This is a genomic window from Janthinobacterium saanense (assembly GCF_014200675.1).
In the GTDB taxonomy this organism is placed as follows: Bacteria; Pseudomonadota; Gammaproteobacteria; order Burkholderiales; family Burkholderiaceae_D; genus Janthinobacterium.
Genome location: NZ_JACHCI010000011.1, coordinates 112565 through 169457, shown reverse-complemented (window position 1 = coordinate 169457; position 56893 = coordinate 112565). Strand labels below are relative to the sequence as shown.

The 56893-nt window shown below is 60.6% G+C and carries 49 protein-coding genes, 2 tRNA genes and 1 pseudogene (2 of these 52 cut by a window edge); 17 read left to right on the top strand and 35 right to left on the bottom strand.

What is annotated here, in order from left to right; translation table 11 throughout:
- The 3 genes from HDE72_RS16325 to HDE72_RS16315 form a co-directional block, all read right to left on the bottom strand.
- Positions 1 to 2037: the 5' portion of a TonB-dependent receptor plug domain-containing protein gene (locus HDE72_RS16325; RefSeq protein ID WP_183742789.1), read on the bottom strand. It extends 369 nt beyond the left edge of the window; the window shows 2037 of its 2406 coding nt (coding positions 1-2037); it begins with the start codon at positions 2035 to 2037; its stop codon lies off the left edge, out of view.
- Positions 2038 to 2342: 305 nt separating this feature from the next.
- Positions 2343 to 3389, bottom strand: coding sequence for an aldo/keto reductase (locus HDE72_RS16320; protein ID WP_183742787.1), 1047 nt, complete (start codon positions 3387 to 3389; stop codon positions 2343 to 2345).
- A gap of 9 nt (positions 3390 to 3398) precedes the next feature.
- Positions 3399 to 4448 carry a quinone-dependent dihydroorotate dehydrogenase gene (locus HDE72_RS16315; RefSeq protein WP_183742785.1) on the bottom strand — a complete coding sequence of 350 codons (1050 nt, stop codon included), beginning with the start codon at positions 4446 to 4448 and terminating at the stop codon, positions 3399 to 3401.
- Between the two features lie 183 nt (positions 4449 to 4631).
- On the opposite strand from HDE72_RS16315, the gene HDE72_RS16310 reads away from it, so the two are divergent.
- Complete coding sequence (locus tag HDE72_RS16310; RefSeq protein ID WP_183742783.1) at positions 4632 to 7955, top strand: S41 family peptidase; 3324 nt, start codon at positions 4632 to 4634, stop codon at positions 7953 to 7955.
- A gap of 34 nt (positions 7956 to 7989) precedes the next feature.
- Here the strand turns inward: HDE72_RS16310 and HDE72_RS16305 are convergent, their stop codons facing one another.
- From HDE72_RS16305 to HDE72_RS16295, 3 genes are read right to left on the bottom strand one after another with little or no spacing between them, the layout of a single operon-like run.
- Complete coding sequence (locus HDE72_RS16305) at positions 7990 to 8712, bottom strand: arginyltransferase (RefSeq protein ID WP_183742781.1); 723 nt, start codon at positions 8710 to 8712, stop codon at positions 7990 to 7992.
- Between the two features lie 46 nt (positions 8713 to 8758).
- The gene (aat, locus tag HDE72_RS16300; RefSeq protein ID WP_183742779.1) at positions 8759 to 9475 is read right to left on the bottom strand and encodes a leucyl/phenylalanyl-tRNA--protein transferase; all 717 of its coding nucleotides are present in this window, start codon (positions 9473 to 9475) and stop codon (positions 8759 to 8761) included.
- Between the two features lie 10 nt (positions 9476 to 9485).
- Positions 9486 to 10061, bottom strand: a complete 576-nt coding sequence (locus HDE72_RS16295) for an NUDIX hydrolase (protein WP_183742777.1) — start codon at positions 10059 to 10061, stop codon at positions 9486 to 9488.
- Positions 10062 to 10279: 218 nt separating this feature from the next.
- On the opposite strand from HDE72_RS16295, the gene HDE72_RS16290 reads away from it, so the two are divergent.
- Together HDE72_RS16290 and HDE72_RS16285 are read left to right on the top strand one after the other, a co-directional pair.
- Positions 10280 to 10356 (top strand) — tRNA-Met (locus HDE72_RS16290).
- A 160-nt stretch (positions 10357 to 10516) separates the two neighbouring features.
- Positions 10517 to 10593 (top strand) — tRNA-Met (locus HDE72_RS16285).
- Between the two features lie 56 nt (positions 10594 to 10649).
- Here HDE72_RS16285 and HDE72_RS16280 read toward each other — a convergent pair.
- Entirely contained in the window at positions 10650 to 11441 is a 792-nt protein-coding gene (locus HDE72_RS16280) for a helix-turn-helix transcriptional regulator (RefSeq protein WP_183742775.1), read from the bottom strand.
- A gap of 98 nt (positions 11442 to 11539) precedes the next feature.
- Here HDE72_RS16280 and HDE72_RS16275 point away from each other — a divergent pair, with 98 nt between their 5' ends.
- Positions 11540 to 12718: an MFS transporter gene (locus HDE72_RS16275; RefSeq protein ID WP_183742773.1), complete on the top strand. Its 1179-nt coding sequence runs from the start codon at positions 11540 to 11542 to the stop codon at positions 12716 to 12718.
- On the opposite strand, the gene HDE72_RS16270 is transcribed toward HDE72_RS16275, so the two are convergent.
- Complete coding sequence (locus tag HDE72_RS16270; protein ID WP_183742771.1) at positions 12715 to 13104, bottom strand: nucleotidyl transferase AbiEii/AbiGii toxin family protein; 390 nt, start codon at positions 13102 to 13104, stop codon at positions 12715 to 12717. The two genes, HDE72_RS16275 and HDE72_RS16270, sit on opposite strands and share 4 nt — an antisense overlap.
- 41 nt (positions 13105 to 13145) lie before the next feature.
- Positions 13146 to 13499: pseudogene (locus HDE72_RS28080) on the bottom strand (type IV toxin-antitoxin system AbiEi family antitoxin); the annotation flags it as partial.
- 231 nt (positions 13500 to 13730) lie between these two features.
- Between HDE72_RS28080 and mug the strand changes: the two are divergent.
- Positions 13731 to 14297: a G/U mismatch-specific DNA glycosylase gene (mug, locus tag HDE72_RS16265; RefSeq protein WP_260176740.1), complete on the top strand. Its 567-nt coding sequence runs from the start codon at positions 13731 to 13733 to the stop codon at positions 14295 to 14297.
- Here the strand turns inward: mug and HDE72_RS16260 are convergent.
- Positions 14267 to 15181, bottom strand: coding sequence for a LysR family transcriptional regulator (locus tag HDE72_RS16260; RefSeq protein ID WP_183742769.1), 915 nt, complete (start codon positions 15179 to 15181; stop codon positions 14267 to 14269). The genes mug and HDE72_RS16260 overlap by 31 nt on opposite strands.
- 138 nt (positions 15182 to 15319) lie before the next feature.
- Here HDE72_RS16260 and HDE72_RS16255 point away from each other — a divergent pair, with 138 nt between their 5' ends.
- Together HDE72_RS16255 and HDE72_RS16250 are read left to right on the top strand one after the other, a co-directional pair.
- On the top strand, positions 15320 to 16540 hold the full coding sequence (locus tag HDE72_RS16255) for an MFS transporter (RefSeq protein ID WP_183742767.1): 1221 nt from the start codon (positions 15320 to 15322) through the stop codon (positions 16538 to 16540).
- Positions 16537 to 16752, top strand: coding sequence for a DUF2783 domain-containing protein (locus HDE72_RS16250; RefSeq protein WP_183742765.1), 216 nt, complete (start codon positions 16537 to 16539; stop codon positions 16750 to 16752). The genes HDE72_RS16255 and HDE72_RS16250 overlap by 4 nt, the downstream gene beginning before the upstream one ends.
- Here the strand turns inward: HDE72_RS16250 and HDE72_RS16245 are convergent.
- Positions 16744 to 17637 (bottom strand): DNA-3-methyladenine glycosylase 2, encoded by an 894-nt coding sequence (locus HDE72_RS16245; protein ID WP_183742763.1) that lies wholly within the window; start codon positions 17635 to 17637, stop codon positions 16744 to 16746. The genes HDE72_RS16250 and HDE72_RS16245 overlap by 9 nt on opposite strands.
- A gap of 127 nt (positions 17638 to 17764) precedes the next feature.
- Here HDE72_RS16245 and HDE72_RS27785 point away from each other — a divergent pair, with 127 nt between their 5' ends.
- On the top strand, positions 17765 to 17899 hold the full coding sequence (locus HDE72_RS27785) for a hypothetical protein (RefSeq protein WP_260176739.1): 135 nt from the start codon (positions 17765 to 17767) through the stop codon (positions 17897 to 17899).
- Here the strand turns inward: HDE72_RS27785 and HDE72_RS16240 are convergent.
- The 14 genes from HDE72_RS16240 to HDE72_RS16175 form a co-directional block, all read right to left on the bottom strand.
- Positions 17896 to 18933 carry a M48 family metallopeptidase gene (locus HDE72_RS16240; RefSeq protein ID WP_260176738.1) on the bottom strand — a complete coding sequence of 346 codons (1038 nt, stop codon included), beginning with the start codon at positions 18931 to 18933 and terminating at the stop codon, positions 17896 to 17898. The genes HDE72_RS27785 and HDE72_RS16240 overlap by 4 nt on opposite strands.
- A 71-nt stretch (positions 18934 to 19004) precedes the next feature.
- A complete protein-coding gene (gene dut, locus HDE72_RS16235; RefSeq protein ID WP_183742758.1) occupies positions 19005 to 19454 on the bottom strand; it encodes a dUTP diphosphatase in 450 nt (149 codons plus the stop codon).
- A 20-nt stretch (positions 19455 to 19474) separates the two neighbouring features.
- Complete coding sequence (coaBC, locus tag HDE72_RS16230) at positions 19475 to 20695, bottom strand: bifunctional phosphopantothenoylcysteine decarboxylase/phosphopantothenate--cysteine ligase CoaBC (RefSeq protein WP_183742755.1); 1221 nt, start codon at positions 20693 to 20695, stop codon at positions 19475 to 19477.
- Between the two features lie 21 nt (positions 20696 to 20716).
- Positions 20717 to 21220, bottom strand: coding sequence for a signal peptidase II (gene lspA / locus HDE72_RS16225; protein WP_183742753.1), 504 nt, complete (start codon positions 21218 to 21220; stop codon positions 20717 to 20719).
- Positions 21221 to 21305: 85 nt separating this feature from the next.
- Positions 21306 to 24206 carry an isoleucine--tRNA ligase gene (ileS, locus tag HDE72_RS16220; RefSeq protein ID WP_183742751.1) on the bottom strand — a complete coding sequence of 967 codons (2901 nt, stop codon included), beginning with the start codon at positions 24204 to 24206 and terminating at the stop codon, positions 21306 to 21308.
- A gap of 72 nt (positions 24207 to 24278) precedes the next feature.
- On the bottom strand, positions 24279 to 25250 hold the full coding sequence (locus tag HDE72_RS16215) for a bifunctional riboflavin kinase/FAD synthetase (protein WP_183742749.1): 972 nt from the start codon (positions 25248 to 25250) through the stop codon (positions 24279 to 24281).
- Between the two features lie 174 nt (positions 25251 to 25424).
- Positions 25425 to 26636 carry a tetratricopeptide repeat protein gene (locus HDE72_RS16210; protein ID WP_183742747.1) on the bottom strand — a complete coding sequence of 404 codons (1212 nt, stop codon included), beginning with the start codon at positions 26634 to 26636 and terminating at the stop codon, positions 25425 to 25427.
- A gap of 78 nt (positions 26637 to 26714) precedes the next feature.
- Positions 26715 to 27146 (bottom strand): ExbD/TolR family protein, encoded by a 432-nt coding sequence (locus tag HDE72_RS16205; RefSeq protein WP_183675622.1) that lies wholly within the window; start codon positions 27144 to 27146, stop codon positions 26715 to 26717.
- 105 nt (positions 27147 to 27251) lie between these two features.
- Positions 27252 to 27677 carry an ExbD/TolR family protein gene (locus tag HDE72_RS16200; RefSeq protein WP_183675623.1) on the bottom strand — a complete coding sequence of 142 codons (426 nt, stop codon included), beginning with the start codon at positions 27675 to 27677 and terminating at the stop codon, positions 27252 to 27254.
- A 5-nt stretch (positions 27678 to 27682) separates the two neighbouring features.
- Complete coding sequence (locus HDE72_RS16195; protein WP_183742745.1) at positions 27683 to 28597, bottom strand: MotA/TolQ/ExbB proton channel family protein; 915 nt, start codon at positions 28595 to 28597, stop codon at positions 27683 to 27685.
- 86 nt (positions 28598 to 28683) lie between these two features.
- The gene (locus HDE72_RS16190) at positions 28684 to 29340 is read right to left on the bottom strand and encodes an energy transducer TonB (protein ID WP_183742743.1); all 657 of its coding nucleotides are present in this window, start codon (positions 29338 to 29340) and stop codon (positions 28684 to 28686) included.
- Between the two features lie 536 nt (positions 29341 to 29876).
- On the bottom strand, positions 29877 to 31481 hold the full coding sequence (locus tag HDE72_RS16185; RefSeq protein WP_260176736.1) for a SpoVR family protein: 1605 nt from the start codon (positions 31479 to 31481) through the stop codon (positions 29877 to 29879).
- Positions 31478 to 32746: a YeaH/YhbH family protein gene (locus HDE72_RS16180; RefSeq protein ID WP_183742742.1), complete on the bottom strand. Its 1269-nt coding sequence runs from the start codon at positions 32744 to 32746 to the stop codon at positions 31478 to 31480. Before HDE72_RS16180 ends, HDE72_RS16185 begins: the two co-directional genes overlap by 4 nt.
- A gap of 60 nt (positions 32747 to 32806) precedes the next feature.
- The gene (locus tag HDE72_RS16175) at positions 32807 to 34729 is read right to left on the bottom strand and encodes a PrkA family serine protein kinase (protein ID WP_183742740.1); all 1923 of its coding nucleotides are present in this window, start codon (positions 34727 to 34729) and stop codon (positions 32807 to 32809) included.
- On the opposite strand from HDE72_RS16175, the gene HDE72_RS16170 reads away from it, so the two are divergent.
- From HDE72_RS16170 to HDE72_RS16160, 3 genes are all read left to right on the top strand, one after another.
- Positions 34728 to 35063 (top strand): hypothetical protein, encoded by a 336-nt coding sequence (locus HDE72_RS16170; protein ID WP_183742738.1) that lies wholly within the window; start codon positions 34728 to 34730, stop codon positions 35061 to 35063. The genes HDE72_RS16175 and HDE72_RS16170 overlap by 2 nt on opposite strands.
- A 172-nt stretch (positions 35064 to 35235) precedes the next feature.
- Complete coding sequence (locus tag HDE72_RS16165) at positions 35236 to 36267, top strand: adenosine deaminase (RefSeq protein ID WP_183742735.1); 1032 nt, start codon at positions 35236 to 35238, stop codon at positions 36265 to 36267.
- 15 nt (positions 36268 to 36282) lie between these two features.
- A complete protein-coding gene (locus HDE72_RS16160; protein WP_183742733.1) occupies positions 36283 to 38814 on the top strand; it encodes an ABC transporter permease in 2532 nt (843 codons plus the stop codon).
- Between the two features lies 1 nt (position 38815).
- On the opposite strand, the gene HDE72_RS16155 is transcribed toward HDE72_RS16160, so the two are convergent.
- On the bottom strand, positions 38816 to 39823 hold the full coding sequence (locus HDE72_RS16155) for a response regulator (RefSeq protein ID WP_183742731.1): 1008 nt from the start codon (positions 39821 to 39823) through the stop codon (positions 38816 to 38818).
- A 3-nt stretch (positions 39824 to 39826) separates the two neighbouring features.
- A complete protein-coding gene (locus HDE72_RS16150; RefSeq protein WP_183742728.1) occupies positions 39827 to 41125 on the bottom strand; it encodes a sensor histidine kinase in 1299 nt (432 codons plus the stop codon).
- 166 nt (positions 41126 to 41291) lie between these two features.
- Here HDE72_RS16150 and cqsA point away from each other — a divergent pair, with 166 nt between their 5' ends.
- Positions 41292 to 42530 (top strand): alpha-hydroxyketone-type quorum-sensing autoinducer synthase, encoded by a 1239-nt coding sequence (gene cqsA / locus HDE72_RS16145; protein ID WP_183742726.1) that lies wholly within the window; start codon positions 41292 to 41294, stop codon positions 42528 to 42530.
- A gap of 4 nt (positions 42531 to 42534) precedes the next feature.
- On the opposite strand, the gene HDE72_RS16140 is transcribed toward cqsA, so the two are convergent.
- Together HDE72_RS16140 and HDE72_RS16135 are read right to left on the bottom strand one after the other, a co-directional pair.
- Positions 42535 to 42987, bottom strand: a complete 453-nt coding sequence (locus HDE72_RS16140) for a MarR family winged helix-turn-helix transcriptional regulator (RefSeq protein WP_183742724.1) — start codon at positions 42985 to 42987, stop codon at positions 42535 to 42537.
- Between the two features lie 47 nt (positions 42988 to 43034).
- Positions 43035 to 43382 (bottom strand): GIY-YIG nuclease family protein, encoded by a 348-nt coding sequence (locus HDE72_RS16135; RefSeq protein WP_183742722.1) that lies wholly within the window; start codon positions 43380 to 43382, stop codon positions 43035 to 43037.
- A 238-nt stretch (positions 43383 to 43620) separates the two neighbouring features.
- Here HDE72_RS16135 and HDE72_RS16130 point away from each other — a divergent pair, with 238 nt between their 5' ends.
- Complete coding sequence (locus tag HDE72_RS16130) at positions 43621 to 44028, top strand: group II truncated hemoglobin (RefSeq protein WP_183742720.1); 408 nt, start codon at positions 43621 to 43623, stop codon at positions 44026 to 44028.
- 20 nt (positions 44029 to 44048) lie between these two features.
- Entirely contained in the window at positions 44049 to 45428 is a 1380-nt protein-coding gene (locus tag HDE72_RS16125; protein WP_183742718.1) for a DNA recombination protein RmuC, read from the top strand.
- Between the two features lie 8 nt (positions 45429 to 45436).
- Here HDE72_RS16125 and HDE72_RS16120 read toward each other — a convergent pair whose 3' ends face one another.
- Entirely contained in the window at positions 45437 to 46258 is an 822-nt protein-coding gene (locus HDE72_RS16120; RefSeq protein ID WP_221291295.1) for an MHFG family PEP-CTERM protein, read from the bottom strand.
- Positions 46259 to 46417: 159 nt separating this feature from the next.
- Here HDE72_RS16120 and HDE72_RS16115 point away from each other — a divergent pair, with 159 nt between their 5' ends.
- Positions 46418 to 46666, top strand: a complete 249-nt coding sequence (locus HDE72_RS16115) for a hypothetical protein (RefSeq protein WP_183742714.1) — start codon at positions 46418 to 46420, stop codon at positions 46664 to 46666.
- Here the strand turns inward: HDE72_RS16115 and HDE72_RS16110 are convergent.
- The 5 genes from HDE72_RS16110 to HDE72_RS16090 all read right to left on the bottom strand — a co-directional run bounded on the left by HDE72_RS16110 (position 46635) and on the right by HDE72_RS16090 (position 55036).
- The gene (locus HDE72_RS16110) at positions 46635 to 47429 is read right to left on the bottom strand and encodes a hypothetical protein (protein WP_183742712.1); all 795 of its coding nucleotides are present in this window, start codon (positions 47427 to 47429) and stop codon (positions 46635 to 46637) included. The genes HDE72_RS16115 and HDE72_RS16110 overlap by 32 nt on opposite strands.
- Complete coding sequence (gene moeA / locus HDE72_RS16105; RefSeq protein ID WP_183742710.1) at positions 47426 to 49273, bottom strand: molybdopterin molybdotransferase MoeA; 1848 nt, start codon at positions 49271 to 49273, stop codon at positions 47426 to 47428. Before moeA ends, HDE72_RS16110 begins: the two co-directional genes overlap by 4 nt.
- Positions 49274 to 49335: 62 nt before the next feature.
- The gene (moaA, locus tag HDE72_RS16100; RefSeq protein ID WP_183742709.1) at positions 49336 to 50457 is read right to left on the bottom strand and encodes a GTP 3',8-cyclase MoaA; all 1122 of its coding nucleotides are present in this window, start codon (positions 50455 to 50457) and stop codon (positions 49336 to 49338) included.
- Positions 50458 to 50487: 30 nt separating this feature from the next.
- A complete protein-coding gene (gene chrA / locus HDE72_RS16095; RefSeq protein ID WP_183742706.1) occupies positions 50488 to 51822 on the bottom strand; it encodes a chromate efflux transporter in 1335 nt (444 codons plus the stop codon).
- A gap of 88 nt (positions 51823 to 51910) precedes the next feature.
- Complete coding sequence (locus tag HDE72_RS16090; RefSeq protein WP_183742704.1) at positions 51911 to 55036, bottom strand: Rne/Rng family ribonuclease; 3126 nt, start codon at positions 55034 to 55036, stop codon at positions 51911 to 51913.
- A 697-nt stretch (positions 55037 to 55733) separates the two neighbouring features.
- Here HDE72_RS16090 and HDE72_RS16085 point away from each other — a divergent pair.
- Together HDE72_RS16085 and HDE72_RS16080 are read left to right on the top strand one after the other, a co-directional pair.
- Positions 55734 to 56729: an RluA family pseudouridine synthase gene (locus tag HDE72_RS16085; protein WP_183742702.1), complete on the top strand. Its 996-nt coding sequence runs from the start codon at positions 55734 to 55736 to the stop codon at positions 56727 to 56729.
- 93 nt (positions 56730 to 56822) lie between these two features.
- Positions 56823 to 56893, top strand: partial view of an HAD-IIIA family hydrolase gene (locus HDE72_RS16080; RefSeq protein WP_183742700.1) — the start only. Its footprint extends 589 nt past the window's final position; 71 of the gene's 660 nt are visible here — the first part of the coding sequence; the start codon lies at positions 56823 to 56825; its stop codon lies beyond the right edge, outside the window.

Here is a 56893-nt window from a genome sequence, read left to right as displayed (position 1 = left end):
ATCGATCAGCAGCAGGTTATTGGCCGTCAGGAGCGCTGGATTCGGGGCGATACCCTCCACCGTGCTCTTGTTGTGGTTATAGCCAAAGGTGAAATCCAGGCGGTCTTTATCTTGCAGGTCGATGCGGTAGGTGCTGACGATGTCGACGCCTTCCGTACGCGTGTTGGCCGCGTTGGTAAAGTAGCGCGCCGCACCCACCGGCGTGCCTTGCGCCGCCAGTTGCTGCTGCAGGGCGGCGTTGAGCGTCAGGTTGGCCGAGAACAGGATGCGGTTGTCGATGTCGATGCGGTAGGCGTCGACTGTCGTCGTGAAGTTGCGGTTAGGCTGGAACTGCGCACCCAGGCTGTAGTTGCGCGCTTTCTCCGGCTTCAGGTCTTGTGCGCCGAGAGCGCGCGCCTGCGGCGTGTTGACGGCAAAGGTACCCGTTTCAATCGGCGTGTTGACGCCGTTGACGACCTGGAAGTTGGTGGTGGTGATGGTGTAGTACTGCTGCGCCAGCGATGGTGCACGGAAGCCGCTCGATACCGTGCCGCGCAGCGAGAAGGCATCGGTAAAGGCATAGCGTGCCGAACCCTTGGCCGAGGTGGTGCTGCCGAAATCGCTGTATTTCTCATGGCGCAAGGCCACGCCGCCCGACAGTTTTTTCGTCACTTCCGCTTCCAGGTTCAGATACAGCGATTCGTTATGACGCGAATGGCTGCCTGCGTTGGCTGGACGGAAACCGGAGAAACCTTGTGAACCGCCATTCGTGTAGGAGTCGGGATCACCGGCGCCGATGCTGTATTTTTCATGGCGGGCTTCTGCACCGAGGGCCACCGTCAACGGACCGCTGAAGGCGGCGACAGGGAATTCGCGGGCGACATCGAGGTTGAATAGCGCCTGTTCATTTTTCAGCGAACCGACGTAGAAATGCGTAGGGCTGGCCGCACCCAGCGATTGGTTGACGGTGTTGTCCAGGTTCAGTTCGAATTTGTTGCTGCCGTAGTTCAAGCTGGCATCCCAGCGCCAACCAGCTGCCTCGCCGCGCAAGCCGGTGACGATGGACTGGTCGGTCAAGGTGCTGTTTTGCAGTGGCAAAAAGCCTTCCGGGAACAATGGCGTGCGTAGTGTGGTGCCGCTGGTGTAGGCCGTGCGCCAGGTGGCGGCGGCCGAGGTGTCGCGCTTGCCATAGTTACCGAAGGCGTACCAGTCGACGTTATCGTTGATATGGTATTCGCTGTTGAAGAAGACGGTGGCCGGTTTGCTCTCCGGGTCGCCATAGCGCTGGTTGACCTGGCCGTAGCGCGGCTCCAGCGGATTGCGCAAGTCCGGGCCGGCGCGGTTGGTCGGATCGCGGTCGGCTACTTCAGCCGAGATACGCAGCCAGCCGTCGTCGCCCAGCTTGAAGCCGGCCGAACCCTTGATGGATTTTTGCTGGCCGTCATGTTTTTGCGTCTCGCCATAGCCCACTTCCACGTCGCCGCCCGCTGCGCCTTTTTTCAGGATGATGTTGATCACGCCGGCGATCGCGTCGGAACCGTATTGGGCCGCAGCGCCATCGCGCAGCACTTCAATATGGTCAATCGCGGCCAGTGGAATGGCGTTCAGGTCGACCGGCGCCGAGCCGCGGCCTAGCGAACCGTTGACGTTGACGACGGCCGAGGTATAGCGGCGCTTGCCGTTGACCAGCACCAGGGTCTGGTCGGGTGACAGGCCGCGCAACTGGGCCGGACGCACGGCGTCGCTGGCGTCGGCGCCGGTGGCGCGGGCAAAGTTCAGCGATGGCAGCAAACGTGCCAGCACGGTGGCCAGTTCACCCGAACCCGTGCTTTGCAGGTCGCGCGAGGTCAGGATGTCGATCGGCGATTCCGAATCGATGGTGCGGCGGTTTTTCGCGAAGGTACCAGTGACAACCACGGACTGCAGTTCGCCTTCGGCCGGCACTTCCTGCTGCGCGTGCGCAGGCAGGGCGAAGCAGGCGATCAGGCTGGCGGCGATAACGGTTTTGACGGGAGTGCGATTGACGGTAGGGCGGGTGCTGGCAGGACGTGGACTCATCGACTGTATCTCTTCGGTTAGTGAATCAAGTTACGCGAACCATGGCGGTCCGTTGATGACATTAGGTTATCAGTTGGGGGTGTCTCATACTTACGAATGGTTCCACCTATCGTTATGCGATAAACGGATAATGCGTGGGCGAAGTGCGCGTGTACCGCATATGGCCTTGCTTCAAGCATACGACTGCGCATGGCAAAGCTGCAATGCTGCGATGCAGTAAATTGCTTGCTGTTGTATAAATACGACTGTGCTGGTGAGACTTGGTAGTCCGGCGGCGAGCGCCGCCAGACTTGATTGAGGCTTTCCTATTGGCCCGGATTGCTGATGTTGGCGTGGATAGCATCGACAGCCGCCACCAGTTCCGGCGACAGGCGGATAGCGTAGGCGTCGATATTGTGCTGCAGCTGCTCCAGGCTGGTGGCGCCGATGATGGTCGATGCGACGAACCAGCGCGAGTAGCACCAGGCCAGCGCCAGTTGCGTGGGCGTCAAGCCGTGGGCGCGCGCCAGTACGGCGTAATGCCGCGCCGCTTCGATGGTTGCCGGGCGGATGTAGCGGGGGCTCCAGCCGGGCGGGAATATCGTCAGGCGGCCCCGCGCTTGCGGGTCGTCGATATATTTCGCCGTCAACTGGCCGAACGCCAGCGGGCTGTAGGCCAGCAAGCCCACGTTTTCGCGGTGGCAGGTTTCATCGAGCAAGCTGGTTTCAACATGGCGCGCCGTCAGGTTGTACAGGTTCTGGATCGAGGCGATGCGCGGCAAGCCTTGCATCTCGGCCTGCTTGATGTATTCCGAGACGCCCCACGACGACTCGTTCGACACGCCGATATGGCCGATCTTGCCTTCGTCGATCAGCTTGCCCAGCACTGCCAGCGTGTCTTCGATGGCGACGGCCTCGCGTTCCTGCTGCGGATCGTAGCGATTGTTGCCGAAGATGGGCAGGTTGCGGCTGGGCCAGTGCAACTGGTACAGGTCGATATGATCTGTTTGCAGACGGCGCAGGCTATCTTCGACGGCGCTGCGGATATTGAGCGCGTCGTGGTTGCTCTTGCCGTCGCGTATCCAGTGCATGCGCGAGTTCGGCCCGGCGATCTTGCTGGCCAAGACCACCTGATTGCGCTTGCCGCTTTGCTTGAGCCAGCTGCCGATATAGCGCTCGGTGCTGCCTTGCGTGGCCGAGCTGGCCATCACCGGATACATTTCCGCCGTATCGATGAAATTGATGCCGCGCTCCAGTGCGTAATCGAGCTGGCTATGCGCTTCGGCTTCGCTATTCTGTTCGCCAAAGGTCATCGTGCCCAGGCAAATTTTGCTCACTTCCAGCTTGCTGGAGCCAAGTTTGATTTTTTGCATATGCGTTCCTTATTTTGCCTGCTTGCCGCGCAGGGCACGGGCGCAATCGCCCACCAGCGCCGGGCCGGCGTAAATCAGGCCGCTGTACAACTGCACCAGTTGCGCGCCCGCCTCGAACTTGGCTGCCGCATCGCTACCCTGCATGATGCCGCCCACGCCGATGATCGGTAGCGCATTGCCCAGTTCCGCCTTCAGCAGGCGGATCACGGTATTCGACAATTCAAACACCGGCGCGCCTGACAGGCCACCCGCTTCCGCGCCATGCTGCAAACCTTCCACGGCGCTGCGCGACAAGGTGGTATTGGTGGCGATCACGCCATCGATGCCGTGGCGCGTGAGCGAGTCGGCGATGCTTTTTACCTGCTCGCCATCCATGTCCGGGGCGATTTTCAGGGCCAGCGGCACGTAGCGCTTGTGCTTGTCGGCCAGGCGCGCCTGCGCCTGTTTCAGTTGCGCGAGCAAGGCGTCGAGTTCGGACGCGCCCTGCAACTGGCGCAGGTTTTTCGTGTTCGGCGACGAGATATTCACCGTCACATAGCTGGCGTAAGGGTAGACTTTTTCCAGGCACAGCAGATAGTCGTCGGCGGCTTTTTCAATCGGCGTATCGGCGTTCTTGCCGATATTCAGACCCAGCACGCCGGCGCGGTTCTGGTAAAACTTCGAGGCCTGCACGTTGGCGACAAAGGCGTCCACGCCGCCATTGTTAAAACCCATGCGGTTGATGATGCCCTGCGCCTCAGGCAGGCGGAACATGCGCGGCTTCGGATTGCCCGCTTGTCCGCGCGGCGTGACGGTGCCCACTTCGATCGAGCCGAAACCCAGGTCGGCCAGCGCATCGATGTAAGCGCCATCCTTGTCCAGGCCCGCGGCCAGACCCACGGGATTCGGGAAGCTAATGCCCATCACCGTGCGCGGATCAAGCGCCGGCTTGCTGGCCAGTTTGGTCAGGCCCAGCGAAGCTGCACGTTTCAAAGCGGGCAGGGTGAAATGGTGGGCCGCTTCGGCATCCATGGAAAACAGCAGCGGGCGGGCGAGGGAATAGAGGAATTTTTCAGACATGGGGGCGCTTTTAGGTGGTGCGCAGGCCGCCTGGCAGAACTGGCGGCGCGCGGTGTAATTGCCGGTATTTTACCGTGTTAAACAGGCACTTCCCTGTATAGTTGTCGTTTCCTTCATGCAATTTGAGGGAAATACAGCGTTTGTCGTTTCCGTGGTTTCCCCAACTAGAAAGCGAGACATAGCTTGAAAAAGAAGCACATCCTGACCGCCATCGCCGCTGCCAGCACCTTGCTGCTCAGCCACCCGGCTTTGGCCTTGCCCCTGTCCTTACCTAATACCAGCGACACCCGCATGCTCAGCGAGCCGGCTGTTTCCAGCAGCCATATCGCCTTCATTTATGCGGGCGACCTGTGGCTGTCCAATCTCGATGGCGGTGGCGCGCAGCGCCTGACCTCGGACCTGGGCGAAAAATCGAATCCCGTGTTTTCGCCGGACGGCAGCCTGATCGCCTATAGCGCCAACATCGATGGCAATATTGATGTGTACGTGATTGCCGCCGCCGGTGGCGTGCCGCGCCGCCTCACTTATCACCCGGGCGCCGACGTGGTGCAGTCCTTCACGCCCGATGGCAAGTCGGTGATGTTTACCTCGCCCCGGGCCGCTTTCAATAACCGCTTCCAGAAGCTGTTCACGGTGCCCGTCACCGGCGGCGTGGAAACGCAGCTGGACATTCCCAACGCCTCGCGCGCCACCTATTCGCCCGATGGCAAACACATCGCCTACAACCCGCTGGCGCCCGCCTTCAAGCAGTGGAAGCGTTATCGCGGAGGCACCAATTCCTGGCTGTGGCTATTCTCGTCCGCCGACAAGTCGATCGAAAAAATCCCTCAGCCGGCCACGCGCTCGAATGATGTCGACCCGATGTGGCTGGGCGACACCGTGTACTTCCGTTCCGACCGCAATGGCGAATTCAATCTGTTTGCCTATGACGTGAAAAGCAAGGCTGTGCGCCAGTTGACCCAGCACGCGGATTTCCCTGTGCTGAACGCCTCGGCCGCTAACGGCAAGATCATCTACGAGCAGGCCGGTTATCTGCATTCCTTCGATATCGCCAGCGGCCAGACGCACAAGCTGACGATAGGCGTGGCCAGCGACCTGGGGCAAACGCGTCCGCGCTGGGTAAAGGGCGCCAAATATATCCGCGACGCGTCGATCTCGCCATCGGGCGCCAGGGTCGCATTTGAATTCCGCGGCGAGATCGTCACCATCCCTGCCGACAAGGGCGATGTGCGCAACCTGACGCAGACGGTGGCAGCAAACGAGCGCACGCCGATCTGGTCGCCCGATGGCCGTTCGGTGGCGTATTTCTCGGACGAGTCGGGCGAATACGAGCTGCATGTGCGAGCCCAGGATGGCAAGGGCGCCGTGCGCAAGTTCAAGCTCAATGGCAGCGGCTTCTATGACAACGCCGTCTGGTCGCCCGACAGTAAAAAGATCGCGTTTGCCGACAATGGCTGGAGCATGTATGTGATCGATATCGCTACGGCCAAGGTGCAGAAGATCGCCACGGAGCCGATGTATGGCATCGACAAGAGCATGCGCGCCTCGTGGGCGCCCGATTCGCGCTGGCTGGCCTACACGCTCAATTCGCCTACCTACACGCGCAGCGCCTACATCTATTCGGTCGAGCAGAATAAATCGATGCCGGTGACCGATGGCTTGTCCGATGTGGCTGAACCCGTGTTCGACAAGAGCGGCAAATACCTGTACTTTTTTGCCTCGACCAATGCAGGCCCCAGCAATAACTGGTTCTCGCTGCAAAACGCCGATAACCTCGTCACGCGCACGGTGTGGATGGCCGTGCTGCGGCGCGACTTGCCGTCGCCCTTGATCAAGGAAAGCGACGAAGAAAAAGCCGCCAGCGCCGAGACTAAGAAGGACGCGGCGAAAGCGGACACGGAAGCGAAGAACGAGCCGAAGATCGACCCCAAGACGGGCCGCGACGATCCGAAAGTCACGGTGGCCCCGGTAGCGGCTATCAGCATCGATTTCGACGGCATCGCCACGCGCATCGTCGACTTGCCGATGCCGGCCGCGCAGTTCTCCAGCCTGGAAGCAGGCGCCGCCGGGCAGATTTTCTTCATGCGCGAAAACGATGGCAAGAAGGCTGTCCAACGCTTCGACCTGAAGGAGCGCAAGGCGGAAACCGTGGTGGCCGAGGCGGACGACTTTGAAGTGTCGGCCGATGGCAAGAAGCTGCTGTACCGCCAGAAGGAAAACTGGGCCATGGGATCCGCCACCGGCAAGCTGCTGGCGCCAGGCGAAGGCAAGATCAAGGTCGACGCGATCGAAGTCAAGGTCGATCCGCGCGCCGAATGGACGCAGATTTTCAACGAGGTGTGGCGCATCAACCGCGATTATTTCTATGATCCGGGCATGCACGGCGTGGACTGGAAAGCCATGCGCGACAAGTACGCCGCCTTCTTGCCCGAGCTGTCCAGCCGGGCCGACCTGAACCGTTTGATACAGTGGATGTGCAGCGAACTGGCGGTCGGCCATCACCGTGGTGGTGGCGGCGACGATTTCATCGACAGCAAAAAAGTGCCGGGTGGCTTGCTGGGCGCCGACTATGAAGTGAGCGAAGGCCACTACCGCTTCAAGAAAGTGTATGGCGGCTTGAATTGGAATCCAAGCTTGCGCGCGCCGCTGACCGAGCCGGGCCTGAACGTCAAGGCCGGCGAATACCTGCTGGCCGTCGATAGCCGTCCCTTGACGCCGCCGACCAATCTGTACAGCGCCTTTGAAAACACGGCCGGCAAGGCGATCGATATTACTGTCGGCCCCAACGCCGACGGCAAGGGCGCGCGCACCATCACCGTGGTGCCCGTGCCGGCCGAGGATGCCTTGCGCAACCGCGACTGGATCGAGGGCAATATGCGCAAGGTCAATGCCGCCACTGGCGGCAAGGTGGCCTATGTGTATGTGCCCAATACGGCAGGCCTGGGCCACACCTACTTCAAGCGCTATTTCTTCCCGCAGGCCGACAAGCAGGCCATCATCATCGATGAGCGCTTCAATGGCGGCGGCAGCGTGGCCGATTACTATATCGAGATCCTGCAGAAGAAGGAAATCGCCTGGTGGGCCATGCGTTATGGCGCCGACATGAAGACGCCGTCGGCCTCGATCCAGGGCCCGCGCGCCATGCTGATCGACGAGACGGCTGGCTCGGGCGGCGATTTGCTGCCATGGATGTTCCGTCAAAATAAAATGGGTCCGCTGATCGGCAAGGCGACCTGGGGCGGCCTGGTTGGCATCCTGGGTTTCCCCGTGCTGATGGATGGCGGTTCGATCACCGCGCCCAACCTGGCCTTCTGGACCCGCGATGGCGGCTGGGGCGTGGAAAACGAAGGCGTGCCGCCCGATATCGAAGTCGAGCAAACGCCGGCCGACGTGATCGCCGGCCGCGATCCGCAGCTGGAAAAGGCGATTGAGGTGATACAGGCCGAACTGGCGAAAAATCCGCCGGTGAGGCCGGTGCGTCCGGTCTATCCGGACAAGAGCAAATAAAGGGGATAAGTAAAAAGGGGGTGCAAGCCCCTTTTTACAGCACCACCCACTCGCCCTTGATACGGGCTTCCAGCGGCTTGAAGTTGATTTTATAGGCCATCTTCGGGCTTTGCTCTATCCAGTAGCCCAGGTAGATGTAGGGCAGACCCAGTTCCTGCGCCTGGGCGATTTGCCACAGCACGTTGTAGGTGCCGTACGAGGCGCCGGCCACGTCCGGGTCGAAGAAGGTGTAGACGGACGACAGGCCATCGGCCAGCACGTCGATGATGCTGACCATGCGCAAGGTGCCGTCGGGTTCGCGAAACTCCACCAGGCGTGTATTGACCCGGCTTTGCAGCAGGAATTGCGCATACTGGTCGCGGCTGTCCTGGTCCATGCCGCCGCCCGCGTGGCGCGTGCTCTGGTAACGCAGATACAGTTCGTAGTGCTCGTCGAGGAAGGACAGCGTGGTCACGCCTGCCTGCAGGCTGGCGTGCCGCTGCCAGGCGCGGCGCTGGTTGCGGTTGGGCGCGAAGTCGGCATTGACCACGCGCACGGGGATGCAAGCCTGGCAGCCGTCGCAATAGGGGCGATAGGTGAAAATGCCGCTGCGGCGAAAGCCGTTGCGCACCAGTTCCGAGTACACATCGCTGTTGATCAGGTGCGAGGGCGTGGCCACCTGCGAGCGCGCCTGGCGGTCGTCCAGGTAGCTGCAGGGGTAGGGCGCCGTCGTGTAGAACTGCAGCGTGGCAAACGGTAGTTCGTTCAGGTGCGTCATGTCGACCCCATATGAAGCATCGATGTTTGGTACAACGATAGCATAGCTACGCTGGCCTTGCTGCGTGCCAGTCGGTGATTTGCGCTTCTTCAATGGCGGTGCGCACGTGCGCCAGGAAGCGTGCGCGTGAAATCGGCGCTGCGCCCAGCGAGGCCAGATGCCGCGTCTCTTGCTGGCAGTCGATCATGGCCACGCCGCGCGCCTTTAAAAATTCCACCAGATGGGCCAGTGCGATCTTCGAGCCATCCGTAACCCTGGCGAACATCGATTCGCCATAAAACATGCGGCCTATCGATACGCCATAGGCGCCGCCCACCAGTTCGCCGTCCAGCCACAGTTCCGACGAATGCGCGTAACCCTGCCGGTGCAAGCCCGTGTAGCCGGCGATGATATCGTCTGAAATCCAGGTACCCGGACCATCCTTGCGCGGCGCTGCGCAGGCGCGCATCACGGCGTCGAAGTCGCCATCGAAACGCAGTTGCCAGCGTCCGTCGGTGGCGGCGCTGCGCTCGACCTTGCGCAGGGTCTTGCGCAGGCTGTCGGAGACTTTAAAATTGTCCGTCATCAGCACCATGCGCGGATCGGTGCTCCACCACAGTATGGGCTGGCCTTCGGAAAACCAGGGGAAGATGCCGTGCCGGTAAGCGTCGAGCAGGCGCGCGGGCGACAGGTCGGCGCCGGCCGCCAGCAAGCCGGGCGCTTCACCGGTCAGTGCGCGCGACACATCGGGAAACGGCGTATGGGTATCGAGCCAGGGTATCATCGCGCCCGCTTCACTCTGCGTGGTGCGCCATGGGCCGGTTGATGTCGCCCGTGTGAAAGCCGTAGCTGCCGCCCTCGCGTATTTTGGCGCGGTCGGCAAAGAACAGTTCCAGGGTGGCGCGGATGGTGGGGAAGGCCAGCTCGTCCCACGGTATCTGCGCTTCGGTGAACATCTGTACGTCCAGGCTTTCGATACCGGGTGCGAAATCGAGGTCGCGCAGGCGCGCCAGGTAAAACAGATGTACCTGGTGCACGCGCTGCACGTTCAGCAGTGAAAACAGTGGACCCAATTCGATATTGGCGCCCGCTTCTTCTACCGTTTCGCGCTGCGCCGCGTCGGAGGTGGTCTCGTCGTTTTCCATGAAGCCGGCCGGCAGGGTCCAGTAGCCATAGCGCGGCTCGATGGCCCGCTTGCACAGCAGCACCTGCAATTGCCCATCGTGCTCCCACACGGGAATCGAGCCGACCACCATTTTCGGGTTCTGGTAATGGATGGCGCCGCAATTAGCGCATACATAGCGCAGCCGGTTATCGCCTTCCGGAATGGCAAGGCTGACGGGGTAGGCGCATTCGGAACAGAATTTCATGGGCAGGCTAGTCGTAAGGATGGCATCGGAAAGGCGCTAGTGTAACGCTTACTGTACACCGATTGCGCGCGCCGTGGCGTGATGCGCAGAGGCAATTGTCGGCAGGGTCTGCTCCAGATCATTGATTAGATTGATCTATTGGATTGGTCTATTACAGCTGATTTTGAGATAGTCATTGCCTAACTCACTAGTTCCCACCTATAATAGCGGCATACAGACGCGGGGTGGAGCAGTCTGGCAGCTCGTCGGGCTCATAACCCGAAGGTCACAGGTTCAAATCCTGTCCCCGCAACCAAATTCGAAAGCCGCTGATACTTGAAAAAGATCAGCGGCTTTTTCTATTTCCAGGCAGTTCTTCCAGGCTTATTGCTGCCTTCTTTTACGGCAGAGTCACAATAATGTCCCCACGCACACTTAGCCATTACATGATGTAAGAAACTGGTATATAATTCGTCTGCGGGGTGGAGCAGTCTGGCAGCTCGTCGGGCTCATAACCCGAAGGTCACAGGTTCAAATCCTGTCCCCGCAACCATTTCGAAGCCGCTGATTTCTCGCAAGAGGGTCAGCGGTTTTTTCGTTATGCGCCGTTTATTCCTGTAACTGCCGCGCATACACTACCAGCCGCAAGTGGCGGTCGGCGTCGATCGTCAGCGAAGTATGTTCGTACGTTACGGCGGCGCCATCGAGCGACAGCTGGCGCAGGCCGCTGCAGGGGGCGTGCACTTCGTGCTGGCGCCACCAGCGCTTGAATTCGGGCGAGACTTTTTCCAGTTCTTGCACCAGCGCGTGGATGTCCGCTTCCTGGGTGGCGCGGGCGTAGTCGCGGCGAAAACTCGACAGCATGCGTGGCGCTTGTTCTTCCCAGTCCGCGTAGCGCTCGCGCAGCTGCGTATCGGTGAAGAGGAGCCAGAGCAGGTTACGCCGCTGCGGCGCATGCTGGCCAAAGCCGAACAGGGCGTCGGCGGCGTCATTAAAAACCAGAACATCCCAGCGCAGGTTCAGCACATAGGCCGCGTGCGGCGCCAGGTCGTGCATCAGCCGGCGCACCAGCGGCGGCACCACGCAAAAGGTCTTGCCCGTTTCGGCGGGCGGGCGTGCATGGGCCAGCAGGAACAGGTGGCGGCGTTCGCCTGCATCGAGCCTGAGCACGCGGGATAGATTATCGAGAAAGGCGCTGGAGACGCCGATATCGCGTCCTTGTTCCAGCCAGGTGTACCAGGTGAGGCCGACCCCGGCCAGGGCCGCGACTTCTTCGCGCCGCAAGCCCGGCGTGCGGCGCCGCCCGCTGCTGGGCAGGCCGACTTCTTCGGGCGACAGGCGCGCGCGCCGCGATTGCAGATAGGCGGCCAGTTCATGGCGCGTGCGTTCCAGGGTGCGCATCAGTCTTATCCTGTTGCTATTAGTAATAGCATAAAGTGTTAAATTGTAATAGCTTGGATTGTATTCCAAAATGCGGGCTTCTCTTACCGAAAGCTGCCATGTCCCACTCTTCTCCTGGCTACGCCCAGCCAGCCGCAGCAGCTTCCCGCTTGCCCGCCGCCGTGTACCTGATCGCCCTGGGCGCGTTTGCGCTGGGCATGGCTTCGTATGTGACGGCTGGCTTGCTGCCGCTGATCGCCCCCGCATTCCAGGTGTCGGTGGCGGGCGCGGCGCAGCTGGTCACGGCGTTTACCCTGGCGTATGGACTCGGCTCGCCGGTGCTGGTGGCCGTGCTGCCGGCGCGGCGCCAGCGTTTGGGCCTGCTGGCTGCGCTGGCGCTGTTTACCGTCGCCAATGGCGCCAGCGCCCTGGCCGGCGATTTCAGCTCGCTGCTGGTCTGGCGCGCGGTGGCCGGTATCGGCGCCGGGGTGTATCTGGCCACGGGTATCGCTGCGGCCGCCGCCGTGTGCGGGGCTGGGCAGCAGGGCAAGAGTATTGCCGTCATCATGGGCGGCATGGCCAGCGGCACGGTATTGGGCGTGCCTTTGAGCTTGCTGCTGGCCGAACGGCTGGGCTGGTCCGCTGCCCTGTGGCTGGTCGCAGCCCTGGGCCTGGCGACCCTGATCGGCCTGGCCAGCCGCTTGCCTGCCTTGCCGGCGGCGCAAGAGGTGTCGCTGCGCCGCAAGCTGGCCTTGCTGCGTGATCAAAAGGTGCTGGTGATTTTGCTGGTGTCCTTGCTGGCGGCGATTGCCAGCCTGGGCATGTACACCTTTCTTGCGCCCTTGCTGGCGGGCCGTCCGGTCGCGCCTTTCCTGTGGGCCTGGGGCATAGGCGGCGTGCTGGGCAGTTTCCTGGTGGGGCCGCTGGCGGACAAGGTTCGTGGGCCGATGCTGACGCTGGCTATCCTGGTCTTGCTGTCGCTGGCGCTGCTGGCCTTGCCGCTGGCCGCGTACTGGGGCGCGTGGTGGGCCGTGCTGCCTATTGTGCTGTGGGGCGCAGTGGGCTGGGCTTTGCAGGTGCCGCAAAACCAGCAATTGCTGCAGGCGCGCGCTGCGCAGGGTGATGGCAACCTGGCCGTCGCCCTCAATGAATCGGCGCTGTACCTGGGCAGCGCCATCGCCGCTGCTGCCGGTGGTCTGTTGCTGCTGCTGGACTGGCCCGCCTGGACCCTGGCCGTGGGCGCGGCGGCAGTAGCGGCTTTGGCGGCCTTGCTGCAGCTGACACGGCGGCTTGATTAATTTTCAGGCATGGAATGGAGGGCAGTCTGCATGTCTGCGAACAAAGCTGCTACTGTCCTCGCCAGGAAGTCGGTGTAGCCTTCGATAGCCAGCGTTTTGGCGACCGTAGCGGAGTCGATGAAGCGGACCATCTGTGACTTGAACTCGGTGCTATGGACGATCTCCGGGATTTGGATGATCGCGGACGCCAGCAAGCCGGGGTAGTCGATTACGCCATAGTCCTTGATCTTGGCGACCACGAGTTCCGGCACCAGCCTGGCGCCGCGCCCGGCCATCCATGCCAGGTCCCAAATGTCGCGGTGGCGTATCCTGGCCGAGCCGGGGCCTGCAGGCTGGCCTTGCTTATCGAGTAGCGATGTAGGGAAGGCCAGCACCTTGTCGGCCATGATCTCATCGAGCGACTCCGCGTTGACCAGTAAGGCGTCTCGACCACGCCGCTTTTACCCGTTGTCATCACTGTCATCCGGTTGATGGGAATCTGCGAGATCGCGCCATACTCGGACAGGATAGACTCCAGGCTGACGTAGGAAAGACAAGCCGGGCGCAGCGCCCGCGCGATCTCTTCGGCGACCCAGCGATTCCTGCTCGCAGCCGCTGGGTTCAGGTAGAGCCCCTTGGCCACGCGCTGCAACAGGCCATCGGCCACCATGCGCTGCAGGGACTTTTCCATTGCCTTGCTTTCTTCCTCGGGAAAGAGCTTCTCAATGTCTCGCCTGGGGAGGATATGGATGCCGCGTCGATCAAGCTCGGCAAGCTTTCGGATCAATTCTATTTTCTTCATCAAGCATCCTTTAACCCTCTTCATAGGGTAATCGATTACTTAATGTACTCTCCCGGCATTGAGAAATCAATCAAGTATACTTTTTCCCTATATTTTAGTAGGGTTAAAGTATATTTATTCGGATTTCAATGTTTCAGCGATCTCAAGCGTAATGTAATAACTATGCTCGCTTTGGCGAATTTCCGGCCGGCCCACAGGTTCTGTAGCCGGCACGATAGCTTGATTACTGGCATGACTAGCCACATACTGCAGCTCTTTTGCATCGTCAACGAGCTTATGCCGCACATCACCGATACGCCAGGTTTGCCCGATATTCTTGGCCCCGGCTTGCAAGTCGTCTTTTGCGGCTTGAATCCGGGCGTCGATGCGGCGATCGCCGGCCACCATTTCCTGGGCCGTGGCAACCGCTTCTGGCCGGTGCTGCATCTGGCAGGCTTTACGCCGCAGCAATTGGCGCCGCAAGACGACCATACCGTACTTGATTTTGGCCTGGGCTTGACGGCGGCGGTGGGGCGCCCGACCACGCGGGCCGATCAGGTGGCGAAAGATGAATTTACGCAATCGGCAGCCAGCTTGCTGCAAAAACTGGCGCAATACCAGCCGCAATGGATCGCCTTTCTGGGCAAGGCCGCCTATGCCGCGATGACGGGCAAGCGCCAGCTGGAATGGGGCGAGCAGGCCGAGCGTTTTGGCGGCGCGCGCGTGTGGATATTACCGAATCCAAGCGGCCTCAATCGCGGTTATAGCAAGGAGCAATTGGTGGACGCTTATGCTGAACTGAGGCGCGCACTGAGCTGACGCGCGCGCAGGCGTGGCGTGGCGAAATCGAGAAAGGCGCGCAATTTCAAGGGCAGTGGCGCTTGTCCCTTGTGCATCAGGCTGACGGGCAAGGGTTCGGATTCGAAGTCTTCCAATACGACTTGCAGCGTGCCGTCTCGCAGACCATCCATCACCTGATAGGACAGCACGCGTATCAGGCCTACACCCAGGGTGGCGGCAGCAATCGCCGCATCGACCGTGTTGACGGACAGCCGTGAATGCACGGGCACCGATAGCGGCGACCTGGCCGTACCGAAAACCCAGGCGCGCCGCGATTCCAGCACCTCGAAGCTGATGCAGTCGTGCTTGGCCAGGTCGGCTGGCGTGGCGGGTGTTCCATGCCTGGCCAGATAGGCCGGGCTGGCGCAGATCACGCGGCGCACGGCGCCTACGCGCGCCGCCATGAAGCTGCTATCGGGTAGCTCGCCGATGCGCACGGCTACGTCGATGGGTTCATCCATCAAATGCATGACCCTGTCCGTCAGCACAAGATTAACCTCGATTTCCGGATACTGCGCAAGAAACTCCGCTACCACGGGCACGATGTGCAGCCGTCCGAACACCACGGAGGCCGTCACCGTCAGTTCGCCCTTGGGCGTGGCATATTCACCGCTTGCCGTACGTTCCACTTCGCTGATGTCTTCGAGGATGCGCCGGCAGGCGGCGACATAGGAAGTGCCCGCTTCCGTCAGCACCAGCTTGCGCGTGGTCCGGTGCAGCAGCCGCGTTTTCAAATGTGCTTCCAGCGCCGCCACCTTGCGGCTGACGGTGGCCAGCGGCATGTCGAGCTGGCGGGCGGCTGCCGACAAGCTGCCCGCGTCAACTACCGCCAGAAAAATGTTCATGGCTTCCAGCCTGTCCATGTGTTTCCTCTCAATTTTTGGAAGAATGATTCCTGATATTATGGGATTCTCTTTGTGGGTGCAAGTGCGTAAGCTGGTCTTTCTTCGCCGCGGCATGCTGCTGCAGTGTGAAACCAGTCACCCTGAAAGGAGAGCGCCATGCGCGCCGTTCCCGTTACCCCCCTTGCATCACAGAATGCGCCGTCTGCGCCGCGCGGCAAGATCCTGATGATGGCCGTCATTGCTGGCGCCGTGATCACGAATATTTATTGCACCCAGCCCATCCTGCCCTTGATACAGTCCGGCCTGGGAGTCGACCTGGCGGCTGTCGACCTGGTCGCTGGCGCAGCCTTGCTGGGTTTTGCCACCGGCCTGGCCTTGCTCTTGCCGCTGGGCGACCGCTACGACAGGCGCAAGCTGGTGCTGGGGCAAATTGCGCTGGCGTGCGTGTTTGCGCTGGCGGCTTGCATGGCGCCCGGCATCTGGGCGCTGATCGCCGCCTCGTTTGGCCTCGGCATCGTCAGTTGCGTGCCGCAGCAGCTGGTGCCGTTTGCCGCCCTGATGTCGCCGCCCAGTGAGCGTGGGCGATCCGTGGGAACGGTGGTCAGCGGCATCATGGTCGGCATTTTATTGGGCCGCACGGTGGCCGGCGTGGTGGGTGAGGCCTATGGCTGGCGCGCCGTGTATGGCATGGAAGCGGCCTTCATGATTCCCGTCTGGATCGCGGCGGCCGCCTTGCTGCCCAAGGGCAAACCGACCACCACGCTGTCCTATGGCCGCCTGCTGGCGTCGTTGTGGCCACTGGCCCGCGACCACAAGCCGCTGCGTGAATCGATGATGGTGCAGTCCTTGCTGTGGGCCTGTTTCAATGCCTTTTGGGTCAACCTGGCCGCCTTGCTGGCCAATAGCGCATGGCATCTGGGCAGCGCCTGGGCCGGTGGCTTCGGCATCATCGGTGCGGCTGGCGCCCTGGCCGCGACGCTGGGTGGCAGGGCAGCCGACAAGCGCGGATCGAGCAAGGTCATCGGCGCCAGTATCGGCATCGTGACGCTGTCCTATCTGCTGCTGGCCGGCGCCGAATCTTCGCTGATCCTGCTGATTATTGGCGTGATCGTGCTCGATATTGGCGTGCAATCGGGCCTGGTATCGAACCAGACCCGCGCGTTTGCGGTCGACCCGGCAGCGCAGGGCCGCATCAATAGCCTCTACATGACCGCCACCTTTATTGGCGGCGCCGTGGGCGTGGCCGTCAGCGGCTGGCTGATGGCGCGTTACGGCTGGACCGGCGTGGCTGTCTTTGGCGTAGTATTGGGCTTGTTGGCTGGTTTGATACACTGCACGAATGCGCCTGTGATCATTAACAATGAGGAGCGCACATGAATACGCAATTGAACCTCAAGCAGAACCTCGATAATTTCGAAGATTATTACGCCATGCTGGACGACTCGCACCATGGCCTCGATGAGCGCCAGGGCAAGATGCTGAACGCCGAGCTGGTGCTGCTGCTGTCCAACCATATCGGCGACCTGGCCGTCTTGCGGCAGGCGTTCGCGCTGGCGCGTGTCAACGTTGAAAGAACGTTCTCAGGCTGATATATGCAGGCTGGCCCACAGGTGGGCCGCCAGCATGGTGCGGTGGGGGCGGTACTGGCGCAGCCATTGTTCGGTGCGGGCCATGTCGGGCTTGCTCTCTTCGCCCAGCAGCTTTTGCAGGGCGGCGCGGATGGCCACGTCGCCATGCAGCGAACAGTCGGCATAAGCATAACCGCGCAAGAGGGCGTAATTGACGGTCCACGGGCCGATGCCTTTTACGGCCAGCAGCGCCTGCGAGATGGCTTCCACCTCGCCCGATGCCGGCAGTGCCAGCGATAGCTGGCCGCCATCGACCAGCTGGGCCAGGCGCAGCACGGTGTCGGCCTTGGCGCGCGAGAATTTGCGGCTGGTCAGGTCTTCGACATTCAGCTGCGCCACATCGGCGGCCTCGGGATAGCACCACAAGCCACTGCTGTGGCGGCGGCCAGCCTGCTCGATGAAGGTACGGCGCAAGGCGATGGCGAAAGATAAATTGATTTGCTGGCCGATGATGGCCCAGGTCAGCGCCTCGAAAGGGCTGGCCGATTGGACGATGCGCAAGCCTGGATTCGCTTGCAGCAGGGGCGCGATCAGCGCATCCCTGGCCACCAGCTGCGCAAACGGTGCGGGATCGATGCGCAGGCCCAGGATATTGAGCAAGGCGCCATGCAGCTGCTCGCGCATGCCAGGCGCCTCGTCACCATCGATCTCGGCGCGGCAGCTTGCCTGCGTATCGTCAAACACCACATCGAGCAGCACCGCTGCGCCATCCTGCACGATACCCTTGCGCAGTGTCGTGGGTGTGATCTGTTCCGACAGGGCCAGCGTATCGCGGCCGTGGAAGGCGAGTACATCATCGCGGCGGTAGCCCGCGGGCAGGTTGATAGTCCAGTGCAGCAGGGTCATGGTGGAGAAAAATCAGCAAAGGTAGCAGGGCCAGCGCGGCAGGCGCATCTCGTTTCTTGCGCTCTGTTGGCTGGCGCTGCAAGATATTATCGTTATACTGGCCATTCCACCAGCTGCGGAGGTTCCCATGTCCCACGAGCAAAACACGCACGGCATACCCAAATTCGGCAAGCTGCTGATCGTCCTGTTTCTGGCCGTGGTATTTTGCGGCGCCCTGACCTGGATCATGGGCACCTATTTCCCCGACTTTCCCAAGATTTAAGGTTTGAGCGGTTTCTTCGCCGCCTGCTTGGCCTTCACGTCAGCCACGGCCTTGTTGATGGCGGCCAGGCGCGCGCTGGTGGCGGGGTGCAGGGCGGTGTAGCCGTTGGCGACGCTGGCTGGCGTTTGGGTGGACAGGCGCTGCCAGAAACCGGCGGCGTTGTCGATGTTGTAGCCGGCGCGCGCCAGCAAATAGATCGCCAGGGTGTCGGCCTGCGCATCGAGGTCGGGCGGCATGGCCTTGATGCCGGCGGCGCCTGTCAGCATCGAGGTGTCAGGTTGTACGGCGCCCAGGCTGTCGATGATGCTGCCAGCGGTGCCGGCCGAGCGCTGCGTGCGCGCATGGTCGAGGATATTGTGGGCCATTTCACGGGCGATCACGAAGCCGATGTTTTCATCATTCTGTGCCGCGGCCATCATGCCGCGCGTGAGCAGGATGCGCGCGCCGTCCGAATAGGCATTGACGTTGTCGGCATTGCCCAGGGCGACGCGGAAGGCGCAGGCGCGCGTGACGGGGATGGCCAGTTGCTGCTGTTCGCCCTGGCTGGCGATGGTCATGTTCAGGCTGGCGCTTTTCGAGGCCAGCGGCCCCACGATGGCGCCGAACGGGCCTTCCGCTTTCGGGCCGGTGGGCAGCGGCTTGCCTTCGGCCGCGATCAGGGCGTCGCCCTTGCGCAGGCCGGCGCGGGCCGCGCCACTGCCCGGCAACACGCCAGACACTTGCATCTGTTCGCCATAGCCGAGCGCAGCTTGCGCCGCGTCGGCGTAGACGCCGGGGTAGGAATATTTATTCTGGGCCGTGAAGCCCAAGAGGTTACGCGCGTAGCTCTTGCACAGGTCTGCATTATTGATCAGCAGGGGCGCCGAGACTTTCGACAAGCGGTCTTGCAAGGCCACCATCCTGACCAGCTCTTGTTGCGCCGCCTTTTGCTCCGCCGTGTAGGCCGCTGCCTCTGGCGCCGGCACTACATTGAACGGACCGCCGACCTGCGGTGCAGGCGTGCTGCAGCCGGCGAGAAAAACGGCTGCGGTCAACGGAAGGGCTAATTGACGCAGCAAAGGTTGGGCTGGGATCAGATGGCGTAAGCCTGGCATAAACAGAATCCTTAGTGTTTGCCGGTGCTGCCGAATCCGCCAACACCGCGTTCGCTGTCGCCGAATTCTTCGACGACGTTAAAGCCCACTTGCAGCACCGGCACGATAATCAGTTGCGCCAGGCGTTCCATGGGGTTGAGCGTAAAAGCGCTCTGGCCCCGATTCCAGGTCGAGATCATCAACTGTCCCTGGTAATCGGAGTCGATCAAGCCTACCAGATTCCCCAGCACGATGCCGTTCTTGTGGCCCATGCCGCTGCGCGGCAGGATCATGGCGGCGTAGGCCGGGTCGCCGATGTGGATGGCCAGGCCAGTCGGAATGAGCACAGTCTGGCCAGCTTCGATGGTCAGCGGTTCGTCGATGCAGGCGCGCAGGTCCAGGCCGGCGCTGCCTGGCGTGGCGTAGGCCGGCAACTGTTCTTTCATGCGGGCGTCGAGGATCTTGATGTCGATATTTTTCATTGATGTAAAACGTATAAGGGTTATTTGAGTAGCGAAATCCTGGCGATACGCTTGGAGATTTCCGAAATCAGCTGGCGCGCCAGTTCCAGTTTCGAGGCGCGCGGCAGCACCGTATGGCCATCTTCATCGAACAGGATGATGGTGTTGTCGTCCTGGCCAAAGGTGTTCTGGCCGATATTGCCGACCAACAGGGGGATGCCTTTTTTCTCGCGCTTGGTCGAGCCGAATTCCACCAGGTTTTCCGATTCGGCGGCAAAGCCCACGCAATACGGAAAACCGGATAGATTGGTACGCGCTGCCACGGTGGCCAGGATGTCGGGGTTTTGCGCGAACTTCAGTTCCGGCACGGAGCCGTCAGCCTGCTTTTTCATTTTCTGGTCGCTGGCATTGAGCACGCGCCAGTCGGCCACCGCCGCCACGGCGATGAACACGTGCTGGCCATCGACGTGTGACAGCACGGCGTCGTGCATCTGCTGCGCGCTTTGCACATCGATGCGGCGCACGCCGAAGGGCGCGTCCAGGGCCGTGGGGCCGGAAATGAGCAGCACTTCGGCGCCGGCTTCACGCGCCGCGCGCGCCACGGCATAACCCATCTTGCCCGAAGACAGATTGGTAATCCCGCGCACGGGGTCGATGGCTTCAAAGGTCGGGCCTGCCGTGACCAGTACGCGTCTGCCAGCCAGCAGTTTCGGCTGGAAGGCGGCGATCAGCTCGGCCAGCAGCTGCTCCGGTTCCAGCATGCGGCCCAGGCCTACTTCGCCGCAAGCCTGTTCGCCGGCGGCCGGGCCAAACAGCTGTATGCCATCGTCGCGCAGTTGCTGCACATTGCGCTGGGTGGCCGGGTTCTGCCACATTTCCACGTTCATGGCGGGCGCCACCAGCAGCGGCAAATGGGCCGGGCGGGCCAGGCACAGGGTCGACAGCAGGTCGTCGCACACGCCATGCGCCAGCTTGCGCATGAAGTCGGCCGAACACGGCGCGATCAGGATGGCGTCCGCATGGCGCGTCAAATCGATATGCGCCATATTGTTGTCGATGCGCGCATCCCACTGGCTGGTGTGCACGGGGTGGCCGGACAGCGCCTGCATCGTCACGGCCGTGATGAAGTGGCTGGCCGCATCCGTCATCACCACTTGCACCGAAGCGCCGGCGCGGGTCAGCGCGCGGCACAGTTCGGCCGCCTTGTAGCAGGCGACGCCGCCCGAGAGTCCGAGGACGATTTTTTTGCCTGACAATTCCATGCCGTTCTCCTGCTGGTTTGCTTACTTGTTTACCCGGCGCAGTTCATCGATGATGAACAGGGCCGCGCCGACGCAGATGGCGCTGTCGGCGATATTGAAAGCAGGGAAATGGCCCCAGCTTTTCCAGTGAAAATCGAGGAAATCGACCACGTGGCCATAGACCAGGCGGTCGATGGCGTTACCGAGCGCGCCACCGAGTATCAGCGACAGGGCCCAGCAAAACATGCGCTGGCCGGCGTGCTTTCTGAGCAGGTAGATGATGTAGCCGGCCGCGCCCAGGGCGATGGCCGTGAAAAAGTAGCGCTGCCAGCCGCCCTGGTCGGACAGAAAACTGAACGCGGCGCCCCGGTTGTAAGCCAGCACCAGGTTGAAATACGAGGTGATGACCATTTCCTGCGCATAGCTGAAGGTGCGCTGTATCGTGATCTTGGTGATCTGGTCGAACAGGATGACGATGGCGGCGATGCCCAGCCAGGGAATCAGGGACGATTTTGGTTTCGATGAAAAACGGTTTTTGGTGGCCATATTTTTCCAGGGAAGGTGAAGCCGCCGCTGCCTGGATGGTGGCAGCGGCGGGTGGTCGCGGGGAAGGTGTCAGCCCCGCTTTGTTTTAGGCAAAGCGGCGGGCTTCACCCTTGCCAAACAGATTGCTGACGCAGCGGCCGCACAGGGTCGGGTGCGCGGCATCCGTGCCCACGTCGCTGCGGTAGTGCCAGCAGCGCTCGCACTTCGGCGCGGTGGACGCGGCCACGACCACTTCTTCGGCTGCTTCCTCGAGCACTTCGACAACGCTGGCCTGCGAGGTGATGAAGACGAATTTCAAGTCCTCGCCCAGGGTCGTGAGCAGCTTGTACTTCATAGTCGCGGCCTTGATCGTCAGTTCCGCCTGCAGCGAGGAACCGATGGCGCCCGAGGTGCGCAAGTCTTCCAGCTGCTTCGTCACATCCGTGCGCACGGCGCGCAGGGCCGTGTATTTTTCCAGCAGCGCGTCAGCGTCGGCCACGGCCGGCAGCTGCCACCAGGTTTGCGTGAAGATGGTTTCATCGCTGGCGGCATACGCTTCGGCGCTGGCAAACACGGCCCATGCTTCTTCTGCCGTGAACGACAGGGCGGGCGCCATCAGGCGCAGCAGGCTTTGCGTGATGTGCCACAGGGCGGTCTGCGCGGAGCGGCGGGCGATCGAGGTCAGGCCGGTCGTGTACAGACGGTCTTTCAGGATGTCCAGGTAGAAGCCGCCCAGGTCTTCCGAGCAGTAGGTCTGCAATTTCGACACCACCGGGTGGAACTCGTAGTTCGTGTAGTTCTTCTCGATCTGTTGCTGCAGCGAGGCCATGTTGGCGATCGCATAGCGGTCGATCTCGAACAGCTCGGCCACCGGCACGGCGTCCGTGGTCGGGTTGAAGTCCGAGATATTGGCCAGCAGGAAGCGCAGGGTATTGCGGATGCGGCGATACGATTCCGTCACGCGTTTCAGGATTTCGTCGGAGATCGACAGCTCGCCCGTGTAGTCGGTCGAGGCGATCCACAGGCGCAGGATGTCGGCGCCCAGGGTGTCCGAGATCTTTTGCGGCGCCAGGGTGTTACCGAGCGACTTGGACATCTTCTTGCCTTCGCCATCGACCGTGAAGCCGTGCGTCAGCAGCGCCTTGTAGGGCGGATGGCCGTTCAGCATCGACGACACCAGCAGTGAGGAATGGAACCAGCCGCGATGCTGGTCCGAGCCTTCCAGGTACAGGTCGGCCGGGAATTGCAGCTGCGCCGCGTGCGAACCCTTGCCTTGCGGGCCACCGAGCACGGTCTGGTGCGTGGCGCCGGAATCGAACCAGACGTCCAGCGTGTCCTTGTTCTTGGCGTAGATGGCTGCCTCGTCGCCGATCAGGTCAGCCAGGTCCAGCGTTTGCCACGCTTCGATGCCGTCTTTTTCGATCAGCTTGGCCACTTGTTCCAGCAGTTCCGGCGTACGCGGATGCAGGTCGCCGGTTTCCTTGTGCACGATGAAGGCCATCGGCACGCCCCACTGGCGCTGGCGCGACAAGGTCCAGTCAGGACGGTTGGCGATCATGCCGTGCAGGCGCGCCTGGCCCCAGTCCGGGAAGAACTGGGTGTCGGCGATGCCTTTCAAGGCGGTTTCGCGCAGGGTCGCGCCGCCATCTTTTGGCGTCACGTCCATGCCGGCGAACCACTGCGAGGTGGCGCGGTAGATGATCGGTGTTTTATGGCGCCAGCAATGCATATAGCTGTGGTCGAACATCTTGACTTCGAACAGCGCGCCCGCTTCGCGCAAGGCGTTGCAGATCGGTTTCGAGGCTTCCCAGATGCTCATGCCGCCAAACAGCGGCAGGGTCGAGGCAAATTTGCCGTCGCCCATCACCGGCTTGATGAAATCGTCATCCTTCATGCCATGCGCCTTGCACGACAAGAAGTCGTCGAGGCCGTAGGCTGGCGCCGAGTGGACCACGCCGGTACCGGCTTCGGTGGTCACATATTCGGCCAGGTACAAGGGCGACAGGCGGTCATAGAAGGCGTCGGCCGCGTGCAGCGGATGGCGGAAATTGATGCCGGCCAGGGCTGCGCCATCGCAAGTAGCAATCGTCGTGCCTTCGAGCTTGAAGCGCGCCAGGCTGGCCACGACCAGGTCTTGCGCCAGGATCAGCAGCAATGGCTGGCCGTCACGCTCGGCTTTCACCAGCGCGTATTTGATTTCAGGGTGCACGTTCAGCGCCTGGTTCGACGGGATGGTCCACGGGGTGGTGGTCCAGATGACGATAAAGCCGTTATCGGTCGGCAGCGATGGCAGGCCAAACGCAGCCGCCAGTTTTTCAGGCTCGGCAAATTTGAAGCCGACGTCGATCGCCGGATCGCGTTTTTCCGCGTATTCCACTTCCGCCTCGGCCAAGGCCGACTGGCAGTCGAAACACCAGTTGACCGGTTTCAAGCCACGGTAGACATAGCCTTTTTCCAGCAGCTTGCCCAGCGCGCGCAACTCGTCCGCTTCATTGCCATGCGCCATGGTCAGATAAGGGTTGTCCCACTCGCCCAGCACGCCCAGACGGATAAAATCCTTCTTTTGGCGTTCGACTTGCACATTGGCGTAGGCGCGGGCTTTTTCCAGCACTTCGGCTGTCGGCAAGTTCTTGCCGTGCAGTTTTTCGATCTGGATCTCGATCGGCATGCCGTGGCAATCCCAGCCCGGTACATACGGCGCATCGAAACCTGCCAGCGAGCGCGACTTGACGACCATGTCCTTCAGGATCTTGTTGACGGCGTGGCCCAGGTGGATGTCGCCGTTGGCATATGGCGGGCCGTCATGCAGGATGAATTTCGGACGGCCGGCGGCAGCCTTGCGCACGCGCTCGTAGATTTTCTTGTCCTGCCATTGCTGTACCCACAATGGCTCGCGTTTGGCCATGTCGCCGCGCATCGGAAACGGGGTTTCCGTCATATTGACCGGGTATTTGCTTTCAGGCTTCTTGTTTTGCTTGGGCGTGGCTGGCTTGTTTTGGTCGGACATAATCTTCTTTATTTGTATTGGTGGTTTGCGGCGGCGCGAGCCGCCATGCGACGAATGCGAAGTTGGCCGGGGTCAAATTCGGTCGGTGGCGGTAATGGCGCCGCTGCGCTGCTCAAAATAGGCGCGTGCCTGATTCGAGTCGCGCTGGATGGCGGCCGTCAGGGTAGGCAAGTCGTGGTATTTCTCTTCGTCGCGCAGTTTTTCCAGGAATTCCACGCGCACCAGCTTGCCGTAGCAGGACTGGGCGAAGTCAAACAGATGCACTTCCAGCAAGACGCGGCCACTGTCATCGACGGTGGGGCGCACACCCAGGCTGGCCACGGCGGGCAGCGGCTGTGGCCCCAGGCCATGCACTTGCACGATGAAAATGCCGGACAGGGCAGGGCGGTGCGCCACGCGCAGGTTCAGGGTAGGGAAACCCAGGGTGCGTCCCAGCTTCTGGCCATGGATCACATGGCCGGAAATGGCGTAGGGATGGCCCAGCAGTTGTTGCGCCAGCGTAAAATCGCCATCGGCCAGAGCCAGGCGCACGGCCGACGAGGATATGCGCGTGCTGCCATTCATCACGGTCGGCAAGGTTTCAACGTGGAAACCGTATTTGCGGCCGGCTTCTTGCAACATGGCAACATCGCCGGCGCGCCGGGCGCCATAGCAAAAGTCGTCGCCAACCATCAGCCATTTCACGTGCAAGCCGTCGACCAGCACTTTTTCCGTGAATTCCTGCGGCGTCAGGGACGCGAACTGGGCGCTGAAATGCTCGACGATGACTCTGTCGATACCGGCATTGTCCAGCGATTGCAGCTTGTCGCGCAGGTTGGCGATGCGTTGTGGGGCTCTGGACAGGTCGCCAGCGCGCTGCGCAAAGAACTCGCGCGGGTGCGGCTCGAACGTCATCACGGCCGCTTCCAGGCCGAGTTCGGTCGCCGCCGTACGCACGCGCGCCAGCAAGGCTTGATGACCGATGTGGACACCGTCAAAATTGCCGATGGTCAGCGCGCAAGGCGCGCGTGCCTGGGCATTGGGAAGTCCGCGGAATACCTTCATAGGAATCTGATGAAAAACTGTGCCAAATGGGGGATTATACGGACTGTTTCAGGGATGCACAGCCGTCAAGGCTGGCTGGGTGCTTATTTCACCCCTGAAATAGTAAAAAAGCGTTGCCAGCACGAGGGATGGCAACGCTTTTTGAGTCTTACGCCATGACAGGCGCAGATTGGATTACTTGAGCATTAAAGACCAGTAACGTGCCAGGTCTGCATTGCCGTCCGTGCCTTTGACGGCTTTCAGGGCGGTCAAAGCGTTGGCTTTCTTGCCAGCGACGCCGTAAGCGATACCCAGGTGCAATTGCGCTTCATCCTGATACTTGGCGGTGCCCATTTTCACGGCCTGGTTCATCAGGTCCAGGCCCTTGTCGGCTTGACCATCGGAAACCAGTGCGAAGCCCAGCTTGCTCAGGCTGTCTGCATCTTTCAGCTTGATGAAATCTGCTTCCGACTTGACGGCGTTGGTTTTCAGGTCAGCTTGCGTTTTCAAGGCCAGGTCTTTCAGGCGCTGGTGGCGTGGCGCATCGGCGCCGGTACCCAGGATGCCTTTTTTGTAGCCTTGGTCGATGATTTTCAGCGCTTCGCCAGGATTGCCAGCTTGCAGGGCCAGCTGGCTCAGTTCCATGTATTCGGAAGCTTTGGTGAACAGGCCGTTGGCCAGGCGCAAACGCTGTACGTCCAGGCCCAGGCGTTGCGAGAAGCCTGGCTTGCCGGAAACACGGTTCAGCAGGTCAGCCCAGTAGCTAGGCTTGGGATAGCTGCTAGCCAGTTTTTCCAGGGTTGCTACATAGCCAGCCTTGTCATTTTGCTTCAACTGGATGTTGGCCAGCATTTGCAGGCTGGCTTCCGAGTTGCCGCCACGGGCTTGCAATTCTTTGGCCGCTGCAGCGTAATTGCCGCTCGAGTAGTAGGCCTGGATAAGGTAGTCGCGGGTTTGTGGATCTTCCTTGTCTTTCAAGGAGCGGTTAAACCAGGTAATGGCGTTAGGCCAGTCCTTGGCGCGGTAGTACATGCCGGCCAGGCCTTGCGTGAATTTTGGGGCTTCGGCGGCGCTCAGGCGGCCGGAATTGATGACGGCTTCGAAAGCCTTGATAGCGGTAGCGTTATCGCCGGCGCCAGCAGCGGCCGAAGCGCGTACGCGTTCGATCTGGTAGCTTTCAAAGGCGGTTTTGCCGCCGACGCTGTCTGCTTCGCGCAGTTTGGCCAGCGCTTCCTTGTTTTTTCCGCTGCTAACAAGTTTTTGTGCTTCTTGCAGTGGTTTGCCCACTTCGGCACGCACGGTGTCCGCGGCGTATGCCAGCGAGCCCAGGCCGATTACGGGAGTTGCTGCGGTAAAACCGATAGCGGCCATGACGAGGCCGAGATGAGCGAGACGAAACTTGGACATGAGAAAGTCTTTCAGTAAAAAGCGAATAGGCAGGAAGTCCTGCCTATTCGGATGTAAAGAGAACCTGATTGCTGCAGCTTACTGGAATTGCTCGTTGCCGACCAGACCGATTTTGGTCACGCCCAGACGCTGTGCCGACGCCATCACACCAGCGACGACTTTGTATTCGGCCAGCTTGTTCGGACGCAGATGCACTTCCGGCTGGTCCGCTTGCGCGGCAACGTTGCTCAGTTTGGCTTCCAGCGAGGCACGGTCAGGAACGACCTGGTTGTCCCACAAGACAGTACCGTCAAAATCGACATCGATCGTGACGACCACTGGTGGTGCTGTCGGTGGCGGAGGATTGCCGACCGGCATGTTCAAGTTCACCGAGTGGTTTTGTTTAGGAATTGTGATGATCAACATGATAATCAGCACCAGCATCACATCGATGAGGGGCGTCATATTCAGTTCCATCATTGGTTCCGGATCCGCGTTAGGCGAACTACCCGAACCGACATTCATACTCATAGTATTTCCTTTAAGAAGTCCAACGAAGTGCCGGGCGAGACAACCGCCCGGCAAGCTCCCGGCACTGGCATCCCTGTATTGCCAGGATGCCATGCTCAGTCGCTATCAGCCTTTGTCAGGTGGTTCGGTGATGAAGCCGACCTTCTGGATACCGGCACGTTGGGTCGTGAAAATAACCCGGCCGATCGATTCGTAGCGTGCTTCCTGGTCGCCACGAACATGTACTTCCGGCTGCGGTACTTTCACTGCTTCAACTTTAAGATAATCGAACAATTCGTTCGTATCTTTCAGTCTTTTCTGGCCCAGATAAATCTCACCATCTTTATTGACAACGATGTTGACATTATCAGGCTTGCTTTGAAGCGCTTGGTTGGCCTCGATCGGCAGATCGATTTTCTGCAATTTGAGGACAACCGGACTAGTGATCAAAAAGATGATCAGCAAAACCAACATGATGTCGACGAGCGGCGTCGTGTTGATTTCTGACATCACTTGATCTTCTCCGCTATCGGAGCCGACGGACATCGACATGATTCTTACCCGATCTTTTTAGCGCCGGCTGCGCGGCCAGCTTCGCTGGTCGACATTGCGCCGGAGATCAGTACCGAGTGAACGTCGGCGCTGAACGAGCGTACATCTTCCATTGCGGTTTTGTTACGACGAACCAACCAGTTGTAACCCAGAACGGCAGGAACAGCGACCAGCAGACCGAAAGCGGTCATGATCAGTGCTTCACCAACTGGACCTGCAACTTTGTCGATCGATGCGTTACCGGTCATGCCGATGTTGGTCAGCGCGCCGTAAATACCCCAAACGGTACCGAACAGACCGATAAACGGTGCGGTCGAACCTACGGTTGCCAGGAACGACAAGCCATCTTGCAGACGCGATTGAACTTTGTCCGAAGCGCGCTGGATCGACATCGTCACCCAGGTCGACAGGTCGATTTGTTCCAGCAGGGCGCCGTCATGGTGAGCCGTTGCCTTGGTACCCGATTCAGCGATGAAGCGGAATGGCGAGCCTTCAGCCAGGGTTGCCGAACCAGCAGCGATCGAAGGTGCTTTCCAGAATTTGGCAGCGGTTTCTTTCGCTTGCTTGAAGATCTTCATTTGATCCAGCAGTTTGGTGATGATGATGTACCAGCTGCCGATCGACATGATGGCCAGGATGATCAGGGTAGCACGTGGAACGAAGCCGCCGTCCCACACTGCCGACAGGCCGAACGGGTTGTGGACTTCTTCGGTTTTGGCTGGAGCTGCTGCGTCGGCTGCTGGTGCTGCTGCGTCAGCCGCTGGCGCTGCTGGTGCTGCTGCAGCGTCTGCCGCTGGAGCCGAAGCTGCTGCCGATGCTGGCGCGTCAGCGAATGCTGGTGCTGCTACCAGAGCGGTCGTAGCGGTGACGGACAACAGAACCGCGGCAAAAAATGCGGACAAACGGGTATTCTTAAACATGCTTCCTCCAAAATTAAAAATAACAGATCGCTGAACGTAATGACAACGAAATCACAGTGTGAGACAGGGGATAACTGTCTCGGGTTTTAATCCAGCGACCAAACGTATTGCATTTGCTGCCAGCCTTGTTCCGGCTTGCCGTCGACTGTTGCCGGTTTGAATGTGCAGCGGCTGATACCTTGTACTGCTGCACGATCCAAATCTCTGAAGCCGCTCGATTTCACGACTTTAGAATCTGCCACTTTGCCATCCACACCGATCAGGAACGACAGTGTCACCACACCGGTTTCCTCATTGCGCTGCGACGACTTCGGATACTGCGGTTTATCGCAGACGCTGAAGTCAACCACGGCCGGTGTACGTACCGATTTGGCTGGTCCAGGAGTTGGCGCTGGCGGTGCAGGCGGTGCTGGCGGTGCCAATACATTGGTGGCTGGCTTCACGGTAGTAGCGTTCGCAATCACGTTCTGTTGTGGTGGCGGCTGCTGTACGTTCACCTCGACTGGCGGAATGAATGGCGGCGGTGGCGCTTTCATTTCTGGCGGCGGTGGTGGCGGTGGAAGATCCTGCGGAGGAGGCGGTTTGACTTCCTCGATAATCTTGGTTTCAACCGGTTCCATCATTTTAGTGACCAACCGCTTGCCCAACCCCGTCGCGATCCCGTAAGCCGCGAGAACGTGCAGCAGGACAACGATAGTGATGCCTGTGTAGTTCTTGGGACTTTTCTCGTTCGAAAAATTCATGCCTGCTTTCTCCAAATACCATCTCTGTCTTGCAACTGAACCCCAAAATGACGACACAAAGCTCCAGCCGTATCCGGGACGTCGCCGAATTATACATACGAATTCTTTATTTTACACAGATTTTTAACGCCTAAAACCGGTTAAATTTTTGACGCTTTTGTGCCCTGAAAACGTACTTGCTTATGCCATCTTTGCACGCTTTCGGACATAAAAAAAGGCGGTCTTATCGGTTTTTTACAGCCTCGCTTGACTAACACTGAGAAGTTCTCCGATGCGTCGATATTGCGGAATTATATTTCGCCATATCCAATATGGAAACTGTTAAATTTGGATAGAATTCTTTCTTTTTGATAACATTTTTCTACGGAACCAGACCACTTAAGGTTTGCACTGCACCAAATGGGTGCGATTAGCGGGCTCGGCGGGCAAAAAAAAGCGGCTGATCGGAGGTCCGCGCAGCCGCCAGGCCATATTTATTTCTTATGTACTTATTCAATAGGCATGCATATAAGAAAACAAACCGGTTTGCACCACGATCAGACACGCACGGCGGGGTCGTCGCGCCGGTTGCGTTTCTCGCGCCGGCAGTTCAATGTGGCCGTGACCGTACCCTGCGGATCGACCGTATCGAGGTGTACATCAAAACCCCACAGCCGGGCCACGTGCTTGAGCACTTCGTTTGCCTGCTGATTCAGGGGACGGCGTTGGAATTGCGTGTGGCGCAGTGTTAATGCCCGGTCATCGCGCGTATTGACGGACCACACTTGTATATTAGGTTCGCGGTTGCCCAGGTTGTATTGCTCGGCCAGTTGCTGGCGTACATAACGGTAGCCAGCATCGTCATGGATGGCGGAAATGGCCAGTTTTTCATTCTTGTCATCATCGAGCACGGCAAAGAAGTGAAATTCGCGTATCAGCCGGGGTGACAAATACTGGGCGATAAAACTTTCATCCTTGAAGTTACGCATGGCAAAGTCCAGGCTCTTGCGCCAGTCGCTGCCGGCCAGTTCGGGAAACCAGGCCCTGTCTTCGTCGGTGGGGTGTTCGCAGATGCGGCGGATATCGCTCATCATGGCAAACCCCAGCGCGTAGGGATTGATGCCGCTGTAATAAGGACTGTCGATGGGCGGCTGGTAGACCACGTTGGTATGGCTCTTCAGGAATTCCATCATGAAGCCATCGCCCACCACGCCTTCGTCGTACAGCTGGTTCAAGATGGTGTAGTGCCAGAACGTGGCCCAGCCTTCGTTCATGACCTGGGTTTGCCGCTGCGGATAGAAATACTGGGATATCTTGCGCACGATGCGGACCATTTCGCGTTCCCACGGTTCCAGCAGCGGTGCGTATTTTTCAATGAAGTACAGCAGGTTTTCCTCGGGCTCGGGCGGAAAGCGGGGCACCGCCTTGCGCTGATCATCCTCGTCATCGTCTTCCTCGCGGCGCGGCAAGGTGCGCCACAGCTGGTTGATCTGTGATTGCACGTATTCCTCGCGCTCTTTCTGGCGCGCGTACTCCTTGGCCATCGACAGCTTGGCCGGCCGCTTGTAGCGGTCCACGCCATAGTTCTGGATTGCATGGCAAGAGTCCAGCAGCAATTCCACCGCTTCCACGCTGTGGCGCTGTTCGCATTCGCTGATGTAGTTCTTGGCAAACACCATGTAATCGATGATGGCGTCCGCATCGGTCCAGGCGCGGAACAGATAATTGCCCTTGAAGAAGGAGTTATGCCCGTACGCCGCATGCGCGATCACCAGCGATTGCATGGTCAGGCTGTTTTCCTCCATTAAATAGGCGATGCACGGGTTGGAGTTGATGACGATTTCATACGCCAGGCCCATCTGTCCCCGCTTGTAGCTTTTCTCGGTAGAGAGAAAATGCTTGCCGAAAGACCAATGGTTGTACGAGACGGGCATGCCGACCGAGGTGTAGGCATCCATCATCTGCTCGGCCGTAATGATTTCCAGCTGGTTCGGATAGGTGTCCAGGCCGAACTGCTGGGCGACCCGGCGGATTTCTTCGTGAATCTGCTCGATCAGCTCGAAAGTCCATTCCGATTGCTCGGGCAGGGCGTTGGCATGGCGCAGGCGCACGAAGGGCTCGCCCGGGGTATTGCTGGCGCGGTCAAAGGCTGCACTCATCATTTCACCTGTTTTTTGAACAGTTCGCGGAAGACCGGATAGATATCGGCCGGCGTGACGATCTTTTGCATGGCGAAATGGGCGTGATGCTCGAGCACGCCCGCATATTGCTCCCACAGGTTTTGCTGCGGGCCGTCGGTGATCTCGACGTAGGTGTAATACTGCACCTTGGGCATGATGGTGTTGATCAGCAATTGCCGGCACAACAGGGAATCGTTATCCCAGTTATCGCCGTCCGACGCTTGCGCCACATAGCTGTTCCATTGCCCGGCGCCATAACGCTCATCTATTATGGTGTTGAGCAAATTGAGCGCCGACGACACCACCGTGCCGCCCGACTCGCGCGAATTGAAGAAATCATGCTCGTTGACTTCCGAGGCGGCCGTATGGTGGCGGATGAAGACCACTTCGATCTTGTCGTAGACGCGCTTGAGGAATAGATACAGCAAGATGAAAAAGCGCTTGGCCGTATCCTTGCGCGACTCATCCATCGAGCCCGAGACATCCATGATGCAAAACATCACGGCCTGCGTCATGGGCTTGGGCACCTTGATGCGGTTGCTGTAGCGCAAGTCGAACGGGTCGATGAAGGGGATCGCCAGCAAGCGCGTGTGCAAATGATGAATCTGGCGGCGCAGTTCGGCCACCAGCGGATCGTTTTCCGGCGCGCCCTCGTGCAGCAAAGTGGCCAGGTCTTCTTCGGCCTGCGCCAGTTGCTTGCGGGCGCCGCCGCCCACGGCGATGCGCCGGCCCAGCGCGCCGCGCAGGGAGCGCAGCACATGGATGTTGGACGGCGTGCCCGACATATTGTAGCCGGCGCGCTGGTTCTTGAATTCCGTGGTGGCCGTCAACTGGGTTTTCACCATGTGCGGCAATTCCAGGTCTTCAAAGAAGTAATTCATGAATTCTTCGCGCGACAGCTCGAAGATGAAATCGTCTTCCGACGTTTCATCGCTATTGCCGGCCTTGCCGCGCCCGCTACCGCCACCGCCTTTGGGGCGCGCGATCTGGTCGCCCTTCAGGTATTCCTTGTTGCCGGGATTGACGACTTCCCACACGCCGCCATGCGCATGGCCAAATGCGGGTTCGCCCACGTCCTTGACGGGGATGCTGACCTTTTCGCCATTTTCAACGTCCGTGATCGAGCGCCCCTTGATGGCGCGCCCCACGGCATCCTTGATCTGGCCTTTGTAACGCCGCAAGAAGCGCTCGCGGTTGACGGCGGACTTGTTCTTGCTCTGCAAGCGCCTGTCGATGAGGTAAGTCAAAGGGTGCCTCCTTAGCTTGGGTCTTGCGCGGCCCCGCCATGCAGGGCCGCGCCCGCTGCCTTATGACGACTTGCGTACCCGCAAATACCATTCGCATAACAGGCGTACCTGCTTGGCCGTATAGCCTTTTTCCACCATGCGGGCCACGAAGTCGGCGTGCTTGTTGGCATCGTCGGCGCTGGCCTTGGCATTGAAGGAAATCACGGGCAGCAATTCCTCCGTATTCGAGAACATTTTTTTCTCGATCACGGTGCGGAACTTCTCGTAACTGGTCCAGGCTGGATTCTTGCCGCCGTTGGACGCCCGCGCACGCAAACCGAAGTTGACGATTTCATTGCGGAAGTCTTTCGGATTCGAAATGCCGGCCGGCTTCTCGATCTTTTCCAGCTCGTTGTTCAGCGATTCGCGGTCGAAACTTTCGCCCGTGTCCGGATCGCGGTATTCCTGGTCCTGTATCCAGAAGTCGGCAAACGTGACATAGCGGTCAAAGATGTTTTGCCCGTATTCGGAATAGCTTTCCAGGTAGGCGGTCTGGATTTCCTTGCCGATGAATTCCACGTAGCGCTGCGCCAGGTGCTCTTTAATATAGGAGAAGTAGCGCTGCTCCAGTTCTGGCGGGAATTGTTCGCGTTCGACCTGCTGCTCCAGTACATATAAGAGGTGCACCGGATTGGCGGCTACTTCCGTGTTGTCGAAGTTGAAGACCTTGGACAATATCTTGAAGGCAAAGCGGGTCGACAAGCCATTCATGCCTTCGTCCACGCCCGCGTAATCCACGTATTCATGCATGGACTTGGCTTTCGGGTCCGTGTCTTTCAGGTTTTCGCCATCGTAGACCAGCATTTTGGAAAAGATGCTGGAATTCTCGGTGTCTTTCAGGCGCGACAGGATGGCGAACTGCGCCATCATGCGCAGGGTGCCGGGCGCGCAGGGTGCCTTGAACAGCGAAGAATTGGCCACCAGCTTGTCGTAGATCTTGATTTCATCGGACACGCGCAGGCAGTACGGCACTTTGACTATATAGATGCGGTCGAGGAAAGCTTCATTGTTGCGGTTGTTTTTAAAGGTCTTCCATTCCGATTCATTCGAGTGGGCCAGGATGATGCCGTCGAAGGGAATCGCGCCGAAACCTTCGGTGCCCTTGTAATTGCCTTCCTGGGTGGCCGTCAGCAAAGGGTGCAAGACCTTGATCGGGGCCTTGAACATTTCCACGAATTCCATCAAACCCTGGTTGGCCAGGCACAGGCCACCCGAATAGCTGTAGGCGTCCGGATCGTCCTGGGCGTAGTCTTCGAGCTTGCGGATATCGACCTTGCCGACCAGCGAGGAAATATCCTGGTTGTTTTCATCGCCCGGTTCCGTTTTCGAGATGGCGATCTGTTTCAGCACGGACGGGTAGCGCTTGACGACGCGGAACTGGTTGATGTCGCCATTGAATTCATGCAGGCGTTTCACGGCCCAGGGGCTGGGGATGTTGCGCAGATAGCGGCGCGGGATGCCGTAGTCTTCTTCCAGGATGGTGCCGTCTTCTTCTTCGTTGAACAGGCCCAGCGGCGACTCGTTGACGGGCGAGCCTTTCAGGCAATAGAAGGGCACATGCTCCATCAGCGACTTGAGTTTTTCTGCAATCGACGATTTGCCGCCGCCAACCGGCCCGAGCAGATACAGGATTTGCTTGCGCTCTTCCAGGCCTTGCGCGGCGTGGCGGAAATACGAGACCACTTGCTCGATCACTTCCTCGGTGCCGTAAAAATCGCGGAAGGCGGGGTAGATCTTGATCACCTTGTTGGCGAAGATGCGCGACAGGCGCGTGTCGTTGCGCGTGTCGACCAGCTGTGGTTCGCCGATGGCGGCCAGCATGCGTTCGGGTGCGCTGGCATAGGTCAGCTTGTCCTTCTTGCATAAGGCCAGATATTCGGTGAGCGACATTTCCTCTTCCCGGGTGCGCTCGTAACGTGCTGCGTAGTTGTCAAAAATGGTCATGTCACTGTCCTTTAATGAATATGTCAACCTGCCAGTCACCATGTCAGCCCGCCTGGCAATTGCCTGGCCTCGCCGCCTGTGTTTGTTTTACCCCTGTCATCGATTTTTATTGTTTTTCCAAGCCCGGCTGTCTTTGCAAGTCCGGATTGCCCGGACCAAAAAACTGGCGCTTGATACCGATGCTGGCGTGGCCAGCCGGTTCTTTTTGTCATGTGTCAAGAGCGCTTGTTGCACCTGCCTTTACCCCATGAAATTAATTATTGCTCTAAAGGATCAGGAAGTCAAAAGATATGTCGTAATATCCTTAATACTTGTGTGTAAATTCTTGATTTAATTGGATAAATCTAAAAATTTTCCAGCGCTTTTAATGAACTTTTTACTGCTTCTGTAATCATCATACGACAATTCACGCGCGTGTGCCGACGCTGTCATCGGCGATGGCTACGCGCATCTTGCGCTACACTGCCATCATCTTTTTCTACGCACTATATTAAGGAATACCACCAATGATGAATCCGCAATTGCGCGCGATCGTACGCGGCATGCCGAAAGCCGAACTGCATATCCATATAGAAGGTTCGCTGGAGCCCGAATTGATTTTCGCACTGGCCGAACGCAATGGCGTACCGCTCGGTTATGAATCGGTGGAACATTTGCGCAGCGCCTATGCCTTTACGGATTTGCAGTCCTTTCTCGACATTTATTATGCGGGCGCAAGCGTGCTCTTGAAGGAGCAGGATTTCTACGACATGACGCACGCCTATCTGCTGCGCGCCGCAGCGGACAATGTCTTGCACACGGAAATTTTCTTCGACCCGCAAACGCATACGGCGCGCGGCGTGCCGATGGCCGACGTGATCAACGGCATCCACCGCGCCTGCCAGGATAGTCCCGTCAGCGCTACGCTGATCCTGTGCTTCCTGCGCCACCTGAGCGAGGAAGAAGCGTTCGAGACCCTGGAAGACGCACTGCCGCAGCGCGACAAATTCATCGGCGTGGGTCTCGATTCTTCCGAAGTGGGCAATCCACCCGAGAAATTTTCGCGCGTGTTTGCCCGTTGCCGCGAACTGGGCTTGCACCTGGTGGCCCACGCGGGCGAGGAAGGCCCGCCAGCCTACATCCGCACGGCGCTTGACGACTTGCTGGTGGAGCGTATCGACCATGGCGTACGTTGCCTGGAAGATGCAGAACTGACGGCGCGCCTGGCGCGCGAGCAGATCGCGCTGACCGTGTGCCCGCTGTCGAACACCAAGCTGCGCGTGTTTGACCAGATGCATGACCATAATCTGCTGCAATTGCTGGAAGCAGGCTTGCTGGCAACGGTGAATTCGGACGACCCGGCTTATTTCGGCGGCTATATGAACGACAATTTCGAGGCCGTGTTTGACGCCTTGCCGCTGGGCCTGGCGCATGCCCAGCGTTTGGCACGCAATGGTTTCATTGCCGCCTTCTTGCCGCGGGAACAGAAAGAAGCTTTCCTGGCCAGCGTCGACGCCTATTTCGCCCAGCATGCTGCCGCCAGCAGCTCCACTCAATAACTGAAGACCTCGCCCATGTTCCGTCTCTCCCTCAAAATGACGGCGCGCGACTGGCGCGCCGGCCAATTGCGTTTCCTGCTCGTCGCACTGATCGTTGCCGTGGCGGCCCTGTCGGCGGTCGGCTTCTTTGTCGACCGCCTGCGTTCGGGCCTGAACCGCGATGCGCACCAGTTGCTGGGAGCGGACCTGGTGATCAGCGCCGACCAGCCCGTAAATGCGGCCTGGCGTGCCGAAGCGCAAAAGCGCGGCTTTACCCTGGCCGATACGGTGACCTTCCCCAGCATGGCGCAGGCGGGCGAGGGCGAACAGTCGCAGTCGCAACTGGCCTCGATCAAGGCAGTCTCGCCCGGCTACCCTTTACGGGGCCAGCTGAAAATCACCACCGATGTGGCGCAGGCGGCAGACGCCGTGGGCCAGAGCGCCAACCGGGCGCCGGCGCCGGGCACGGTGTGGGTCGATGCAGGTATTTTGTCCAGCCTGAACGCCAGGCTGGGCGATACCTTGAAATTGGGTGACAAGAACTTTACCGTCACGCAACTGATCGCCGCCGAACCGGACCGCGGCGCCTCGTTCCTGAACTTCGCTCCGCGCGTGATGCTGCCGCTGGGCGACCTGGCGGCCACCGCGCTGGTGCAGGATGGTTCGCGCGTGTCTTACCGCTTGCTGCTGTCGGCGCCGCAAAACAAGGCGGCCGAGATTGCGGCATATCAAACTTGGCTGGAAGGGCAGATCAAGCAACAGGCTATCAAGGGCGTGCGGATAGAGTCGCTGGAGTCGGGCAGCCCGCAAATGCAATCGACCCTGGACCGCGCCGACCGTTTCCTGTCGCTGGTCGGCTTGCTGTCGGCCATGCTGGCGGCGGTCGCCGTGGCGATGGCGGCGCGCCGCTTCATGCTGCGCCATCTGGACGCTTGCGCCATGTTGCGCTGCCTGGGCCTGACGCAAAACCAGGTCACGGCCATGTATGTGATCGAATTTGTGATGGTGGGCCTGGCGGGCAGCCTGGTGGGCGTGGCAGTGGGTTACGCCGGCCATATGGTGTTGCTGGAGTTGCTCGGCAAGCTGGTGCAGAACGACTTGCCGCCTGTTTCCATCCTGCCTGCGCTGCAGGGCGTGGCCACCGGCATGCTGTTGCTGCTGGGCTTTGCCTTGCCGCCGATTTTGCAGTTGCGCAATGTTCCCCATAACCGCGTCATCCGCCGCGAACAGGAAGCGCCGCAGCCGCTGGCCCTGGCTACCTATGGCCTCGGTATCGCTGCCTTTGTGGTGCTGCTGTTGTGGCAAGCGGGCGACGTGAAACTGGCGCTGCTGACGGCGGCTGGTTTCCTCGGGGGTTTTGGCCTGTTTGGCCTGGCGGGCTGGCTGGGCATCAAGTCCTTGCGCAGCCTGCGCGGCGCTTTTAATCACCAGGGCTGGCGCTTTGCCGTGACGTCCTTGCAGCGCCGTCCGGGCGCTACCGTGATCCAGGTGGTGTCGCTGGCGCTGGGCCTGATGGCCTTGCTGCTGCTGACGGTCGTGCGCGGCGATTTGATGGCATCCTGGCGCAACGCCACGCCAGCCGATGCACCGAACCGTTTCATCATCAATATTTTGCCGGAACAGAAAGACCAGATCGCCGCGCGCCTGGTGCAGGCGGGCGTGCTCAACGCACCCTTGTATCCGATGATACGGGGCCGCCTGGTGGCCGTGAACGACAAGACGATTACCGAAGATACCTATCAGGATGACCGCGCCAAGGGCCTGGCCGACCGCGAATTCAATTTGTCGACGATGGCGACCATGCAGGGTGAAAACAAGATCGTCGCCGGTGAATGGTTCAGCAACAAGCCGGGTGCGCCGGCTGAGGCGTCGGTGGAAGAGGGCATCGCCAAGACCCTCAAATTGAAACTGGGCGACAAGCTGCGTTTCGATATCGCGGGCCAGCCGGTCGAGGCGGCCATTACGAGTTTGCGCAAGCTCGAATGGGGTTCCATGCGGGTCAATTTCTTTGTCATCATCAACCCGGCCGCCATGGCCGATACGCCGCAAACCTGGATCACGGCCTTCCACTTGCCGCCTGAACATGCGGACCTGGGCAACGCCCTGTCGCGTGATTTCCCGAATCTGACGGTGGTTGACGTGGGCGGCATATTGAAACAGATACAATCGGTGCTGGACCAGGTGGTCACCGCCGTCGAATTCCTGTTTGCCTTTACTTTGGCCTCAGGCTTGCTGGTGCTGTATGCCGCGCTGATGGGTTCGCAGGACGAGCGTACGCGCGAAGCGGGCCTGCTGCGCGCGCTGGGCGCCACGCGGCGCCAGCTGGCACAGGCGCAGCTGATCGAGTTTTCACTGGTGGGCGCACTGGCGGGCTTGCTGGCCGCTACCGGCGCGGCGGCCATGGGCTGGGCGCTGGCAACCTACCAGTTCAAGTTCGCCTGGAGCTTCGCGCCTGGCGTGTGGGGTTTTGGTTTACTGGCCGGCGCCCTGTGCGCGATTGCCGGCGGCTGGCTGGGGCTGCGCAATGTGCTGAAACACCCGCCGCTGCAAACCTTGCGCGAATCGTAGCCTAGACAGTCAAGCCCTGGCCGGCTTGCGCACGTAGAAACTGGGCATACGACAGTACCGGCTGCCCCAGCTGGTGCACCGGCACGTCGAACAGGGCCCAGTAATACGTTTCACGGCCCAGGCAGATGGTGGGCGCGGCGCAGTAGCGGAACCAGTTTTCACCTATCTGGGCGGAATACATGCCGTCGCTGCCGGCATCGGAAAAATATGGAATCACGCGCATTTCCAGCAGCGCCGACAGCAGGGACGCAGGCGCGTCGCTGTCGCGCGCCATTTCGTACTGCGTGTGCAAGCCCCGTTGCGTGGTGATGATCATCAGCCTGGCTTGCCCCTCGCGCGTGAAAAACAGGATGCCGCAGGGCGTAGGGAAAATATAGAATTCGACAAAACCATGCTGACGGCACAGCGCGTGCACCACGGCCGCCAGCGCCTCGTCCTGCAGGAAGTGGTAATCGTGCAGCAGCAATAAATCGCGCACGGTGTCTGACTGCTGCAGGAAAAACTCTGACTGCAAGGCAACGATTTCCTGTTCCAGGATATCGAGCGCATCGTCGTCGCTTTTCTTGATGTAGCGGTCGATCAGTCCCCGGTTGAACGCCGTCACGGCCACTTTTTCATCGGCTGCTCCCGTAAATAAAATCTTCTTGCACGGCAAGTCGCGGACGGCCTGGCAAAATTCGATGCCATTCATTTGCGGCATCGAATAATCGACCACCAGCACCGATGGCACGGCAAAGCGCTGCGCCTGGCCGCTGATGCGCCAGATGCGTTCGATGTCGAACGCCACATTGCACTGGTCGGGCGGCAGGTTTTGCGTGTCGAAATTGACCTGCAGCGGCAGCTCGCCCTGCTGCGTGCTATGCCGCAACCAGTGCAGCGCCTCCTTCGTGTCGTGAAAGGTCTTGCGCGCCAGCGAAGGGTCGAGCTGGAAGGCCAGGCTTTTCAGGAAGGAATCGCTGTCGTCGATCAGCACGGTCAGGGTCGGATGGGTGTAGACGGGCAGTTGCATAGGTCACCTTGCGCGGTGGGAGGGGAAGAAACGATTGGGCTGGGGAAACTCCAGCCGGAAGATAGCGTACGCGCCTTCGCGCGCCACGCAGTCGATGCGGGCATGCCAGGCTTGCATGATTTGCCGGCATAGCGCCAGGCCGATGCCGCTGCCGTTATGCGCCGGATACGAGTAAAAACGGTCGAAGATCAGCGGCAGGCGGTTGCGCGCGATGCCGCAGCCCGTGTCGATGAACAGCAGGCGCGGCACGGAGCGCGCACCATCGATGACGATGCGCACGCGGCCCTTGCCGGCGCGCTGTATGCTTTTCAGCGCATTGCGCAGCAGGTTCAGCAGGATCACCACGCACAGTTCCGACTGGCCGGCAAACAGGAAGTCGGTCCGCAGCTCGACCTTGACGATATCGCGCTGCGCGCTGCTGGTGAAGGGATAGCGGCGCAGCACCGCAGTCACGCTGTCATGCATGGAAACTGCCTCGCTGGCTTCGAGCTTGCGGCTGACGGCGCTGGCGCTGAGCAGGAACAGATCGACCATATGGTGCATATGGCGCACTTCAAACTGGATGCGGGCCAGCGCTTCCAGGCTCGCTGTATCGGCATCCATCGTTTCAGGCCGCCGCAATAACCGCTGCAGGCCCCGCACATTGGCTTCGACGCTGACCAGCGGCGTGCGCAATTCATGCGCTACGCTGCCCAGGCCAGCGGCCATGCCGGCCAGCTTTTCCTGCGCGCCCACATGGCGGCCGACCTTGACCACGGAGAGCACGGCGATCGTGAACCAGTGCACGGGCAGTTGCTGCAGCACCTCGCGCCGCAGCAGGAAGGCAGGGTCGCCCAGCAGGGCAAAGGCCAGGCAGGCGCAGAGGGTGCCACCCAGGTAAGCCAGCACGGCGATGCGGGTATCGAAGTGGAACAGCACGATCAGGGCCACCAGCAGCGAGTGGGTCCACAGCGCCGAGGCGTGGTTCATCAGGAACATGAAGGTGAAAAAGAAGGGCAGCTGGAAGCTCAGCCCCAGGAACAGATAGATGCTGAACCAGCGGTTGCTGAAACGGGCCGGCCACAGTGCGGGCAGGAACAGCAGCCCGGCCAGCGCACGCAGGGGCAGCGATTCGTATTCCTGCGGAAAATAAGTGTGCCACAGCATGTAGTACAAGGGCATGCCGAACGCACCGATCACGGCCAGTGCGCGTACCTGGGCACGCCGCATGGGCATATGTTCAAGGGCGTCGTGGAAGTGCAGGAAAGGCTGGAGCAGCTTGCCTGGCCATTGTTTTCCAGCAGGGGACTGCGCTTGCGTCATGGTCGTGGAAGGTACTCATTGATGTGTATCAGTACAACATGATCGGCGCATTTCCTTTTGAAAATAGCGCTATTGCTCTGTTCGTTGAGCTGTATCAATCACCGGCCATACGGCTCGCGCATGTTGGACGCGGTAATTCCCCCCGCAACCACTTCAGGAGCCCCTCATGTTGAACGCTATTTCCCCCCTTGCCAGCACTGCTGCCGAACAGCAATTACCCGCCTTTGTCCGCCAGCGCATGGATGAGCACTATGTCGAGCGCATCGCCAAGCTGCTGGGCGGCGAGCACTTGCATCAGTGGCAAGCGATACCGGCTGGCGCAGTGATGCTCGCTGGCAACGATTACCTGAATATCGCTGCCGAACCCGCTTTGCTGGCGGTGCAGGCGCAAGTCTTGCAGGGTGGCGGCGCCATGCTGATGTCGTCCGTGTTCCTGCAAGAAGGCAGTCGCCAGCACCGGCTCGAGCACAAGCTGGCGGCCTTCCTCGGCAGCGAAGCGTGCGTGCTGGCGCAATCGGGCTGGGCCGCCAACGTGGGCTTGCTACAAAGCCTGGCCGGCCCCGGCATTCCCGTTTACCTGGACATGCAGGCCCACGCGTCGCTGTGGGAAGGCGTGCAGTCGGCGCAAGCCGAGCCGCATGCCTTTTTGCATAACGATGCTGCGCATCTGCAGCGGCAGATCGACAAGCATGGGCCCGGCATCATCGTTGTCGATGCCTTGTACAGCACCAATGGCAGCGTGGCGCCCTTGCTGGACATGGTGCAGATTGCCGAACGCAGCGGCAGCATGCTGATCGTCGACGAATCGCATTCGCTGGGCACGCACGGGCCGCAGGGCGCGGGCCTGGTGGTGGAGCTGGGGCTGGCCGAACGAGTGCATTTCCGCACGGCGTCCTTGGCCAAGGCCTTTGCGGGCCGGGCCGGGCTGATCACCTGTTCGGCCCAATTCAAGGGCTATTTCTTGTCGGCTTCGCGGCCCGCCATCTTCAGTTCTTGCCTGCTGGAACATGAACTGGCCTGGTTCGATGCGGCGCTCGACCTCATCCGCGGCGCCGATCGCCGCCGCGCCGCCTTGCGCCGCCACAGCGTGCTGCTGCGCCAGGGCCTGGCAGAGCTCGGCTACAACGTCAGCGATGGCACGGAGCAAATCATTGCGCTGGAAGCAGGCAGCGAGCCCGATACCTTAAAACTGCGCAAGGCGCTGGAACGCCACGGCATCTACGGCGCCGTGTTTTGCGCGCCGGCCACGCCGAAAAACCGTTCCCTGGTGCGCCTGACCCTGAACGCAGGCTTGCGCGAACACGATTGTGAGCGTCTGCTGGCCGCTTGCGCAGCCATCCGCGATGAAGTGGGTTTGGCCAGTTGGCCTTCCACGCGGCGCTTGCGCAAGCTGGCGCTGGTCTGAGTGGCTACAGGGGCCGGCCTGCCAGCTGGCCCAGCAAAGTTGACAGCGTATCGAGCTGGTCTGCAGGCGCATCGCTGAGCAATTCGCGGCTCACCGCTTGCGCCGTGACGTGGGCGTTGGCCAGCAGTGCTTGTCCGGCTGCCGTGAGGACGGCGTAGCCGACGCGGGCATCGCGCGCGTCAGCCTGGCGCGTGACCAGGCCAATCTTTTCCAGCGGCAGCAGCGAGCGGGTGATGCCGGACGCTGTCAGCGCCAGGCGCTCGGCCAGGTCCACGCGGCGCAGGCGGCCACCGGGTGCGCGCTGCAAGTGATACAGCAATTGATAATCGCTGAAGCTCAGGCCGTGCAGATTGCCCAGGCTGGCGTCGAGCCGGCGCACCAGCACGGCCTGGGCGCGCGCCAGGCGCAGGCAAAAATCGAGGGCGCTGTCTTGCGGATTGCTGGAGTTGTCGTTCATGGTGTCCTATATCGTTGCATGCTGCTTGAGTGCGCAAGTGTAAGTCATTAATAGAAAGGTTGGCCCTGTGCCTGCAACTGGCTGCGGTGCAGTTCCAGCAAGCTGGCCAGTTCCCCATCCGCATCGAAGGCAGGATCGTCCGCCACCTTGACGGTGTCGATGACATCAAAGTGAAACGCTGTCTCGCCATCGCGCTTCCAGTCCGCTTGCAAGCCGGCGTTGCGGTGCGTGCCCAGCTTGAGCTCGAAGCGGTGCCGGTTCAGCGCGCCGGGCGCATTGCGGCTCGCTGCCAGCAGCATGCGTCCGCTGGGCAAATGCTGCAGGGTCATGATGCCCAGTGCTGGCGCTTGTTGCCGGTAAGCCACTTTCAGGGCGGCTTGCTGTGTTTTATCCATGGTTAATGACCTTTATGTTGATACTGGCCCGGTGATGCCCGGAATTTTTGTGAGCAGTGCCGCCGCCCAGCAGCCAGCGGAAGTTGGTATTGCGCATCAAGCCATCGCCCGATGCAGGCAGTGCTTGCAGTGTGTTCGACCTGTGCTTCTTTTCTTAAAGTGATTGCATAGTAGTTGATAAATGCTTGAGTAGTCAACTATGTTGCTGCCAGTGGCAGCAAGCCCCGCTTGCGCTATCATGACGGCCATGACTGATACCACACCCCCCACCACCTTGTACGAAACCATCGGCGGCGCGGCCGTGCTGCGCCAGATGGTCGACCGTTTTTATGATTTGATGGAGCTGGAGCCCGAATTTGCCGGCATCCGCGCCATGCATCCGCCCGAAACCGAAGGCTCGCGCGACAAGCTGTATTTCTTCCTGACGGGATGGATGGGCGGCCCTGACCTGTATATTGCAAAATTCGGCCACCCGCGCCTGCGCGCGCGCCATCTGCCGTATCCGATCGGCACCAGCGAGCGCGACCAGTGGCTGCGCGCCATGGCCTGGGCCATGGAAGACACGGGCATCGAAGAGTCCTTGCGCGTGCGCCTGATGGAATCGTTTTATCAGACGGCCGACTGGATGCGCAACAAGCCCGATTAATTTTCCACACCGCCGAGACCATGAGCCAATTCGAGTTTTATATTTTGCTGGGGGCCATGGCAATCGCCATCGTCTTGTTAGTACTCACTTTGCTGCGCCCGCGCGCAGGTGGCGGGGGCGATGGCGCCACCACCCTGGCGCTGGTGCAGCAGCATCAGCAGCAAAGCCTGGAGCGCATCGACCGGGTCGAGCGCGAAGTGCGGCTGCAGCTGCAGGCGTCGGCGCAAGCCACGCGGCAAGACTTGGCGGCGGGGCTGGCGCAATTCCAGGCGGCGACCTTGCAACAGCTCGACAGTCTGCGCACGCAAATGCAGGCGCAGGGGAAAGTCGGGCGCGAAGAGCAGGCGCAAAGCCTGGCGCGCTTTGCCGACAGCACCAACCAGACCCTGGAAAAGCTGACGGAATCGAATGCGCAGCGCATGCTGGAAGTGCGCGCCACGCTGGAAAGCAAGATCCGCGACTTGCAGACAGATAATGGTGCGCGGCTGGAAGAAATGCGCAAGACGGTCGATGAAAAACTGCACGCCACGCTGGAAACGCGCCTTTCCGCTTCGTTCCAGCAAGTGTCGGAACGGCTGGAAAAAGTCCACCAGGGCTTGGGTGAAATGCAGCAACTGGCGCTGGGCGTGGGCGACCTGAAGCGGGTGCTCACCAACGTCAAGACGCGTGGAACGTGGGGCGAGGTGCAGCTGGAAATGTTGCTGGAGCAAGTACTTACCGTCGACCAGTACGCCAAGAACGTGGAAACCATCGCCGGCAGCGGCGCACGCGTGGAATTCGCCCTGAAGCTGCCGGGCCTGGTCGACGGCGGGCCGCCGGTCTGGATGCCGATCGATGCGAAGTTTCCGAAAGAACAATATGAACGCCTGGTGGAAGCGGCCGAGCGGGCCGATGCGGACGGCGTGCTGCTGGCCGGTCGCGAACTGGAGCGCGCCGTGCGCGGCGAAGCAAAGACCATCGCCGACAAATACCTGGCGCCGCCGCACACCACCGATTTCGCCATCCTGTTCCTGCCCACCGAAGGCTTGTATGCAGAAGTCATGCGCCGCCCGGGCCTGGCCGATGAATTGCAGCGTGTGCACCGGGTCAGCATCGCCGGGCCATCGACATTGACCGCCTTGCTCAACAGCTTGCAGATGGGCTTCCGCACGCTGGCGCTGGAAAAACGCTCGTCGGAAGTATGGCAGGTGCTGGGTGCCGTGAAGACGGAGTTTGGCAAGTTTGGCGACGTGCTGGCGCAAACCAAAATGACGCTGGAGCGGGCGGCCAAGAACATTGAAAGCGCCGAAGTGCGCAGCCGGCAAATGGCGCGCAAATTGAAATCCGTGGAAGCTTTGCCTGGCGAAGCGGCCGCCTTGCTGCTGGGCGCGGCGGACGACGCGCCGGGCGAGGGCGACTAAGCGCTTCCTTAACTTGGCTTGCGGCGCCGCGCGCAATAGCCCAGCAAGGCCAGGCCCGCCAGCAGCATGGCCCAGGTTTGCGGCTCCGGTACGGCGGGCAGCACGGATGGGCTGGTGGGCAAGGTCGGCAGGATGGTGATCGGCGGCAGCGGATGGATTTCAATAAAGCTGCTGTTGCCCGTACCAGGACTGATCGCGCTACCGCCACCTCCGCCCGCGCCTGCTGACGGCGGCGCGCCGAAATTGGCAGGTCCGTTGCCCGGGCCACCGACAAAATTATTCGATGTAAAAGCATAGCCACCGCCGACGGGCACCAGTGCCGCTTCGGCAAACGAGCCGCTGTGCAAGGCGTCGGCCGGTGCGCTGCCAACTGGCGCCGCTGCCGCCGGCAAACCCGCTTCGGGTGCAGCAGCTCCGGGTGCTGCGCCTGCCGCTGCAGCGCCCGGAGCTGCCGTTTGCGTCCGCGTGATGCGGCTGACATTGCGGCACACGGTAGGCACCAGGATGCACTCGTCCTGCACGCAATACACGAGTCCCCGTTCCTGCATCTGATCGCTCCAGCCCGCCCGCGTGACATTGCGGCAGACGCGGCCGGGCCCAAAATGCATCTCGCTGATGCGGGGATTGTAGTGTTGCTTGCCGCTGATGCTGTCGCGCGTGATGAGGACGATCTCATCGTACTGGCGCGCGCGCATGCGCTCCTTCAACTGTTCGCGTATTTGCGGCGCAATATCCGTATAGCGGTCCACGGCCGCCACCACATCGCCCATGAACGGATCCACGCCCGGGCGGTTCCAATTACAGTTTTCCAGCACGTCAGCGCGTGCCATCGCCCCTTTCGCGCTGGCGGGCAGGGACGCCATGAACAAGATACCGAAGATGAGCCAAACGCCCAGCAGGTAGCCGGCCATGCTATGGGAGGTGTGCTTTGCTGCCAGGGTGATGGATGAATTCATGTCAAAATTGTATTGTTTTTTCGGTGAGATCAAATGTTATCACCGAAGAAACTTCAATATCAACAAATAAATAAAATTATTACAATTATCGTTGTGTTTATGATTGCTGTTTCAAATGCTATGATTGTGTTATTTATATTTATTTTGACGTCGCAGCACCTGGGCCGTGCGGTGCTGCCGAAAGGGAAGGAAGAGAAAACGGTGGCGGTGCAGCAGGCATCAGCCTGCTGTCATGCGCGCAAGGGGCAAGCTAAAGGGCGTGCTGGCAGGCTTGCTGTTTGAAAGCCGGGTAGCCGATGCCGGGCAGTTTTTGCAGCCATGACAGCATCAGCTTGCGCGCACCGCTCTGGTCCAGTTGCTTGTCGTCATGCATCAGGGCCGTTTCGATATCGGCCAGTTCCGCGCAGATAGGCTGCCGGGCCTGGCTGGCCAGCAAGGCCGCCAGCATTTCCGGCAACACCCCGGCCAGATGCGCCGCTTGCCGGCTATGCTGGTAGTGCTGCCAGTAGCGTTCGGCGGCATCCTTGTCAAAGCTCAAGGCAAAGCCGAAAGTGACGGCGTCGCGGTGCAGGCGATAGACGAAGGGAAACAGATGGGGGCCCGTCAGTTCCTCAGGAAACATATCGCGGCGCAATACATCGATCGACAATGTACCATCGGCAGCGATGCGTGCCGGACTGGGTAGCTCGTACTGGTCCACGCTGGCCATGGTGGGAAAGTTGCCGCGCGTGAGCACGATTTTCTGCGTGTAATGACGTCCGCCCAGATGGCCGCAGATGGAGACAAAGTCCGCATTGATGGCAGAGACGGCGGGAAGCTTGCCACAGCCGGGGCGCAAAGGCGTGTTTTCCAGCCACAGCAGTTGCTGGTCCGCCGTGCGCCGCAGGCTGATGCGCCCGACGGTTTCGCCATGCAAGTCGCCAGGCGCCTCTTCGATGCGTTCTTCAAAACGCAGCGTGTAGCCGTTGCTGTTCACCTCGGCAGCATGGACTGCCATGGGCGGCAGCAAGAGCAGCGCCATGGCGCAAGCGCGGTAATAGCTCATGTCAGCCCCTGAAACAGTACGATATCGACCAGTTCGCCAGCGGCCACCGGGCCTTGTTCTGCAGGCAGCACGATCATGCAATTGGCCTGTGTCATCGAGCGCAAGATGCCCGAGCCTTGCGCGCCCGTCACGCGTACGTGTTGCTGGCCGCTGGCGTCGCGTTCCAGGATGCCGCGCTGGTATTCGGTGCGCCCGCGCCGCTTGCGGATAGCCGCCTGCGCCGCGACGCGCAGCAGGGGCAGGCTGGCCGCCTCTGGATCGGCGCCCATCATGCGCAGCAGGGTCGGGCGGGCCAGGAAATAAAAGGTGGCCATCACGGCGACCGGGTTGCCGGGCAAGCCCAGCAGCAAGGCGGAGTGGCCATCGACGGCGATACGGCCAAAGGCCATGGGGCGGCCCGGACGCATATTGATTTGCCAAAAGGCTACTTCACCGAGTTGCGCCAAAATATCACGCGTGAAATCGGCCGCACCGCTGGACACGCCACCCGAGGTGATGATCACATCGGCTTGCGCGCAAGCCAGTCGCAGGGCGGCTTCCAGCGCTTCGGGACTATCCTTGACGATGCCCAGGTCGAGCACCTCGCAGCCGAGGCGCTGCAACATGCCCAGCAGAGTGTAGCGGTTGCTGTCATAGATGCAGCCCGCGTCCAGCGGCTCGCCCAGCGAGCGTAATTCATCGCCGGTCGAGAAAAACGCCACGCGCAGGCGCCGCCGCACGGGCACGCTGGCGATGCCCAAGGAAGCTAGCAAACCCAGCTCGGCGGGCCGGAGTAACTTGCCTTGCAGCAGAGCCGGCTGGCCAGCCATCAAGTCTTCGCCCTTGAAACGGCGGTTGTCGCCGGGCCGCACCACCTGGGGCGCCACGGTAATGCTGTGCTCACTGGCCTGCAACACCAGTTCCTGTGGCACCACGCTGTCGCAGCCGGCCGGCATCACGGCGCCCGTCATGATGCGCGCGCAGGTGCCGCGAACGATGGCTGCCGTACCGGGACGCCCGGCCAGGATGGTGTCCATCACGCGCAAGGTGATGGGGGCGTCGCCAAGCAGGTCGCTACCGTGCAGCGCATAGCCATCCATGGCGGAATTGTCGTGCGCGGGCACGCTGATGGGCGAGATGATGTCGGCCGCCAGGAAACGCTCCAGCGCCTGCGGCAAAGGTAAATGTTCTATCTCGGCCAGCGGCGCGACGGCGTTGTTCAGAAGGGTTTGCGCCATGGAGACGCTGATATCTTGTGCTTGCACGGCAGCCAGTTCCTCGCGGGTATTGATGTTGCGGAAGGCCTGGCCATCTTCGAACAGCACTTGCGCCAGCTTGAGTGGGCCATGCCAGGCGCTCATCTTGCGCCCGCCTTCAGCCAGATAGGCGTCCAGCTGGGGCAGGGCGGATGTCTTGACGAGGCAAAATACGGGATGGGGGCGCAACTGCGTGGCGTCCCTTGCCGGCTCGTGTTCTTGTGTGACGGCAATCGCCAGATCGGCATCGGCTTCTTGCAAACCGGCGGCCAGGCGCGCCGCCAAGTCGAGTGGCAGCAGCGGCGAGTCGCACGGCACCACTAATACATACGGCGTAGTGGCGCGGCGCAGTCCGCTTTGCAAGCCGGCCAGCGGTCCACGATAGTCCGCCTGTTCATCGGCCCAGATGGGCAGGCCGAAATGGCGATAGTTTTCCGCATGCTGGTTCAGATTGAGGGCCAGCTGGCCCACTTGCGGCGCCAGGCGCTGCAGCACGTGGGCGGCCAGCGGCTGGCCATGCAGGGTCAGCATGCCCTTGTCGACCTGGCCCATGCGCGTGCCCAGGCCGCCAGCCAGGATCAGGCCGGTAATTTCTTGTTTGGCTATCATGTAGAGTGGAGATGTTGACGCATATGCCATGGTAACAGCGCTGGGGTGTAGCACTGATGGCTTCAGCCGCCGATATACGACATTTCCACTTTCTTTTTAGCAGGCTGGGGAGTCGCGGCGTCCTGCGGCATGTGGCTGCTGCGCAATTCCGAATAGCGGTCGCCACGGCCGCGCCACAATTGCGCCAGCGCGGTCGACATTTCTTCGTCGCTGCGTCCGGCACGCAGCAGGGAGCGCAAGTCGTGGCCATCGGTGGCAAACAAGCAGGTGTAGAGCTTGCCTTCCGTCGACAGGCGGGCGCGGCTGCAGTCGCCGCAAAAGGCGTGCGTCACGCTGGAAATGAGGCCAATTTCTCCGCCGCCGTCCAGGTAGCGCCAGCGCGTTGCCGTTTCGCCCACGTAATTGGGATTGACGGGAATCAAGGGCATGACGGCGCCGATGCGGCGCGCCACTTCGGCCGAGGGCACCACTTCGCGCAAGTCCCAGCCATTCGAGGCGCCCACATCCATGTACTCGATGAAACGCAAGATCGTGGGCGTGTCCTTGAAGTAGCGCGCCATCGGCACGATTTCCTGCTCGTTCATGCCCGCCTTGACCACCATATTGACCTTGACCGGCCCCAGGCCTACCTGATGCGCGACATCGATGCCGTGCAGCACGTCGGCCACGGCAAAATCAACATCATTCATGCGCTTGAAGGTGGCGTCGTCCAGCGAATCGAGCGACACGGTAACGCGGTTCAAGCCCGCATCCTTGAGTGCCTGCGCCTTCCTGGCCAGCAAGGAGCCATTGGTGGTCAGGGTCAGGTCCAGCGGCTGGCCGGATGGCGTTTTCAGGGCGGCCAGCATGGCCACCAGCTTTTCTATATTCTTGCGTAAGAGTGGCTCACCACCCGTCAGGCGGATCTTTTCCACCCCATGCGCGACGAACAGTCCGGCGATGCGGGTGATTTCTTCAAACGACAGCAAATCCGTGTGCGGCAGATACACGTGGTTCTTGTCGAACACTTCTTTCGGCATGCAATACACGCAGCGGAAGTTGCAGCGGTCGGTGATGGAAATGCGCAGGTCGTGCAGCGGCCTGCCGCGGCGGTCGGCCAGCTGGCCGCTGGGGCTTTCCAGCCGTTCCGGTATCGCCAGCGCCCCATTGCGGGCCGTGGAGAAATAAATAATCTTGTCATTCATGAAGGTGATGCCAGCTACTAAAGTGATCGTTCAAGGCAGATACGATAGCACGAGGCCGCAGATGGCACAGGCGAGCAGCAATTTGATGGTGCCGATCTGGAACTTCATCAGCGCCACAGCCGCCGCCACGCCGATGGCGATGGCCAGCCAGTCCGCATGCAGCGCGGGCGTGCCCGGCAGGAAGACATGGCGGCCGAAGAAAACGGCCAGGCTGGCGATCACGCCGACCACGGCAGCTGAAATGGCAGTCAATGGGGCGCTCAGGCGCAGATTGCCGCGCGTGGCTTCGACTACCGGTGCGCCAGCCAGGATGAAGATGAACGAGGGCAAGAAAGTGAAGCAGGCCGCGGCCAGTGCGCCGGCCACGCCGGCCAGCCACAGGTGTTCGCCCAGTACGGCGTGGCTCCAGCCGCCGACAAAGCCGATGAAAGCGACAATCATGATGAGAGGCCCGGGCGTGGTTTCGCCCAGGGCCAGGCCATCCATCATTTGCGCGCTGGTCAGCCAGTGGTAGTGATCGACGGCGCCCTGGACCAGATAGGGCAGCACGGCATAGGCGCCGCCAAAGGTGAGCAAGGCAACCTTGCTGAAAAATACCCCCATCTGCGCCAGCGGCTGTTCGCGTCCGCCGAGCAGGGCCAGCGCCAGCCAGGCCAGGAACATCAGCAGCGTGCCAGCCAGGCTGGTGGACAGCAACCGCTGCCACGTGAAGCGGGCGTGGGGCGGCGTGGGTGTGCTGTCGTCGATCAGGGCCGGCGGATGGGTGGATGCCGCGCCATGGCGCGCGCCAACCGTATGAAATTGACCTGGCAGCAGATAGCCGCCCGCCACACCCAGCAGGCAGGCGCCGAGCACGATCGCGGGAAATGGTAGATGTAGCAAGGTGATGGCGACAAAAGACGCCAGCGCTATGCCGATCAGGCTGGCGCTGCGCAAGGTGCGCCGGCCCAGGCGCCAGGCGGCGGCCAGCACGATGGCCACCACCGCTGGCTTGATGCCGTACAGGATGGCGGCGATGGCGGGGACATTGCCGTAGGCCATGTAGACGGAAGACAGGGCGATCAGCAGCAGCAGCGAGGGCAGCAGGAATAGCAGGCCGGCCATGATGCCGCCGCGCGTGCGGTGCATCAGCCAGCCGATATAGATGGCCAGCTGGGTGGCTTCCGGGCCGGGCAGCAACATGCAGTAATTGAGTGCATGCAAGAAGCGTTGCTCGGAAATCCAGCGCCGCTTTTCCACCAGTTCCGCATGCATCATGGCGATCTGGCCGGCCGGGCCGCCAAAGCTGACGCAGCCCAGCTTGAGCCAATACCAGAAGGCGGTGCCCAGGCTGACGGGGGCGGGAGCTGTGGTGGAAGCTTGCATGGCTGGCGTAGGGGCTGGCGGTATGGACGAAAAAAAGGGGAAGCCTGAGCTTCCCCTTGGTTATCGCGGCTGGACGAATCCGGCTCGCTTATGGACGTTGCGTGTTGACCTGGATCAACGGCTCATCCGATTGCGGTGGCAATGGCTTGCGTTCGCGTGGCTTGCGTACCGGCGCCACCACGTTGGCAGACGCTTCACGGGCCAGACGCAGTTTTTCCGGATCGGTGGCAGCCAGGGTCAGGCCAGCCGAACCGAGTACGGCGTTCAAGTCCACAGCCACTGGCGCAGGAGCAGCAACAACTGGAGCAGGCGCAGTAACAAGCGGCGCTGGCGCTGGTGCAACTTCGGCCACGACAGGCGCTGCCACAGGCGCTTCCACTACCGGCTCGGCAACTACCGGGGCGGCTTCGGCGACGACAACTGGCTCGGCGGCCGGGACCGGGACCGGGACCGGGGCCGGGGTCTGTGCAGCTTCCACTACCGGCGCTACTTCCACGACTGCTGGTGCTGCGGCTGGCGCCACGGCTACTACTACCGGCTCAGCCTGGACTGGAGCAGCTTCGGCCACGACAAGCACGGCTTCAGCAACTGGTGCAGGAGCAGGCGCTTCAGCAACGACAGGCGCTTCGGCAACAACTTCTGCAACTACCTCGGCAACCACTGCTGGCGCAGCTTCGACAGGTTTGGCTTCCACCACTGCTTCGGCGGCGACAGGCGCCACTTCTGCAATCACCGGAGCTGCAGCCACTGGTACAGCAATAACTTCTGGTGCTGCAGCCACAGGAGCCACGGCGGCAGGTGCTGCCTCGGCTTCGGCGGCAGGTGCAACCGTGAAGCTGATGACAGGTGCTGCATCCTGGCCTTCGTTTTCGCCGTTTGCCGATTCGATCAGCTCACCGGTTTCACGGTCGCGGCGGTTGCGGTTGCGGCCACCACGACGGCGACGGCGGCGTGGCTCTTCGCCTTCCACTTCGTTTTCCGTCTCTTCGCCTTCAGGGCCGGCATTGGCCGGTGCTTTCAGCAAGCTGGTTGGCGCAGCATCGCTGGCAGGACCGTTCGATGGCACGACCACGTTGATCGCGCTGGCGGTCGCGCCTACTGCTGCCAGTTCATCGGCCTTGGTTTCGGCCACGACGGCTTTGTCGGCGCGTGGTTCGCGTGGCTGGCGTGGCGGACGTTCGCCGCGCTCAGGACGCTCACCGCGTGGCTCGCGTTCTGCGCGTTCGCGTGGCGCCGGTGCTGCAGCGTCACCTTGTTCGCGCGCTTCACGCGGTTCGCGTGGTGGACGCGGCGGGCGTGGTGGGCGGGCGGCTTTTTCCTGGGTTTCGGTTTCTTTCGTCGCCTCGTCCTGGGCAGGACGGCCGCCCTGGCCTTCTTCGCGGCCTGGCTTGCCATTGCGGCCACGGCTGCGTGGACCACGGCTGTTGCGGTCGCCACGCTCGCCATTGGCGGCGGGTTTGGCTGGTGCAGCTGGAGCGGCAACTGGCGTCACTGGTGCCGGGGCGCCCGTGAAGAAGCTGATGATCTTGGCCAGGAAACCTTGCGGTGCAGCGGCGGGCGCCGGGGCAGCTTTCGCTTCGACCGGTTTGCGCTCGACCAGCGGTGCAGGCTGGTCAGGGGTAATCGTCTTGACGACGGCTTCCTGGCGCGGCTTGGTTTCTTCCTTCTGGCGCTTGCTGTAAGCCATGTCGGTTTCAGCGTGTTCGGCCAGGTTGTAGCTGGCCTGGCTGTCTTCCAGACGCGGATCGTCGTGCTTGATGCGTTCCAGTTTGTAGTGCGGCGTTTCCAGATGCTTGTTCGGGATCAGGATCACGGCGATGCGGTGGCGGTTTTCGATCTTCAGCACTTCGCCGCGCTTTTCGTTCAGCAAAAAGGCGCCGACATCGACGGGCACTTGCACGTGGATGGTGGCCGAGTTTTCCTTCATCGCTTCTTCCTGGATGATGCGCAGCACCTGCAGGGCGGACGATTCGGTATCGCGGATATGGCCGGTGCCGGAGCAGCGCGGGCAAGTCACGTGCGAGCCTTCGGACAGCGAAGGGCGCAGGCGCTGGCGCGACAGTTCCATCAGGCCGAAGCGCGAAATCTTGCCCATTTGTACACGGGCACGGTCATGGTGCAGGGCGTCTTTCAGGCGCTGTTCCACTTCGCGCTGGTTTTTCGCCACTTCCATGTCGATGAAGTCGATCACGATCAAGCCACCCAGATCGCGCAAGCGCAACTGGCGGGCCACTTCTTCGGCCGCTTCGCAGTTGGTGTTGAAGGCGGTGGTCTCGATGTCCGAGCCGCGCGTGGCGCGGGCCGAGTTGACGTCGACGGACACCAGTGCTTCGGTGTGGTCGATCACGATGGCGCCGCCCGACGGCAATGGCACCGTGCGCGAGTACGCGGTTTCAATCTGGTGTTCGATCTGGAAGCGCGAAAACAGCGGCACGTCGTCGCTGTAGCGTTTTACGCGGTGCACCATGTCGGGCATCACGTTGCTCATGAATTGCTGGGCCTGGTCGTAGATCTCGTCGGTATCGATCAGGATCTCGCCGATATCGGGCTGGAAGTAGTCGCGGATCGCGCGGATCACCAGCGACGATTCCTGGTAGATCAGGAAAGCGCCGTTGCCTTCTTTGCCAGCGCCTTCGATGGCGCGCCACAGTTGCATCAGGTAATTCAAGTCCCACTGCAGTTCATCGACGTTGCGGCCGATGCCGGCGGTGCGGGCAATCACGGACATGCCAGACGGCAAGTCCAGTTTATCCATGGTTTCGCGCAATTCCTGGCGCTCTTCACCTTCCACACGGCGCGAAACACCGCCGCCACGTGGGTTGTTCGGCATCAGGACCAGGTAGCGGCCAGCCAGCGAAACGAAGGAGGTCAGGGCCGCGCCCTTGTTGCCGCGCTCTTCTTTTTCGACCTGGACCATGATTTCCTGGCCTTCGCGCAGCGCTTCCTTGACGGAGGCATTGCGCACATCGACGCCTTCGCGGAAATAGGTGCGGGCCACTTCCTTGAAGGGCAGGAAGCCGTGGCGGTCTTCGCCATAGCTGACAAAACACGCTTCGAGCGAAGGCTCGATACGGGTGATGATGCCCTTGTAGATGTTGGATTTGCGCTGTTCGCGCCCGGCTGTCTCGATATCGATGTCGATCAGTTTTTGTCCGTCGACAATCGCTACGCGCAGTTCTTCTTGCTGCGTGGCATTAAACAACATGCGTTTCATTTTTATAACTCCGCGACCCGTAGGTCATCTCGAGGCTGCTTCCTAGGAAGCGGCCAAAGTACAGGGATATATGCGAGAACGGGAGTGTAGGCGGGGGAAATGCCTAGTCGTGCGGAGCAATAACGCGTACTACCTTACTACAGTACGTACGTTACGGCCGCAACAGGCGCGGTGAGGTCGATCGTCATGCCGAGTGCACAGCGCACTTGCAACTCATCTGATACAGCCCGAGTATGTGTCGGGGGCAGAGAATGCAAGCGGACAGCAAATTCAGAGCCAAATCGTCAGCCGGCACATTACAGGGATCGCGATGGCGAGGCTTGGCCTCAGCCTATTCATCGACAACCTCAGGTGGCCGAATACGGGGTTTGGCGAAAACGGCAAGCGTTATCAACTTCATCAACCCGCGAGCCCGACTTGATAAGTCGCGCTAACGGGTACTTATCCTTACAATCCAATACACTCTCTTCAGCATCCGTACGCCTTATCCGATTACAACTACGGTGCAACCTTGATTCGCGCAGGGACGGTGCATATACATTTTTTTCCACCGAATTTGCAATTTGGCGAGGCCGGTGGAGACGCCCCTGTGTAAAATGTGCTTTTATTCTTACACCAGCAGCAGCCAGGGCCGCAGCAAAAACAATTATATATTCAAAATGAAGGACTTAGAGAGATTTCTGGGAAGACATAGTAAATGAAGAGTCAAAATGATGTTGTTCCCCCTTCAACACCCCCGGTTCAGCCGCAAGCCCAATTCGTCACGATCGCTGAAGAAGAAGCTGGCCAGCGCATCGACAACTACTTATTAAGAGTGTGCAAGGGAGTGCCTAAAAGTCACATCTACCGGATCTTGCGTTCGGGAGAAGTGCGGGTTAATAAAGGCCGTATCGATCAGTTGTACCGCCTCGCCGCTGGCGACGTGGTGCGCATTCCGCCTGTGCGCGTGGCTGAAAAGGCCGCCACCGGCGCGCCTGCCGCCGAATTTGCCATCATCTACGAAGATGCGCAGCTGCTGGTCATCGACAAGCCGGCCGGCGTGGCCGTGCATGGCGGCTCGGGCGTATCGTTCGGCGTGATCGAGCAGTTGCGCGCTTCGCGTCCGGACGCCAAGTTCCTGGAACTGGTGCACCGCCTGGACCGCGACACGTCCGGCCTGTTGTTATTGGCAAAGAAGCGAACTGCCCTGACCAATCTGCATGAGCAGATGCGCGACGGTGTGACGGACAAGCGTTATCTGGTGATGGTGGCGGGCGACTGGAAAAATGCGCGCCAACATGTGAAGTTGCCTTTGCATAAATATACGACGGCCGAAGGCGAGCGCCGGGTGGCTGTGCAAGCCGATGGCTTGCCGTCACACACGGTGTTTACACTGTTGTATAAATATAACAACTTCGCCTTGCTGGAAGCGGAACTGAAGACCGGCCGCACGCATCAGATCCGCGTCCACCTGTCTTCGTCGGGCTTCCCCATCACTGGCGACGATAAATACGGCGATTTTGCCCTCAACCGCGCCCTGTTGAAGGCCGACAGCACGCGTGGCGCCCTCAAGCGCATGTTCCTGCACGCCCATCAAATCACGTTCACCCACCCGGAAACGGGCAAGAGCATGACTTTGAAGGCGCCGCTGGCCGCCGAATGCGAGCGTTTCTTGGTAAGCTTGGGCAAACCGCTGGCCGTCACCTCCCGCTAGCCTGCATTCAACATTGCGATGGCGCGACTACTCACAAGGTAGTCACGCCATCCTTCACCACTCAAGGAGCCGGCGTTTGTACCGTCGGAAAACATGGCAAGAAAGCAATTTGATCTGATCGTCTTTGATTGGGATGGTACTTTGATGGATAGTACCTCCACCAT

Excerpts from the sequence above, each read along its gene's own strand:
- HDE72_RS16250 (WP_183742765.1), top strand. The coding sequence starts at position 16,537 with ATGAATACGCAATTGAACCTCAAGCAGAACCTCGATAATTTCGAAGAT.
- HDE72_RS16280 (WP_183742775.1), bottom strand. The coding sequence starts at position 11,441 with ATGCGCACCCTGGAACGCACGCGCCATGAACTGGCCGCCTATCTGCAA.
- mug (WP_260176740.1), top strand. The coding sequence starts at position 13,731 with ATGACTAGCCACATACTGCAGCTCTTTTGCATCGTCAACGAGCTTATG.
- dut (WP_183742758.1), bottom strand. The coding sequence starts at position 19,454 with ATGAAAAATATCGACATCAAGATCCTCGACGCCCGCATGAAAGAACAG.
- HDE72_RS16195 (WP_183742745.1), bottom strand. The coding sequence starts at position 28,597 with ATGTTTAAGAATACCCGTTTGTCCGCATTTTTTGCCGCGGTTCTGTTG.
- moeA (WP_183742710.1), bottom strand. The coding sequence starts at position 49,273 with ATGATAGCCAAACAAGAAATTACCGGCCTGATCCTGGCTGGCGGCCTG.
- chrA (WP_183742706.1), bottom strand. The coding sequence starts at position 51,822 with ATGCAAGCTTCCACCACAGCTCCCGCCCCCGTCAGCCTGGGCACCGCC.
- HDE72_RS16245 (WP_183742763.1), bottom strand. The coding sequence starts at position 17,637 with ATGACCCTGCTGCACTGGACTATCAACCTGCCCGCGGGCTACCGCCGC.
- HDE72_RS27785 (WP_260176739.1), top strand. The coding sequence starts at position 17,765 with ATGTCCCACGAGCAAAACACGCACGGCATACCCAAATTCGGCAAGCTG.
- HDE72_RS16295 (WP_183742777.1), bottom strand. The coding sequence starts at position 10,061 with ATGAAATTCTGTTCCGAATGCGCCTACCCCGTCAGCCTTGCCATTCCG.
- HDE72_RS16160 (WP_183742733.1), top strand. The coding sequence starts at position 36,283 with ATGTTCCGTCTCTCCCTCAAAATGACGGCGCGCGACTGGCGCGCCGGC.
- HDE72_RS16115 (WP_183742714.1), top strand. The coding sequence starts at position 46,418 with ATGTTATCACCGAAGAAACTTCAATATCAACAAATAAATAAAATTATT.
- HDE72_RS16110 (WP_183742712.1), bottom strand. The coding sequence starts at position 47,429 with ATGAGCTATTACCGCGCTTGCGCCATGGCGCTGCTCTTGCTGCCGCCC.
- HDE72_RS16275 (WP_183742773.1), top strand. The coding sequence starts at position 11,540 with ATGTCCCACTCTTCTCCTGGCTACGCCCAGCCAGCCGCAGCAGCTTCC.
- HDE72_RS16150 (WP_183742728.1), bottom strand. The coding sequence starts at position 41,125 with ATGACGCAAGCGCAGTCCCCTGCTGGAAAACAATGGCCAGGCAAGCTG.
- HDE72_RS16255 (WP_183742767.1), top strand. The coding sequence starts at position 15,320 with ATGCGCGCCGTTCCCGTTACCCCCCTTGCATCACAGAATGCGCCGTCT.
- HDE72_RS16135 (WP_183742722.1), bottom strand. The coding sequence starts at position 43,382 with ATGGATAAAACACAGCAAGCCGCCCTGAAAGTGGCTTACCGGCAACAA.
- HDE72_RS16305 (WP_183742781.1), bottom strand. The coding sequence starts at position 8,712 with ATGACGCACCTGAACGAACTACCGTTTGCCACGCTGCAGTTCTACACG.
- HDE72_RS16155 (WP_183742731.1), bottom strand. The coding sequence starts at position 39,823 with ATGCAACTGCCCGTCTACACCCATCCGACCCTGACCGTGCTGATCGAC.
- HDE72_RS16090 (WP_183742704.1), bottom strand. The coding sequence starts at position 55,036 with ATGAAACGCATGTTGTTTAATGCCACGCAGCAAGAAGAACTGCGCGTA.
- HDE72_RS16085 (WP_183742702.1), top strand. The coding sequence starts at position 55,734 with ATGAAGAGTCAAAATGATGTTGTTCCCCCTTCAACACCCCCGGTTCAG.
- HDE72_RS16130 (WP_183742720.1), top strand. The coding sequence starts at position 43,621 with ATGACGGCCATGACTGATACCACACCCCCCACCACCTTGTACGAAACC.
- moaA (WP_183742709.1), bottom strand. The coding sequence starts at position 50,457 with ATGAATGACAAGATTATTTATTTCTCCACGGCCCGCAATGGGGCGCTG.
- HDE72_RS16185 (WP_260176736.1), bottom strand. The coding sequence starts at position 31,481 with ATGATGAGTGCAGCCTTTGACCGCGCCAGCAATACCCCGGGCGAGCCC.
- HDE72_RS16315 (WP_183742785.1), bottom strand. The coding sequence starts at position 4,448 with ATGTCTGAAAAATTCCTCTATTCCCTCGCCCGCCCGCTGCTGTTTTCC.
- lspA (WP_183742753.1), bottom strand. The coding sequence starts at position 21,220 with ATGGCCACCAAAAACCGTTTTTCATCGAAACCAAAATCGTCCCTGATT.
- HDE72_RS16175 (WP_183742740.1), bottom strand. The coding sequence starts at position 34,729 with ATGACCATTTTTGACAACTACGCAGCACGTTACGAGCGCACCCGGGAA.
- HDE72_RS16215 (WP_183742749.1), bottom strand. The coding sequence starts at position 25,250 with ATGAAGGTATTCCGCGGACTTCCCAATGCCCAGGCACGCGCGCCTTGC.
- HDE72_RS16260 (WP_183742769.1), bottom strand. The coding sequence starts at position 15,181 with ATGGACAGGCTGGAAGCCATGAACATTTTTCTGGCGGTAGTTGACGCG.
- HDE72_RS16190 (WP_183742743.1), bottom strand. The coding sequence starts at position 29,340 with ATGAATTTTTCGAACGAGAAAAGTCCCAAGAACTACACAGGCATCACT.
- aat (WP_183742779.1), bottom strand. The coding sequence starts at position 9,475 with ATGATACCCTGGCTCGATACCCATACGCCGTTTCCCGATGTGTCGCGC.
- HDE72_RS16120 (WP_221291295.1), bottom strand. The coding sequence starts at position 46,258 with ATGGCACGCGCTGACGTGCTGGAAAACTGTAATTGGAACCGCCCGGGC.
- HDE72_RS16140 (WP_183742724.1), bottom strand. The coding sequence starts at position 42,987 with ATGAACGACAACTCCAGCAATCCGCAAGACAGCGCCCTCGATTTTTGC.
- ileS (WP_183742751.1), bottom strand. The coding sequence starts at position 24,206 with ATGTCCGACCAAAACAAGCCAGCCACGCCCAAGCAAAACAAGAAGCCT.
- HDE72_RS16170 (WP_183742738.1), top strand. The coding sequence starts at position 34,728 with ATGTCACTGTCCTTTAATGAATATGTCAACCTGCCAGTCACCATGTCA.
- HDE72_RS16165 (WP_183742735.1), top strand. The coding sequence starts at position 35,236 with ATGATGAATCCGCAATTGCGCGCGATCGTACGCGGCATGCCGAAAGCC.
- HDE72_RS16270 (WP_183742771.1), bottom strand. The coding sequence starts at position 13,104 with ATGGCCGACAAGGTGCTGGCCTTCCCTACATCGCTACTCGATAAGCAA.
- HDE72_RS16210 (WP_183742747.1), bottom strand. The coding sequence starts at position 26,636 with ATGTCCAAGTTTCGTCTCGCTCATCTCGGCCTCGTCATGGCCGCTATC.
- HDE72_RS16320 (WP_183742787.1), bottom strand. The coding sequence starts at position 3,389 with ATGCAAAAAATCAAACTTGGCTCCAGCAAGCTGGAAGTGAGCAAAATT.
- cqsA (WP_183742726.1), top strand. The coding sequence starts at position 41,292 with ATGTTGAACGCTATTTCCCCCCTTGCCAGCACTGCTGCCGAACAGCAA.
- HDE72_RS16200 (WP_183675623.1), bottom strand. The coding sequence starts at position 27,677 with ATGTCGATGTCCGTCGGCTCCGATAGCGGAGAAGATCAAGTGATGTCA.
- HDE72_RS16125 (WP_183742718.1), top strand. The coding sequence starts at position 44,049 with ATGAGCCAATTCGAGTTTTATATTTTGCTGGGGGCCATGGCAATCGCC.
- coaBC (WP_183742755.1), bottom strand. The coding sequence starts at position 20,695 with ATGGAATTGTCAGGCAAAAAAATCGTCCTCGGACTCTCGGGCGGCGTC.
- HDE72_RS16205 (WP_183675622.1), bottom strand. The coding sequence starts at position 27,146 with ATGAGTATGAATGTCGGTTCGGGTAGTTCGCCTAACGCGGATCCGGAA.